We start from the raw sequence: 57671 nt of genomic DNA on the forward strand, positions 1-57671 counted from the left end.
GGCGACAGCGCGCTCATTGGATTAAATGGTAGTGCATTCGGAGTTAGCAAGCTCAGCCTACGCACTTGCCAGCCACTTAGCCCCATCCACAGGCGGGACAGTACGCCGCAGTGATAAGCTGCGTTAGACCCCATTAAGCCGTTGCAGCATTTTTGAGAAACTAACTACTGGCCAAGATTCAGCGCGTAGCTGTGGCCGGCTGCTGGCCTGATTTTCAATCCGTGAGCTCGGCGCAGAGGCCGGCCAGGGCGCGCTCCACGCCGGCTACCAGCTGGGCCAGGGCCTGGCGCAGCACGGCGGGTGCTTCGGGCGTGGCGGCGGGTTCGTCGCTGTGCAGGCGCACCAGTACCTCCAGGGCTGGCGCCACGTCGCAGATGCCCAGCGTGTGCAGGTTGGGCTTGATGTGGTGCGCCAGCCGGCCCACTTCGGGCCAGTTGGCGGCCGCGCCGGCGGCTTTCAATTGGGCGAGGCTGTTGGGCATGTTGGCGAGGAACGAGCGCACGATTTTGCGCACGAATTCCTCGCGGCCCTTGGCCATCTCGCGCAACGGAGCCAGATTGTAGGCCGGCGCGGCGGGCGGCAGGGCCGGCAGCAGCGCTTCCATGGTCTGGTAGAGGGTAGCCTCATCGTAGGGCTTGGTGAGGCAGGCGTTCACGCCAGCGGCCAAGTAGCGCTCCACATCGGCCCGGAAAGCATTGGCGGTAAGTGCGATAACAGGCGTCGCGGCGCGGTGCGGGTCGGGTATTTGGCGCAGGCGCTGCGTCACGTCGATACCACTTAGGCCAGGCATCTGGATGTCGGTGAGGACCAGGTCGTAGTCGACTTGAGTCAGCAAGCCCAGGGCCACGGTGCCGTCCTCGGCCTCGTCCAGGTCCACGCCCCAGGGTTCCAGCATCATGCGAGCCACGGTGCGGTTGATTTCGTTGTCCTCCACCAGCAACACGCGGGTGCCCACCAGCCGGCCGGTGTTGTAGGCGGCGTCGGTGGCGTCGGCCACGGCGGGCGCGGGCGCTTTCGGAAAGCGCAGCTCGAAATCGAAGCTGCTGCCCTGGCCGGGCGTACTGGCCAGGCGCAGCTGCCCGCCCATCTGCTCCACCAGCGCACGCGAGATGCTCAGGCCCAGGCCGGTGCCGCCGTGGTGGCGGGCCGTATCGGCATTGGCTTGCGTGAAGCTTTCGAAGATGAGCGCCTGCTTGCCGGCCTCGATGCCCGGGCCAGTATCGGCCACGCAGAAGCGCACGCCGAGCGTGTCGGCCGTTTCGTCCAGCAGCGCGCTGCTGACGGATACGCTACCAGCGGCGGTGAACTTAATGGCGTTGCTTACCAGGTTCAGCAGCACCTGGTTGAGGCGGTGCGCGTCGCCCACCACCCAGGGCAGCGGGCAGCTTTCGCGCAGCGGCACGTCGGTGAAAGTCAGGCCTTTTTCGCGGGCCTGGGCGGCCAGCGGGGCCAGCGCTTCGGTCACCGATTCGCTCAGGTTAAAGGTGACGGCCTCCAACTCCAGCTTGCCGGCCGAGATTTTGGCCATGTCGAGCACGTCATTCAGCACGGCCAGCAGGTGGCGGCCCGACGAGCTGATGACGCGCACCAATTCCTGCTGGCGCACATCAAGGCGGGTTTTGGCCAGCTGGGCCGTCATGCCCAGCACGCCGTTCATGGGCGTGCGGATTTCGTGGCTCATGTTGGCCAGGAAGTTTTCGCGGGCGCGGGCCGAGGCTTCGGCTTCGTCGCGGGCGCGCTGGCTTTCGCGCTCGGCCAGCACGCGGTCGGTGATGTCGTGCGAGTGCGAAATGATGTAGGGCTGCTGGCCGGGCTCGCGCACCACAAAAGTGTGGTAGAGCAGGTGGCGCAGCTCGAAGCTGCCGCGCGGCAGCGCCCGCAGCACCCGCAGCACGCCCTGGGCCTCGCCCCGATTATCGATGCGGGCCAGGAAATCGCCGAAGCCGGCCTGGTCTTCGGCCAGCAGGTAGGTGGTCATGGGCTGGCCCACGAGGTCGGCGGCGGGGTGGCCCAGCAGGTTGGCCAGGGCCGGGTTCACCGAGAGCAGGTGGCCGGCCAGGTCGTAGGTGCAAATGAGGGCCTGGGCGTAGTGCATCAGGTCGCGGTACTGCTTTTCGCTGCGGGCCAGCGTGTCCTGGGCCTGCTTCAGGTCGCTGATGTCGGTGCTCACGCCCAGCACGTGCACGCTGCCATCGGGCCGCAGCAGCGGGCGTTTCACGGAGTGGAACCAGCGCATTTCGCCGGTGGCCAGCGCGAGACGGTCTTCGGAGGTGATTTCCTGGCCGGTGGCCAGCACGAGGTCGTCGCCGGCGGCGTAGCGGGCCGCGTCGCGGGCGGCCTCGTCGGCAGCTTGCGGGGTGGCGTGGCCGGCTCCGCTGAGCTGGGCCATGGCGCGGTTGCTGAATACGAACTGCCCGTCGGCGTCGCGCACGTAGATGGCGCTGGGGTTGGTATCAAGCACCTGCTGCATGAATTCCTGCTGCTCGCGCTGGGCGGCTTCGCTGCGCTGGCTGCGGGCCTCGGCCTGCACGCGGGCCGTCACGTCGAGGCCGTAGCCGAGCATGAAGGGCTTGCCGGCGCCCACTTGGGCCAGCAGCTTGAAGTGGCGCTGGTGGTAGCGCGGGCCTTCGGGAAAAGGCGTGCAGTCGTCCCACACCACCGGCTCGGCGCTGCGCAGGGCCTGCTCGAACATACGCGAGCGGTGCCGGGCCAAATCGAGCGGGTAGCCGTAGCGCTCGCAGAATTCGATGACCGTGTGGCCGATGAGCCAGGCGCGGTGCTCGGGGTCGGGCACGGCCTGGGGGTTGGCGTAGAGGTAGCGAAACTGTTCGTCGAGCACCACCACTTCCACAGGCAGCTCATCCAGAATGGTTTCGTAGAAAGCCCGTTGCGCGTCACCGGCCGGATTGGCCAGTCGGTTAGCGGTTAGCGCCATCAGGCGCTGCAGGCGGTCGAGCGCGGCCTCCTCGTTGGCGCGGGCCTGAGCCAGCTCCCGTTCCAGCTGCTCCAGCCGGGCCTGTACGGCCGGGTCGAGCTCGGCGGGCACGTGGTTGGAAATAAGGCGGGCGGCTGAGGTAGACACGGATAACAATAGCTGGAACGCAGAGAATAAATACCCTACCGCCGCGCCTCCGTAATGCCGGGCCGCGGCAAGTGTCTGGCAATTTACATCGCCCACGCAATGCATTGCGGGTTTGGCCGCCAGAATTTTGCCAATGGCCTCCGTGGCCCCACCAACGGCGCGCCCGCCGGGCCCAACGGCAAGCGGCGGCACGCCGTAATTTCGGCCGGCCCACCCACTGCTCATGCCCACCAAAGCCGACCTCCGCCGCGCCTGTCTTGCCCGCCGCCTGGCCCTCGCGCCGGATGAGGTAGCGCGCCGTAGCGATAAGCTGCGCGAGCGGCTGTTTCGGCAATTCCCGGTGGCGCAGTGGCAGTGGCTGCATGTGTTTTTGCCGCTGGCCAGGCAGAATGAGCCCGATACCTGGGACTTCATTCGCTGGGTATGGGGCGAAGAGTTGCCACTACGGCTGGCCACGCCCGTGGTGCAGCCCGATGGCATTTCGCTAAAGCATTACGAGCTGACGCCCGACACCCAGCTCACCCAAAACCGCTGGGGCATTGATGAGCCGGTGCCCGACCCCAGCACCGCGCCCGAGGTACTGCCGGCCGTGCTCGATGCCGTGCTGGTGCCGCTGCTGGCCGTGGATGAAACGGGCCAGCGCGTGGGCTACGGCGGCGGCTTCTACGACCGGTTTCTGGCGCAGTGCCGGCCGGGCACGCAGTTCATCGGCCTGAACGTGCTGGATGAGCCGCCCGCCGGGCGCATTGCCGATGTGCTGCCCACCGATGTGCCGCTCACGGCTTACCTCACGCCGGGCGGCTTATGGCGCTTTTAGGGCAAGCAGTAGGAACGTGGGCGCGAGCGGTTTAGTATGCGCCGCCAAAGCGAAATATATTTTCATAAGAAGCTCACAATAAGCGCTTCCAGCAAAGCGTTGGCCGGGTAATTCTCACCTTCTAAAGGACTGAACCCATGGCCGAAATCCAGCAGCAAGCCGCCGGCAGCAGCAAGCCCGGCAAACGACGAGCGAAACAGCTCTCGACGCGCATCGACATGACGCCCATGGTGGACCTGGCGTTTCTGCTTCTCACGTTTTTCATGCTCACCACCACCTTCGCCAAGCCAGCGGTGATGCAGCTCACGATGCCGGTGAAGCCCACGGATGAGGAAGATAGTGGCCTCAAGCATTCGCAGGCCATGACGGTCATTCTGGGCAAGGACCATCAAGTGCACTATTTCTTCGGACTGAATGCGCCGCAGGATAAAACCGTGCTCGTGCCCGAGGTAAAGACTACCTCTTTCGCGCCTGATGGCATTCGGCAAGTGCTGCTCGCCCGGCAGCAGCAACGGCATGGCCTGATGGTGCTCATCAAGCCGTCGCCCGACTCGAAATATCAGGATATGATTGACTTGCTGGACGAGATGAACATCACGAACCAGAAGAAATACGCCCTCGTGAAAATCACGCAGGACGATTTGAACCTCCTCAAAAACAATTAATATCATGATGACCAATGCCCAGCTGGCCACGGCCAGCCTCGACGACATCGTGTTCGATGGTCGCAACCGCCACTACGGAGCCTATCAGCTCCGCGCCATGTATCAGCGCCATATGACGCGTGCGCTGGTCATCGCCACCGCCATTCTGGCGCTGATTCTGGTGTTTCCGCTGGTGGCGCAGTTGCTGGCCAAGGCCGCGCCGGTGGCGAAGCCCGTCATTGTAGATGCTAAACCGGAAAACTTCGGTATTGAAGCCGTAGTCCCGCCCATTGCGCCGCCGCCGCCTGTCGAAGCCGTTAAGCCCCCCACTACGGCACCGCAGCCGCCCACAATTCAGAACCTGGTGCCTGTGGTGGCGAAGGACGACAAGGTGAACCCGGACAATAAAGTCCCCGACCAGAAGGACTTGGAAGGCAAGGAATCGGGCGTACGCACCATTGAGGGCGACCCCGGTGCCGGGCCGACTGTTCCTAATGACCTGCCGCCCGGCAAGGATAACGGCGTCGTACCTGAAGTAGCCAAGCCCTACACATTTGTAGAGCAGATGCCCGAACTGCCCGGCGGCGGCGGCCAGTTGGCCATAGTAGTGGCTATCCAGAAAGCCGTGCGCTACCCATCCATGGCGCTGCGCAACGGAGTAGAGGGAAAAGTTTTCGTGAGCTTCGTGGTTGACCCCAAAGGCGAGGTAACGGACGTGAAAATTGTGAAAGGCCTGGGTTCGGGACTTGATGAGGAAACAATTCGAGCTATCAAAACGCTGCCCCGCTTCATTCCTGGCAAGCAGAACGGCCGCGAGGTAAGCGTAGCATTCACCGTGCCCGTGACTTATAAGATTCAATAGCTGCTATCGCCACCTAAGCAGCTACAGTAAAGGGCCCTGCCGGAAGTATCCGGCAGGGCCCTTTTATTTTTTTGCCGGCTCGGCTTCCACATTCGTGATGCGGGCCTGGCCCCAGGGCGCGATGCTGACGCGCACCCGCAGCGGGTGCAGGCGGCCGGCTTTTTCGAGGCGCAGGCCGCTGCCTTCGGGCACGTAGTAGCGCTCGAGGTTGAAGCGCAGGTTGAAGGAAGCGGGGTACACATCGGTCACCCAGCCGCGCAGCACGGCCTGGCCTACGCTGGGTGTGGGGGCCTGCGGGTACACGCCCACGGCAGTGCTCAGGCTATCCGAGCCGGTGGCCAGCAGCACGAAAACCGACTGGCGGCGCTTGGGGGCTTCGGGGCCGTGCCAGCGGCTCAGCGGGTTTTCGCCGATGGCGTAGCGCAGGCGCACGAAGTCGCCGTAGAGCAAGTCGCGCGGGTCGATGGGCGTGGTGGCCAGCACCACCCGCTTGCCCAGGGCCGTGGTGGCGTAGCCCGCGCCGGCCACGCCCAGCACGTAGAGCACCTGCGCGGCCACCAGCGTCCGCAGCAGCGGCCGGCGGCGGGCCGGGGCCGAGAACCAGGAGAGCAAGTCGGTCATTCGATAATTATGAAATGCGGCATTACGAATTACGAGTTGCTTCCGGGGCTTCGGAATTATCGGCAGCCAGGGCGGGCGCGCCGGCTTGCTGGGCCACGGCCGGGGCCGCGGCGGCCAGCACCTGGGCGTTGCGGCGGCGCAGGTACCAGCTCAGGGCTAACAGCAAAATGCCCCCAATCAGGAAAAACAGCGACTTATCCATGAAGCCCCAGGTGAGCTTGAAGTAGGCCACGGCGGTGGCAGCCACGAACAGTACCGCGCCGATGGTAAGCTGGTCGGAGTCGTGGTCGCGGTTGGCACGGGCCAGCACCGAACCGGCGTGGGCATACAGCACTACCAGGGTAGCCACGGCCAATGACAACCCGCCCGAGAGGTAAAAACCCGGCAGCAGCAGCAACCACTCGGGCAGCGTGGCCAGCGTGCCCCGCGCCCGCTTGCCGGCCACCGAAATTGCCAGCACGGCCACTAGCGCCCCCAGGTAGGGCAGTAGCGGGGGTCGCAGTACGTTGGCGTAGGCATCGGCTTCGCCAAAAACGGCCAGCCCAAACATGAACAGGTAAGCGGCTACCAGCGGCGGGACTTGCAGGGCCCGGCCGCCGAGGCGGTTGGGCTGCCAGTCGCCGGCCGCGTAGATGAGCATGGCCGGCACAAAAAACCAGGTAATCTTGGCGTGGAGCGCGATGATGAGCAGGCCCGCCTGCCAGAGCAGGCCGGCGGCCAGCACGTAGCTGCCCACCACGTCGGGCCGGCGCCACCAGTAGTAGCCCAGCCCGCCCACCACCAGCCAGGCCGTGACGTAGCTGAAGATGCCCAGCGACTCGACGCAGTACGTTTGCACCGCCGCGCCGATGAGCACCGTGAGCAGCACCAGCAGCCGCGAGCCGTACACGTAGCTCAGGCCCACGCCGGCCACCACCCAGGCCAGCAGGCCGCTGGCATCGTAGCCTACCAACTGGTAGAGCTGGCTGGTGAGGATGATGCTGGCTCCGAACAGAATCAGCCCGAGTCCGATGAGGCCGTGGCCCAAATCGGGGTTGCCGCGCCGCAGAAAGTAGCTGCCCGCCGCGTAGCTGCCCACTAAGCTGCCCAGCAGCAGCGCCAGCCGCAGGGCCGCGGGCAGGCCCTGCCAGTTGGCCGCCACCACGCTTAGGCCGCTCAGGCCCACCAGCACGCTGCCCAGTATCGGGAGCAGCCCCAACGCGGGGGCCTGCTGCGGGTAGCGCGCCAGCAGTTGCTGCCGCTGCGCCTCGCTGATGAGGCCATCGGCCACCCAGCCGGGGCTTTCGGTATCAAGAAATCGGCGGGACAAAAGAGTGGTGGGTTGGTGGAATAGGAAGGACAAAAGAACTATCATGCTGAGCGAAGGCGCCGCCGCAGTCGAAGCATCTCTACCGCAATAGTAAACCTTGCGGTTAAAATTACTTGCCCGGCAGAGATGCTTCGCCTGCGGCGGCGCCTTCGCTCAGTATGACAGTGGATTATTTCCACCCTCCTTCCGCGCCCGCGTCATCTCGCGCTTGCCGGGGGGGCCGGGCAGCTTTTCCGTCAGCCAGCCGGCGGCGCGCAGGTTGCGTCGGAACTGGCCCTGCGCGCAGTAGCTCACCAGCACCGCGCCGGGCGCGGCGGCGGCGTAGAGCTGGGCGAATACGGCTTCCGTCCACAGGTCGGGCTGTTTTTCCGGGGCAAAGGCATCGAAATAGATGAGGTCGTAATAACCAGCGGGCAGCACTGCATCTTGCAGCGCCTGGTGCCGCTTGCGCAGCCCGAAGCCGGGCAACAGCTGCGTCGGCGCATCCCAGGGCGCGGCGTGCAGCTCGGCAAACAGCTCGCGCAAGGGCGTGCCGCGTGCGTCCCACTCGGGCTGCAGGGCGGCCACCACGGCGGGCGGCAGCGGAAAAGTTTCGAGGCCGTCGTACTCGATAAATACACCGGCGGCCTGGGCAGCTTCCAGCGTCAGCAAGGCGTTCAGGCCGGTGCCGAGGCCGATTTCAAGAAGGCGCAGCGGCTGGCCGGTTTCGGCGGCGGCGGGCAGCAACGGCAGCAGCCCGTGCCGGATGAACACGTGCGCCGATTCCTGCCGCGCCCCGTGCTGCGAGTGGTAATGCTCGTTCAGGGCCGGCACGAAGAGCGTGGCCGAGCCGTCGGCCGTGCGGCGCACCTCTACCTTTGGCTCGCCGGAGAATTCTTCATTCTTCATTCCTAATTCTTCATTGAAAAGATGCCCCGCGTAAAAGTAGCCCTGCCCGACACCTTCCCCTTCGCCACCGAAATTCCGGTGCGCATCACCGACCTCAACTACGGCGGCCACCTCGGCAACGATGCCCTGCTGGGCCTGCTGCATGAGGTGCGGATAGAATTTCTGCGATTCCTCGGGCTGGATGGCGACTACGACCCCATCAGCAAGCTCGGCCTCATCATGGTGGATGTGGCGGTGGAGTACAAGGGCGAGGCTTTCCACGGCGACGTGCTGCGCGTGCAAATGGCCGGCAACGAGCTCAGCAAATACGGCTTCGATGTGGTGTACCACGTGCACAACCAGGCCGGCAAGGAAATCGCCCGCGCCAAAACCGGCATGCTCTGCTTCGACTACAACCAGCGCAAGCTGCGCCTGCTGCCCGAGGAGTTGGCCGCGCGGCTGGGGTAGCCGTGCGCTAGCTGTCGTTCCGAACGCGGGGAGGAATTCGGGGCCGCTACATTGCTCAGATTCCTCACTGCGTTCGGAATGACACCCGGCCGGGAACCCAACGCCCTACCAGCTTGTATCTTTGCACTATGCTGCTAGAATTGCCCCTCGCCCCCGTTGTTAAAAAGCGCGATATTCGCAAAACCTCGCCCGACGAGCTCAAGGCCTTTATGGTGGAGCACGGCGAGAAACCTTTCCGTGCCAAGCAGGTAACGGAGTGGCTGTGGAAGAACACCGCCGCCACGTTCGAAGAGATGAACAACATCTCGGTGGCCACCCGCGAGCTGCTCGACCAGCATTTCGTCATCAACGGCGTGACGGTGCAGAACAAGCAGCTCAGCAACGACGGCACCATCAAATCGGCTTTCAAGCTCTACGACGGCAACGTGGTGGAGGGCGTGCTCATTCCGCACGACACGCGCATGACGGCCTGTATCTCGAGCCAGGTGGGCTGCTCGCTCACGTGTAAGTTCTGCGCCACGGGCTACATGGACCGCAAGCGCAACCTCGACGCGGCCGAGATTTACGACCAGGTGGTGCGCATTCGGGAGCAGTGCGAGGCCCAGTACGGCACGCCGCTCACCAACATCGTGTACATGGGCATGGGCGAGCCCCTGCTCAACTACGCCAACGTGGTGGAAAGCGTGCGCCGCATTACCGCCCCCGATGGCCTGAACATGGCCCCGCGCCGCATCACCATCAGCACGGCCGGCATTGCCAAGATGATTAAAAAGCTGGCCGATGACGACGTGAAGGCCAACCTGGCCCTCTCGCTGCACGCCCCGACGGACGCCAAGCGCAACGAAATCATGCCCATCAACGAGGCCAACTCGCTGGCCGCGCTGAAGGAAGCCCTGCAGTACTACCACCAGAAAACCGGCCGCAAAGTCACCTACGAATACATCGTGTTCGACGGCTTCAACGACGGGCTCGACGATGCGGCCGAGCTGCTGAAAATCAGCAAGTGGCTGCCCTGCAAAATCAACCTCATCGAGTACAACCCCATCGACAACGCCAGCTACCAGAACGCGGAGGCCGACAAAATCACCGCCTTCCACAAGTTCCTGGCCGACCGCGGCGTGCAAACCAACATCCGCCGCTCGCGCGGCAAGGACATCGACGCCGCCTGCGGGCAGCTGGCGGTGAAGGAGGAGAAAACGGCCCTGGCCTAGCGGCCCGGGCCTGCGGGCCTCAGCGCTTCTTCTTCGCGTCTTCCCCCAACATGATGAGGTAAGTCGGGCACTTGCTCATCATCAGGGTGGCCAGCTTGATGCCAAAGGCCTCCATGCTTTCCTTGTTGCCGAGCTGCTCTGTCGAATACACGGTCATGAGCGCGGGCATGTTTTTGATGACCGTGGTTTGCATGATTTTGCTCATGGTTTCGCTGCGGCCGGCCACAGTCATCGCCTTCAATGGGTGGCGCGCATCCTCGGCCGATAGCTGCACGCACACGCTGTCGGCCATGGGCTGCAGCACCGCTCTTTCCTCCTCCGAGATGTTGTTCATGCTCTGCTGGCCTTTGGGCCCCAGGCCTTTTTGAGCCGAAGAAGTGCGCAGAATCAGCTTCATCGAGCCAGGGCAGTCCACGCTCAGCATTTTCACGGCGGTTTCGCCCATGTCGTGGCCTATTTTGTTGCTGCTCAGGCCGCGGCGCTTGCCCGCGCTTATCAGGTCGGTGAACTCGCTGGCGTGCTCGCTCATGCTCGTCATCATCAGGCGCAGGAACAAGTCATCGGCCTGCTTGGGCGTGAGCTTTTCAAGGTCCTGGCGTTGCCCCTCGGCCTGGATGCGGGTGCAAAGCGAGTTGGCAATCAGCCGCGCAAAACGGTTGTGGCCGGGCAGCGTATCGGTGGCCTGGGCCGCCACCGGCTGGCACGTGGCCCAGCCTAGCAGCAACAGGCCCAGAAGTGGTAGAAAGTGTTTCATGCAGGCAAGATAGCGCCGCGCCCGGTTTTCGCGCCCGGTTTTCGCGCCCGGTTTTTGGGGGCTGCGGGCCCGGCCCGGCAACAAAGCGCGCCGCCCAGGCCCGAGCGGCGCGCTTTGCACGGCCAGTAGCAGGCGCTTACTTCACGCCTTTGCCAAAGCGAAAAGTGAAGTCGATGTACAGCGGAATCACGTAGCTGGAGAAGCCCTGGCCGGGCACGCGCACGGTTTGGTACGTGGTGGTATACTGGCCGTTGTTGGGGTTATAGTAATAGTTGGCCCGCTGCTCGTCGTGGCCAAACTCGTAGTAATAAACCGCTCCCAGGCCCAGGCTGGTGCGGCGCCAGTTTATTTTGAGGCCGTAAAGGCCGCCCATGCCGGCATTGGCATCGGCCACAATGTAGTTTTCGCTGAGCAGTGAAATCCGGCGCGACACCCGGCGCTGGCCGCCTACCTGCAGAATCGGAGTTGAGCCAATATTGCCCTGCACGAAGCCGTAGCCGAGCCCCACGGTAAAATTATTGTCGGCCCCGCCGTAAGTGAGCGCGCCGTAGCCAATGCCCGCGCCGGTCCCGGTGCCCTGCGAGTCGAAGTTGGGCACGCGCACATAGAGCAAGCCAAATCCCACGTTCAGGTTGTCGCGGATGGGGTAGCTGATTTTGGGCGTGAACACCAGAAGCTGCTGGTCGAGCGACAGGCCCGGGATGATTGACATGTAGCCGCCCAGCGAAATATTGTCGGTGATGCCGTAGTTTATTCCCAGCAGGTACACGTCCACGTCCTGCAGGGAGGCTTCGTTCTTGCGCAAGCCCCGGCCCGTAGGCGCAAAAAACAGGCGGTTGCCGTTGCCAATGTCGTAGTAGCCCGCCTTGGTAGTGGGCGGTATGGGCCCTTGCAGGTCGGCCCGGCGAATCTGGGCGCGCTCCAGGGTGAGGTGGCCCAACTCCTTGGCATCGAACTCGAGCGCGGTCAGGCTCATGCTTACCAATACGCCGGTGAACGTGGTGCCCTGCACGGTTTCGACGCGGTAGGTGCGCCCCAGCAGGAACGGGTCGGCGACGGCAGGCGCCGCTGCGGGAGCCCCAACCGCCGCGGCGGGCGCAGCGGCGGGCACCGGCGCTACGGGCGGGTTGTTCAGTACGGGCGGGGCCGTTTGTGCCAGGGCCGCGCCGCTGCCCAGGGCCAGTAGTGAAAATAAGGAAAGTAGATTTTTCTTCATGACTGGTTTAGTTTCCTCAAAGATGCATCACTATCCGGCCATGGTTGCAAACCAAAACTTTGCCCAATAAGACCTTTCCTCAGCTGGCAAGCCCGTACTCCTGCAAAGCTTCCGGGCAGCTATAACACTTGATTAACAGGCAATAGCAAACCGTTAACCACAGCCAGCTTTCCACCACCATCAGACTTTTCATTGGCCGCTGCCAGGGGTTTTTACTTCTCTTAAGCGCACAAAAAAGCCCGGCCTGGCAGCCGGGCTTTCGTTTTTGCAGCCAGTGCGGGCTCGGGCGCTAGTCGGCCAGGCCGTCGTGGTTGCGGTCTTTGGCGTCGCCAGCGGCTTTGTACAAGTCTTTGCCGGTGACTTTGCGGGCGGTGTCGCGGGCGAGGCCGGCCGTGGCCGAGTCGCCGCCGGCCACGCCGTCCTGGCCGGCGGCCATGCCTTTTTTGGTGTAGCCGCGCTCGACGTTGGTGTCGCCTTCTTTGGTGCCGGAGCTACAGGCGCTGGCCGAGGCCAGCACGACGCCGGCCACTGCCAGCGAACGGAGGAATTGTTGGGAAAACATGAGGAACAGAATGGGGAGGTGATGCGGGAGCGAGGCTGCAAGGTAAAGAAATAACCCGCCGCCGCGCAACCCGTACCCCCGCCAGCGGTTGTGTCCGGTACCGGCGTGCGCCGGCCCGGCCCCGCTCCTATTCCATTCAACTTCGCTTATGCCCAACGCCCCGTTGCCCACGCCCGCCTATACCTACCCCGAGTTCCGCGCCCTGGTGGGCCGGCTGGCCGCCGAGCACCGCACCACCGGCCTTGACCAGACGCCCGGCCTCGTGCGCTACACCGACCAGAACCAGGCCCACCTCGACCGCGGCTCGGCCGTGCCGCTGTTGCCCGCCCTGCTCGAACGCCTGCGCCAGCTGCCCCGCCCCGAGCAGTGGCTGGTGCTGGGCGAGGCCTGGTGCGGCGATACGGCCCACACGCTGCCCATTTTGGCCCACCTGGCCGCCCAAAGCCAGGGCCGCGTGAGCCTGCACGTGGTGCTGCGCTCCGACCACCCCGAGCTGATGGCCGCTTACCAGACCGATGGCAAAAACAGCATCCCCAAGCTCATCCGCCGCGATGCCGAAACCGGGGCCGACCTCGGCACCTGGGGTCCCCGCCCGGACGCCGCGCAGGCCCTCAGTCACCAGCTGCACGGCGATGCCTCGCTGCATACCAACCAGATTGTGAAAGGCATGAACGAGTGGTACGCGGCCGATGCCGGCCAGTCGGTGCAGCAGGAGTTGCTGACGACGTTGGGGTAATAGCACAGCAATGAGGTTGAATATTCTGTCCGTCATGCTGAGCGCAGCCGAAGCATCTCTACCGCGCAACGCAATCAGTTGCCTATTGCGGTAGAGATGCTTCGGCTGCGCTCAGCATGACGTGCCATTGATTTCCCGTTCCAGCCCCAAAGCCCAAAACTTGTGATACGGGAAATTTCCCCTATTTTCACCTTCCCAATTATCGGCATTATATGCTTCAACCGTTGCGTCGTCGTTTCCAACAGCACGTGGCCCGGTGGCCCTGGCGGCGGGTGGCGCTGCTGGCCGGAATTAGTTTTGGGCTGGCACTGATGCTGATAATCTACCTGTTTGGGGTGAGTGACCACTTTTTCGGTCGACTTTTTTTCGCGTTTCTCGTATTCGTCTGGCTGCTCTCGGTCACCTTCCTGGCCGTGGTTCCGTTCGTGACCTGGGCTACGGCCAACTGGTTCGGGCGGGGCTGGGCCGAAGCCTCGACGCCGGTGCCGCGCCCACGGCGGGCGGCGGCCTCGGCCGGCACGGCCGCCAGCGCGCGTACCGTTTCCTCACCGGCTTCCTCACGGCGGCCTCAAACACGTTAAAGCCCTTGAAAACGAATCTCCTGCATATCAAAAACATGGTGTGCCCCCGGTGTGTGGAGGCAGTACACGGCCTGCTGGAGCGCGCCGGCTACCGGCCCAAAACGGTGTCGCTCGGCGTGGCAGAACTGGATGAGGCAACCCCCGCCGACCCCGAGGCCCTGGCCCCGCTGCTGCACGAAGCCGGCTTCGAGCTGCTGCGCGGCCGGGCCGAGCAGCTCACCGAGCAAATCAAAGGCACGCTGGCCGAATACCTCGAACACCTGCGCACGGCGCGCTCGCCGCTCACGACTTCGGCTTTCCTGACGGACCGGTTTGCGGCCACCTACTCGCATTTGAGCAAGGTGTTTTCGCGCACTGCGCACCTCACCATCGAGAAATACCTCATCCGTCTCAAAATTGAGCGCGTGAAGGAACTGCTCAGCTACGGCGAGCTGACCCTGAACCAGATAGCCGACCAGATGCGCTACAGCTCGGGCCAGCACCTGAGCAACCAGTTCCGGCAGGTGACGGGTTACTCGGTGAGCGAGTTCCGCCGCCTGATGCTCCCCGAGCGCATGTCGCTCGACGCGCTGGCGTGAGGCAACATGGTAAGTGAGTAAATGAGTAAGGGCTCGATACCGATGGATTCACACGGTATCGGGCCCTTACTCATTTACTCACTTTCATTTACCATACGCGCGGCAGGCTTCGAGGCAGGCCTGGCAGGCTTCGGCGCAGCGCTGGCAGTGGTCGTGCTGGTGCTTGGCGCATTCGTCGTGGCACTTCTGGCAAATTTCGATGCACTCCTTGAGCACGTGCTGAGCGTGGTCGGAACCGCGGGCGATGAAGGCGGCGGTGAGGCGGCAAATGTCGGCGCAGTCGCGGTCGAGGCGGATGCAGGGCACCATCATGGCAACGTCGGCTTCGGCCAGGCAGGCGTCGGCGCACATTTCGCAGGCGGTGGCGCAGCGGGCCAGGGCTTCGAGCACGGCGCTATTGTCGCGGTTGGTTCGGGTGTGGGCGGTGGGCATTTGCATGAGAAAGCGGGTTTAGCGTGAAGGAATGAGCAACTGCTTGTTCTTACGAGGATGGCAGCCCGCCCAGCCGTGTAGAATTTGCGCCCCGACAATACAGAATTAGGTCGGGCGCGTAGCTGCATCGTTACCCGGCGGCCAGCCCCGAGCTTTGCGGAAAATTGAACCCCGGCCCCGGCCGCCGGGTTAGTCTCCACCGTGCACGACCACTCGCCCCGCATCCTGCTCCTCACGCCGCCGCTCACGCAGCTCAATACCCCCTACCCGGCCACGGCCTACATCAAAGGGTTTCTGACGGGGCGCGGGTATGCCGTGACGCAGGCCGACATGGGCCTGCAGCTGGTGCTGCGGCTGTTTTCAGAAGCTGGCCTGCGGCGGGTTTTTCAGGAAATCGAAGCCGGGAATTTTGACCTGAGTGATAATGCCAAGCGCATGCTGCGGCTGCAAAACCGCTACCTGGCCACCATCGGTCCGGTTATCCGGTTTTTGCAGAACAAGGACCTCACGCTGGCCCCGCGCATCTGCCACGGCCGGTTTTTGCCCGAGGCCAGCCGCTTCGATAACGTGGCCGACCTCGAAACCGCCTTCGGCACCATGGGCCTGACGGACCAGGCCCGGCACCTGGCTACGCTCTACCTGGAGGACCTGGCCGACCTCATCAAGGAAACCGTGGGGCCGCACTTCGGCTTCTCGCGCTACGCCGAGAAGCTGGCGCTGTCGGCCACCAGCTTCGAGCCGCTGCACCAGGAGCTGGCAGCCGCCCCCAACCTGCTCGACCGGATGCTGCTGGAGGAACTGGAGCCGCTGCTGGCGCGCGTGCAGCCCGACATGGTGGGTTTCACGGTGCCTTTTCCGGGTAACCTCTACGGAGCCCTGCGACTGGCCAAGTACATCAAGCACATCAGCCCCGCCACGGTGACGGTGATGGGCGGCGGCTACCCGAACACCGAGTTGCGCGACATCAAAGAGCCGCGCTTTTTCGATTACATCGATTTCCTGACGCTCGATGATGGGGAAGGGCCGTGGCTGCGGCTGCTGGAGTATTTATCCTGTCATCCTGAGCGGAGCGAAGGACCTTATTACGTTCAGACGGTTAGCGGTAATTCAAACGTTCTCGAACGTGATAAGGTCCTTCGCTCCGCTCAGAATGACAGACAGTTATTGCAACGCACTTTTCTGCGCGACGAAATCGGCCAGATTCAATACATCAACCACCCGCATCCCGACGTGCCGCACGCCGAGGTGGGCACGCCCGACTACTCCGACCTGCCCCTCACCGAGTACCTCTCGGTGCTGGAAGTGCTGAACCCCATGCACCGCCTCTGGAGCGACGGGCGCTGGAACAAGCTGACCGTGGCCCACGGCTGCTACTGGAAGCGCTGCTCGTTCTGCGACGTGACGCTGGACTACATTGCGCGCTACGAAACGGCCCCCAGCACGCTGTTGGTGGATAGAATTGAGCAGATTATCGCGCAAACGGGCCAGACCGGCTTTCACTTCGTGGATGAGGCCGCGCCGCCGCTGGCTCTGCGCGATTTGGCGGTGGAGCTGCTGAAGCGCCGCGTGCCCATCACCTGGTGGGGCAATATTCGGTTCGAGAAAACCTTCTCGGCCGACCTGTGCCGGCTGCTGGCGGCCTCGGGCTGCATCGCGGTGAGCGGCGGGCTGGAAGTAGCTTCGGACCGGCTGTTGGCCCTGATGGAAAAGGGCGTAACCATTGCGCAGGTGGCCCGCGTGGCCGACGGCTTCACGCAGGCCGGCATCATGGTGCACGCGTACCTGATGTATGGCTTCCCCACCGAAACCGCTCAGGAAACCGTGGACAGCCTCGAAGTAGTGCGCCAGTTGTTTGTGGCCGGCGTGGTGCAGAGCGGCTACTGGCACCGCTTCTCAATGACGGCCTACTCGCCCGTGGGCAAAAACCCCGCGAAGTACCAGGTGGCGGCCATTGGCCCCGAGCCGGCCGGCTTCGCCTGGAACGACCTGTGGCACGACGACCCGCTGGGCACCGACCACGAAGCCTTCGGCCCCGGCCTGGCCAAGAGCCTCTACAACTACCTGCACGGCGTGGCGCTCGATGAGCCGCTGGCCCGTTGGTTTGATTTCAAGACCCCGCGCCCCACAACCCCGCGCCACCTGGTGCAGCAGGCCCTGCAAGCTCCCGAAAAGCCCGATTTTGCCAAACAAAACCAGCGCCTGTTCTGGCTCGGCAACGCCCCCGAAATTCGTATCGAGCCGGGCAAAAAAGTACCCCGGGCCGTGCTCACCTGCTACGAGCAGGCCGAGGATTTCGAAGTAAAAACCACCGAGGCCGCCGGCCGCTGGCTGCACCAGTTGCTCACGCAACTCAGCCGGGATTTCGACACCAAAGTGCTGCTGAAGGATGCGGCGGCCTCCTTTCCGAAATCGGAAGGGGCGTTTGAAGCCTTTTTACAGACGCCGGCCTGGCAGTTGCTACGCGAAAAGGGCCTGTTGCTGCTGTAGAGGCCGCGCCCCTGCGCGCCTTGGCGTTGAACGAGGGCGACTAGCGGCTGCGCACCCACTCCACCACCTCGCCCGGCAGGCCCGGCCCAAACTGCACGTTCAGGCCCGCCCCGCTCAGCAGGTCGGCACTCGTGGCGCGGTAACTGCGCACGAGGTTGCCCTGCCGGCTGCCCACGGCGGCCCGCAGCTGGGCGGCGCGCGGCACGGCATCGGCTCCGCCATACAAGCCCAGCACGGGCAATTTGCGGTTGCGCAGCTCGCGGAAAGCCGGGCGGCTGGCCGCATCTACTAGGGCGTTCTGTACGATGAAGAAAGCCAGCGGCGGGTGGGCAGCCGCCAGTGTCGTAGCCCGGTTGCCGGCTGCCCACACGCCAAGGCTAGCGGTATCGGCGCCGGGCGTGGCCCGCAACTGGCGCAGGGCAGCCAGCAGGCGCGGCACTTCGGCCGTAGCCGAATCGGCCGGCGGCGGCAGCAGCAGCACAATGACGCCCGCCCGGGCCAGGGCATCGGCCCAAAGGGCGGCGGCGGGAGTGGTAGCGGCATCGGGCAGCAGCACGAGGGCCGCGCCGGGCGTGCCGATATCGGTAGGGGCAAACAGCCAGCTGGGAGCGCCAGCCACCGGCAACAGCCCCACGCGGTAGCTGCTGGGGTCGGGCACGCCCCGTTTGAGCAGGATGAGCGGTACCGACGTGGAATCGACGGCTAGGGTGCCGCGCCAGAAATCACCTTCCAGCGTCAAAGTCAGGGTTTGGCCGGGGCGGGCGGGGCGCACGAGGCGCAGCTGGTTGCCGGCCAGCAGCAGTGTATCGGCCACGAAGCTGAGGGCGGGGGCGCCGGGCACGGTCAGCTCGGCATCGTAATGGCCTGCACTGGGGTGGCGAATATCGAGCGAAGCCTTTAGCTGCGGGCTACCGGTGGCCCCGATGCTGCCCTGGTAATGGCCCACGGGTGGGGCGGCGGCGGTGTCGATTGGCGGGTGTTGGGGCTGGCAGGCGGCGAGGCCCAAGGCTAGCAATAGGGCCGGCCAACTGTTTCGGCCAAGGAATGAACGCAACCGGGCGGGTATCGGCATGGCTAAATGTACGGGCTTAGCGGCCGGCCATGCCTTTGCGCAAAATCAGGTCGGTTTGCACATCCTGCCCCAGCCGGAATTCGTGCTGCCCGATTTCGCGGAAGCCGAAACGCTGGTAGAAGGCGCGGGCTTTGTCGTTTTTCTCCCACACGCCCAGCACCACGGCGGAGCAGTGCAACTGCTCGGCCAGGGCCAGAATGCCGCGCATCAGGGCTGCACCCAAGCCGGTGCCCTGCCAGTCGTCGCGCACGTAGAGGCGTTCGATTTCGAGGCGGCCGGCGGGGTTTTGGCCTTCGGGCAGGCCGAGGGCCGAGTTGTCGCGCAGCTTGGCGTAGCCCACCAGCTCGTTCTGCATATGGGCCAGCAGAAACGTGTTCTCGCGGTCCTGCAGTTCGGCCAGCTGAATATCAGGGCCAAAGTTTTCAGCCAGATACGCAGCCATATCGGCCGGCGTGTTGGTGGCGGCAAAGGTATCCTGAAAGGTTTGGCGACCTAGGTCGGCCAGTTGGGCGGCCGTGGGGGCATTGGCCTTGGCCAGCGAGATGCGGAGGGGAGATGACATAAGGCAAAGGTCGGGCGTGGGTGCTCGACTTTATAGTATCTCGTCGGCGTTGGGGTTGCGGTGGGCGTTGTTGCCGCGCCGCATGCGCAGGCCCCAGCGCATCAGCAAGCCCCCCGCCAGCAGGCCCAGTAGGTTGATGGCCAGCAGGCCCACGGGCAGTTCGGCCGCGCCGGTGTTCCAGCGGTAGAGCAACACGCCAATTTTCAGGAGCAGGCCCAGGCCCAGCAGGAAACCGCTGAGCAAAAGCAGCAAGCCTACGAGGCGGTTGGTAGCGGGCGGAAGCGGAGGTGTAGCCATAGTGCCCCCTGATACGCGCTGCTCCGAAAATGGGTTGAACTCCTGTCTCAGGTTGCGAATCCGGTTCTTTGGCGTAATTTCGGGCCACCAAACCACTCCGCGAGAGTAGCTCAGTTGGTAGAGCATCAGCTTCCCAAGCTGAGGGTCGCGAGTTCGAACCTCGTTTCTCGCTCATTGATTCAGAGTCAGTTACCGTCAAGGTGGCTGGCTCTTTTCGCTTCTGGTGCCCACCGTGGTGCCTACAAGGGAAACACTGCGCTGTTGTCGTGAAAATGGGAGTCAGGTTTCCTGTTGACGGCCGGAAATCCTTGGAAACTGCCGTTGGGCACGATGCCCTTTGTCGGGTGAACAGCGGCCCGACGTACTTGGTAGGTACCCGCCGCGCCGCGATTCCCTTGCGAACAGCTACTGCACGGGAATGCAGTGGAAGGCGATGTAGTGCCGGCATTTCTGCTGGTGTCGCTTGCCGTCCTTGCTGCATGTGGACGAACTGTTTTCCCACACTAGTTCCAAAAGCTTGTGCCCCGTCATGTCGGAATGCCAACCCACAATGGGGGTGAGGGAGGCAAATTCGTCAACTTCGTTCTTTGGGGGAGCGAGCTGACCCTTGTACATCGTGTCGGAGTAAATCTCCGAAGCAGTGCCGTCATCCGACCTGCTTGTGCGGGGTTGCGTGTTAAAGAGTGTGACCGTGTACGCCGGTAGTCCCGTCATCTTGCGGAAGTATTCACCACCTGTTGTGTTGTAAATCCGTGCTTGGTACACCCCCGCCTTCTTGGTTGCCTGCACCATCACAAGCAGGTTGACGGTCCACGTTTGTGCATCGGAGGCGGAGTGCTCATTGCTCGAACCAGCATGCGTACTGGAGCGGTCGATTTTGTAGACTTGGTACTTGGCGGGGTACGCCAGTTCCTGTGCATGGGCCGCAGCCGCTGAAAAGCTGAGTGCTGCTAGTAGGAGGAAGATTTTTTGCATGTGTGAGTGGTTGAAAAGTGCTGTTCGGGGTTGGATGAGGTTTCGTGCTCACCTCGTTAGGGAATCACCAGACTTGGTGTTGACCGTCAAAAGTAGAAGTTTTTTGTGTGAAATAGGCGCATCTGCATACATGGTAGGCAAGGTAGCGTCGGAGCTTGCCGGCTGTGAAAAACCCGGGTGGAGTCCAAGTTTTCGGCAAGCATCTTCGCCAACTGCGCAGCGAACGCGGATGGAGCCAGCAGGAGCTTGCGGACCGCGCCAACATCGACAAGATGACGATTCACCGGATTGAAACGGCCCGGATGGCGGCAACCATTGACGTGTTGCTGTCACTGACGAAAGGGCTGGAGATGCCGCTGCACGAACTGGTGAATTGCCCTGGGATAGAGGACGCCGACTGAGAAGCCCGCTCCGGTGTGAATGGTCGGAACGGGCTTCGGAAGGTCAGCGGCGGCTCAACTCAGGTACCAACTGCCGGCAGTGCTACCGTCTAGGGCGTCTTGCACCTGAAAGGTGAAATCGAGCGCGTTGATGGACTTCGGCAGGAAGGTGTCGATGTACGAACTCTTGTTGGCCTCCGTGAAGAGGTTGTAAAACTTCCACAGGTTAATGCTGCCGTCTTCTTCGCGACAGAAGTTCTCGTCCCGGTAGTAGTCTCGAACCACTGTACCAAGTTGCTGGTCGCCATAAAGCAGTGCTGGGATGCGCTGTTTGGCCGCCGTGGACAAGTGCTGGTACATGCGGCAGCGCCCGATAAGCTGCGCAAACTGGTGTTCGGTAAGCGAGTAGCGCGTTAATGCCTCCAACTGGCGCAGGTGCCGGTGCTGGTCATACTCGCGTAGCAGCGTCAGCACCCCCTGTCGGAGTTGTTCGAGGCTGCTAACCCGTAAATCGCCTAGCAGCCCATCGGTTCTAATGGCGAGGTTCGTGCAGACCAGGTTCTTGAACCCGACGAAAACCTTGAAGTGTTCGGGACACTTACGCCCGGTCAGGTTGTCGAGATTGTAGGCTTTGACGCCGCCGATGACCAGTGTCAGCGTGTTGCCACCGACGGTTTCAAACAAGGTTGGGACTTCGATGGCGAACATCATCCTCTCAAAGCGAACTGTTTGCTCCCAATCCAGCAACTGTGACGCGGGTTTGTCCTTAGCCTCTGGGATGCGTCCTTTGATGACATGAGAAACCCGTATTTGCGGTGTGAGAATCTGCTCGCCGCGAAAGACGTCTCGCACAGCTTCCGACGTGACTTGAATGAAGTCGGCCATCGACAGGGTACGCTCGTTGTCCTTGGCAAACACGGGGATGATGTGTTCGTGCCGGAGTTCTGAGAATCCGACGGCAAGCGTGTTCGCTTCGATGAACGCCCGCGACGTAGAGGGAGCGGCTTCTTCGAAAACGAAAGAGGCCGATTCGGGTGAATCGGCCTCTCGTACTACGCGCAAGTGGGTTTGAGCCGGCTCGTGGATGAGCCGCATGAGGGAGGTTTCCATGGTGTGGATTGGGGTTTGGGTTGAAAAATGGGTTGAACAAGTGGTGAGAGGTAGTGCGCGTGCTAAACGCCGAAGAGTTAACTCCGAACGAGTTAAACTGCATCGGCGCAGAGTGTGCTGCTAGCAGTGAAAAAGACTGCTCCATGAGAGGGGGGGTAAGTCCCGTTGCGAAGTACCCCCGGGGCCTCAAGACTGGGTACCCTCAAGTCTCGCACCTTCGCACGCAGAAATTTTTCCCAGATTTTTTGTGGGTGTCCCGGGTTGAGAGTTGGGTCAGCAGGTTTGCGACGCGGTACATCGCTACCGCTGAGCAGCGGTGAACCACAACAGTCTGCGAAGCCCTTGGCGAAGAAGGGCATTGTGTGGAAATCCCGTCAATCTCAGGGTTGAAGCAGTCTGCTGCTCACCCGAAACGGGCTTCGTGGTAGCGATGTATAGAGCTCTTGGGGAGCTAGAAAATCGCGGTAGCAGAAAAAGGACTAGAATGCTCTGGGTGGGTGCATCTGCTTGCGTGCCCCCTCCACTGGTCCAACGTTCCAGGTGATAACTGCTCAAGGACACTCAGATTTGCTGCTTTTTTCACAAGCACCCTACTAGACGTGGGTGAAAAATCCAGCAAATCCGACTTGAGACACCGCATCCATAGTTGCGTGATTACCGAACTGTGCTACTGGTGTGAACCCGTTTTCATCTAGTCAACTCTACAAGTGAGCAATTGGCGCGATGAGGTAGTGAGGGTTTTCAACACCGAACAGGTCTTTTCTCCCAATACGTGACGGTTGCTTGCCGACCAAGCCCAGTGCCTGACGCAGCATTCTCAATCCGACTTGCACATAGTCCTGCTCTGTTTGAGGATTCGCGGTGGAGAATCCTGGGAGGTGGACAGCACCAATATTGAGTAAGAAAGCGGACTGAACAGCTTCTTTGAGCGCATTTGCTAGAACCGCCAGTAGTTGCGTCGCATCCTCTGATAAGTGCTTGTCAAAAGTTGCCCGCAAATACAGCTTCCCTCCGAGCAGAGTGGCGGTGTTGATGGTCTCCGTAGCGAGGTCATTCAACGCACTTTTAATGACCGAGTAGTAATCCTCTTGTTCAACGGGTGATGACCCATCCCAAGGCTTAGAGTCATGCACCAGCTTTGTGAACCAGTCTTTTTTCTTCGGTACAGAGCCGTCGGGAGAGAGCCAACTCAGTGACAAGTCAAGCACGGCATCAGCGGCGTCTTTCGTATTCGCTACTAATTCCTGGATGCGGACCTTCTTCACACCGTACAAGGGCGTCTCATCTGATTCCGCCGCATCTTCATCTAGTAGTTGGACCAGCGTTTCAATGGCCTTGAACGATGATGTAGGCTTGTGTGTGGGAAGACGGCCACTGATACTCTTCTTGAACACCTCCGCCCAAGCTTCTCCTGCGGCTTTTTTGACCGACGAGGAGACGTATTTCTCCACGGTCACCGTTTCAAGCGAGCAGTTGATGAATTGGTCGTGCACTGCCATCCACAGGATGAGGCTTGGCAGTCCTTGGTTCTCTTTGTCAAGAAAAGCGTCTTTGAATGCCGGGTACTCCGAAAGTACAAAGTCGTACCGTCCTTCAAACTTCACCAGCATGTCGTACGAAGCACCAGTTTCAGAGTCAGCGATGGCTTTGAAGGCAGCGAGGAGTTTCTCGCGATGAGTGTAGAGCTTGTCAAAATCGGTTAGTACTTGGTCTTCTTCAATATAGATGCCCGCGTCCTTCGAGGACACACCAACCTTTGTTCCCAGTAGCATGTCACCCCATGCCTGCGTGACGAAATCCTTGCTGCGAATGTGACCATCAAACGGCGGCATGAACACATGCAGGTCGCCACCGTTGCGCAAGCGAGCGAATGCCTGCACGACGGAAGAGCGCATATCCGTGAAAGTACCCAAAGCCAGAGAACCGGCTTGGTCGGTGTTCTGCCCAGGGAGGATGGCGATTAGTACTCCGTCCTTGCTCACTATGTTGACACCCGTCTTAAATGTCGTACCGATGGAATTCTTGGTTTCGTTGAAAGGGGTCTTGTTGTCAGAGGTCAGAAGTAGAGGGCGAGGAACTAGTCCACGCACTGCTTCAGCAGCAACACTGTCCCTGCCCGTCGCAAGCTTCTGAGCAATGGATTTGTAGGCCGTCAGAATGTGGATGGGGCGACTAGGGTAGCGTTTAATCACCTCTTCCAATCCAGCGAGGGGATGCAAATCCTTCTCGCCGTATTCTTGGGTGCAAATGTGCAAGTGCAACCGTGCTTGCTGCGGCCCCTTGATTCGGTCTGCTTGAAACACTGTGATGCGCCGACCTGTGAGAAAGGAAACCGCTTTGGAAACCTCGACAGCATCGGCAGTGAACGTCGCACTTGCAATGAAGGCTTTGTGCACTAGCCCAGTCCATTGCAGCAGCTCAGGCAAATGCTGGGATGAGAAAATAGAAGTTTTCTCGTGAATCTCGTCAACAATCAGCACCACTTTGCGCTCGCTCGTCAGCAGATGGTCTCGAAGCTTGTCCTTGTACCCACTTTTACCGAGGGCTTGCCGAACCGATTTCTTGCCCCCACTACCCAGCAGAAAGTCGGGCGTCATGAGTTGCACTTGGTAGTCGAAGTTCTCCGGATTCGCGAACGTGTCCTCATCTTCGCGACTGTCGATTTGGGTGCAGTCGAAGTACGAAATCCCGCGCTTACTCAGTTCGCGGGTAATCTCATTCAGAAGTCGCAGAAAGGGTGCGCAGTAGAAAATCGTGAAATCAGTTCCTGTGGCAAGGTACTGGCCGATGTAGTCGAAGAGAACGTGGGTTTTTCCGGTGCCAACTTGAAAGTTGAGGATGGAGGTGTCGCTACTGAAAGGAGCAAGACGCACCAAATCAGTGCTGGCATCAAGATGCCTGGCGTGAAGCACAATTTTCTCAAAACTCGTGTAAAAGACACGCTTCTTCTTTCCTCCTTCAAAGATTTCCTCTGCAAACATTGTGTCCGTCAACTCAAAGTACCGAATGGGTAGCGGAGTGATGCGAACCGGATATGAAAGGGCGCTATACCTGCCGCTCATGGTGCTTCGAAATCAGATGGAGGAGCGAGAGGTTTGAATCAGCGGCAACTTGGTTTTACACCGCCTCGGCGTGCTGGTTCATGTGCTCTAGCAGGGAAACTACTCGCCTAGCCTTTGTCGAACACACCAAGTAGACCGTGCGTGAAGGGTGGTTCATCAGGCAAAGGCCTGTCCCCGGACAGCTCGCTGGTAGAAGTGCTGAAACACCTGGGTGTGAGTAGCCGCGAACAGGGGCCGGTCGTAGCTGTCCGGAAGCGTCTTGTTCAACACTTCGACAATGACAGAATCGACTTTTGCCCTGGATGCGGTGTCGCGATGCCACTCTTGAACCAGCACCAGGGGCTTTTCTTCGCGTAGCCGGGCCAGTAGGCTGCGGGCGGCAGTTTTCACTTGGAGCAATTGGTCTTTGGACAGCTTCTGCTCATCAATGTGTTTCTTGAGCAAGTCGAAGAGTTCGAGTTCCTCTTCGGTGAGTCCCTCTCGCGTGTGGCGCTCTGCTTCGGCTTTTAGGGTAGAAGCATAAGCAAGCAGTTCCTCAAAAATCTCTTCGGTGCGGCGACCGCCGGCGTTGTAGGCTTCGATGATGCGCGCCAGGCGTTCCGCAAAGGGAGCACGCTCAACATTCCGTCTCAAGAGCTGCTGCAACTTTTCTTCTAGAAAGGTCCGCAGTTGGGCTACTTCGATGTTGAGGTGGGCCGATGTGCGGAAGCTTTCGCGCTGCTCTTCGAGGTTCAAGTTGCTCAGGTCCAACTCACGGCCGGGGGTGAGTACGAGCGGAGTCGTTGCTTCCTGTCCTACGCGCAGCACACTACGGTCAAGCAACTGGCCAATTCGCTGTTGAGCGGCATCTGTTTCACCGGCACCAGTGATTTGCGCCAGTAGGTCGTGCAGGTAAGCTACTACCGTCACCAGTCGGTACTTGGCTCGGTGGCGCAGCACATCGGGCCGGGCGGCTTGGTAGAGGCCTTCGATGAGCCGGGCGCGGAGGGCGTAGGCTTGACGTTGGGTGTCTGAGGCAAGGAGTGTGTTGGCAAAATCCTGGAGTCGAGCGAGGTTGGCAAACAGGCCGCCGGATGCCTCATCGCTAGGTTCGTTCTCTACCAGCGCTTCGGTGAGGGCGATGTTCTGTGTCTGACACCACGTCACTATCTCAGCTAGGGCCTCGTCGAGCAGAGTGTAAAGGTGGTCGAACTCCTGTAGCGGCTGGTGGCCTGTGTGTTCATTATCACCCTGTGGGGGCGTCCCGGGACGCGGGGTTGTGTACTCGACCAGGGACGCTCTGAGGCTGGCCAACACATCGCAGTACCCCACGATGAGGCCCGCCGACTTTCCTTCGTAGACTCGATTGGCGCGCGCGATGGCCTGCATCAAGGAATGAGCACGCATCGGCTTGTCAAGGTAGAGGGTTGACACGCTGGGCGCGTCGAACCCTACCAGCCACATCGAGCACACGAACACAAGTTGCAGCGGGTGCGCCGCGTCCTTGAAATTGTGCTCGATGTCGTGACCTTGCGCATCAAGCTGGGCGAGTCGCTTGATGTGAGGTTTGATGTTGAGGTCCTGCTTTTCGAACTTCTCTTCGTCGCCGTTCTCAATGCTCACCACCACAGCCATTTCCAAGCGCTCCATCCAAGCCAGTCGGGCCTTCAAGTCGTGATGTTGGGAAGAGCCTTTCGGAACTGTAGTCAGTTCTTTCCGCGTGTTGCGGATGGCTTGCTCCCAGTGATACTTCACCTTGTCGTAGAGCCGTACTGTGGTGGGTTTGTCGATGCTGACGGCGACCGCCTTGCCGAGGAAACCGCGCCGGGGAAGGTGCCACACCAAGTCTTGGGCAACAGCCTCCAATCGGTCATCACGACGCAGTACTTCCAACTGACTGGCATGCTGGTCTTCAAGCCGGCGCTGCTGCTGCTCGGTCAGATTTTCATCTTCCAGAATTTCGGCAAGTTCATCGTCGAGCTCGGGATTTTCGAGTCCCACTTCGGGGGTGCGGTTCTGGTAGAGCAGGCGCACAGTGGCTCCATCGGCTACGGCCTGGTCGAAGGGGTACTCGCTCACGTATTCACCGAACCACCTGTGAGTGAGTCGTTCGGCACCAAGCAGCGGCGTGCCCGTGAAGGCTAGGAACTGAGCGTTGGGCAGCGCGTCGCGCATGTTCTCGGCCAGCGTCTTATACTGCGAGCGGTGTGCTTCGTCCACGAACACAATGATGTTGTCGCGCGTCGAGAGCACGGGGTAGGCTCTGCCGGCTTCGTAGCGAAACTTTTGAATGAGCGTGAAGACGTAGCGCGGGCCTGCGGGGCGGGCCAACACGTCACGCAGTTCCCGTGAGTCTTGGGGGCGAACTGCCTGGGCCGGGGTCATGTCGCCCCAATGCAGAAAGTTGCGGTAGAGCTGGTCGTCGAGGTCGTCTCGGTCGGTGATGAGGAGAAAGGTGAAAGCGCCCTCGAATTGGCGGGCCAGCTTGCGGGCCAGCATCACCATGGAGAACGACTTGCCGGAGCCCTGCGTGTGCCAGAACACCCCGAGCTTGCCGTCGCGGTTGGCCCGGTCGCGGAATGCCTCCACGGTGCGGTTCACCCCTAAATACTGGTGGTTGTGGGCGATGACCTTACCAGCATTCTGGTAGTGGAACAGCACGAAGTTCCGCACGTAGTCGAGCAGCCGCTCCGGGGCGAGTAGGCCCCGTAGGGCGTAGTCCAGACTCAGGTGAGAGTCCCGACGAGCGGGGTCCGTGGGCAGACCGGGCTTGTCCGATTCGGAGGCAGGACGCAGCCACTCGCCAAAGTACTCGTAGCCAGCCGAGAATGACCCGGCCCGGGTTTCGAGCCCGTTGGAAAGGAGTGCTACCACGTTGGCGTGGAAAAGCTGCGGCAGCTCCACACGGTAGTTGGTCAGGTTGTTGTCGTAGGCCTGCTTCACCTTCTCGGTGGCGTTCTTCAACTCGATGAACACCAGGGGCAGCCCGTTCACGAAAATCAGCAGGTCGGGCCGGCGGTAGCCCACGGTGCCTTGAATCCAGAGCTGGGACACGACTCTAAAGTCGTTCTTCGTTGGGTGCTTGAAGTCTAGCACCTGTATCTGCTGCTGACGCGGCCGGCCGGTGACCTCGTCAGTCCATTGAGCGGGGTAGCCGTCGCGCAGCATCTCGTACACCTCCCGGTTAGCGGCCAGTGGGCTTTCGGCGATGCGCCGGGCCGTAAGGGCTTCGAACGCCTTGTCGAGCACCTTCGCCGGGACCTTGGAGTTGAGCTTCTCCAGCATTTTCCGCAGCACCACTGGCAGCACCACCTGACTTTTGTCGGTGCGGCCGCTTCCATCAGGCAGCGTCGCCTCGTGGGGTGTGAAGGCGTTGATGTGCTGGTAGATGGGGAATTCCTGCTTGAGCAGGTCTACGCACGCTTGTTCGAGTTGGGCTTCGGTGTAGAGCTTTGCCATATAGGGTAGATGATGGACTGGGTTCTATTCGGCTACATGAATTGTGAGCTGCCCGCTCAGAAGACGGAGCAAAATAGCATCACGCGTCTGACTGAGTCGAGCATTGCGAAGAGTGTTGGTCGTAATCAGGTCATCGTATGCTCCCAACAAGTCACCAATGCGCCGTTGCTCAAGTGGAGTTGGGAGTGGGAGTTCGAAGAGTTCAAGGTCTTCTTTTGTCAAGGCTTCGCGAGTCCCACCTGTGGAGGCAATGTTCAATAACCGGGTCTTGTGATAGGCCGATGAAAGCATGAGTGCAATGAATCGTGCATCTGCCTTCTCAGGGTCAATCCGAATGATGGCGACGTGTTGATTGACGCGAGCAGGCAAAACGTCTTCCGGCACAATACAGCACCGTGCTACCGATGCTCCAGTGATGTTCAGCAACACATCATTCTTGGCTAGCGAGACACCCGAGAGCTTCTTGGCGTGTGCATCATTGATGCGAGCCAGCCCTCCGTAGTCAAACACACCATCTTGCACATTCATGCTTCGAATCAAAGCCACACCAGTTTCTTGGTAGACTTCCTTGCCACCCTTGGGCGTTGAACCGCTGCCAATTTTCAGGGTGATTGCTTTGAGCGGAGTAGGTGTCCATTCATTCCGCATTTTCCAGGAGTGCTATCAGGTTCATCTCAATCGTCTGTTCTAGTCCGTGGGCCTTGTCCGTGAGCTCTCGAAGCTCTTGGTGCCAAGCGTGCAGTTGTTGCTGGAATTCCTCTTCTGTCAGGTCATCTTCATCAGGGTCTACGCCTACGTAGCGGCCCGAATTTAGGGAAAAATCCTGCTTTTCAATCTCTTGAAGTGATGCGCTGTAGCACAAGCCAACTACGTTCTGGTAGGTGGCTTCCGGAAAACGCTCGTGCAACCAGCGCACTTGGGCCAGATAGTAGAGCGACGACTTCGGAAGAAATTCAGGGTCTTTGGTTTGCTGGGTGTTGCTGTGTTCAACCAGCTTGGTGAGCGCCGGGCGTAGAACACTGGGACGAGGCAAGGTGGGGGCAGCTTTCACTGGACTGCGAAGGTGCTCGATGGCATGGCCCAGAAGAGTCTCAGCAGCCCGGAAAGTGCGCTCCAAGTGCCGACGGTGTTCAAGGATGGTCGTCGCGAGTACGTCCAAGGCCTCACGAGCGATGTGCTGCGCTCGGTTGGCGGCTGTGATTTCGTCAGGCATCAATGAACGGGTTTCGAACCCGGCCGGCCAAGTTGACCTGCGCCAAGCGAAGTAGGCATTCATAGCCTTTTCAGCTTCCGATTCGGCGGTGGCCAAGGAAGTCGGCAGGGTGCCGTGCACTCCGTCGGCTAGTACCGCATGGTGTGGCACCAGAGCCGGGGCGTGGAGAGCATCCTTCTCTTCCGTGGTGAGCATCAGGTTGGCTAGTGCATCCATGGTCTGCTGCGCCAGCGTTTTCACAGCGGCATCGGCTTCGCGCAGTGCTTGGGTTATGCCCGGTAGATGGGCGAAGGTGTTCTCCAAGTACTCGTCCACCAGCGCCACCATCCGCACCCGTTCGCCTTTGTGAAGACGTGTGATGGTCGCTACATTCAAAACCTGCTCTTGTGTGAATTCGCGCTGGGAACGGCTTACTCGCCGGTACACGTTGCGGGCATCCACGAAGAGCACCGGCAAGTCTGCGTCCAGAAGTGCCTTGTCGTCGTACTGGTCGTCGGCAATGTCGCGCTCACGACTGCGGTCGAAAAACCACAGCGAGGCCGGCAAGGTGACAGTCAGGAACATGTTGCTCGAAAGGGTTGTCATTTGGCTCACCAATCCACGCAACACGAGCTTCCGGCGAATCTCGTACTCAGAGTTTCCCACATCGGATGCCGAGTTGGCCATGACCAACGCTGCACGCCCTTCGCGTTTGAGGGCCGCGATGAACATCGTAATCCAGAGGTAGTTGCCGTTCGGAATACGCTCGCCTTCACTGTCGGCGGCTTCGGCGCTGCCCTTCTTCGTCGTCTTAGTGGCCTTCGTCTTGTTGCGCGGCAGCCCGAAGCGGTTGAAGCGTGGGTTGTCCTCAATCGCGGCTAGGCTCACGTCCTTCACGTTGAAGGGGGGGTTGGCCATCACGAAGTCGAATTCGCCGAATTTGTCCTCAAATGGGTCATCGAAGTAGGCGTTGGCGTGGAGCACCTCGCCGCGTAGTCCATGCACAGCTAGGTTCATGCGGGCCAGCTTCACGGTCTCCTCGTTTTTCTCCGAGCCATAGACGTAGAGGTCCAAGTCTTCGTCTTCGTCAGTGTGCCGCTCGTGCCGCCGCCGCTCCACGAACGAAGCCGACTGCACGAACATGCCCCCCGAGCCGCACGCCGGGTCGTAGAGTGTGCCACGGTAAGGCTCCAACACTTCCACCATGTACTTGACAACCGACGTAGGGGTGAAATACTCACCGTCTTGGGCCAGAGCGAATTCCGAGAGGAAGTACTCGTACACCATGCCGAAGACATCGCCGGTTGCGTCCTTCGGAATGTCGGCAAACATTCGAAGCAGGTCTTTCAACAGCGTTTTGCGCTTGCCAGTACTTGCCAGTTGGGCGTAGTCGTCTTTCGGCAGCATGCCATCTAGTTCCGGCTTGTGGGTCTCAATGGCCTTCATGGCATCGTGGATGGCCTCTGCGAAGTTGGCGTCATCTTCCAAGGTCACAAGCCGGTCGTAGCGGGCTTCGGGCGGCAGGTAGAGGCCGCACAAGGCCAACGCAATCTGGGCTTCGGTGCGCTGAACGCGGGTGGTCTCCTGGGCCTTCAGCTCAGCGCGGAGCTTGTCTTCGATGGCGGCGAAGCGGTTGTCGGCGAAGCGCAGGAACAGCAGCCCGAGGACGGGCCGGTCGAATTTGTTGAGGGGAATGTCAGCGTCAGAGCGTAGGCGCGTCGCGGCCTGCCAGAGGCGTTTGCGGAGCTCGTCGAGTTGTTCGTTGGTCATAGGACCACGAAGGTAACCAGCTACCTCTTGCTCAAGCAATCCGTGAGAGCATGTCTACAGAGGAGTTGCTGTCAAACATACAATCGAGCGGGTGAATACAACACTGGTTGCCGTGAGCAGTAGCGCAACTCAACTGGTGAGCAGATACACGCTACATTTGTGGCACAACCACTTGGTTGCCTCTTCACTACAACGAGGTGTTGCAGTTGTCAAAAATCAGTAGCACCTTGTGCTAATAATTTTAGTCGGTCGCGAACGCCAGAGAGAGCACTGACGTTGGTTTGATACAGCACTAGACAACTCTCACACCCACAACTCTGTACTACTAGCGGCGAAGTGCTGTTACTGCATGCGTAGTGCAGCACTTTCTTGCACCAACTACCCTGAAGATGGCGCAGACTGATTTCATCAAAGACATTGCGAAGTACGGCCTGGAGAACGACCAGGACCGGCTACTCGCGTCCTTGAATGAACTCATTGACCACGCGAAAAAGAGCAAGAAAATCAACTTCGCGTTGCAGTTGCAGTCAATTCTCAAGGACTCCATTCGCCAGCACCAGACGAACGGGTTGTTGAAAGTCGGCTCGTCACAGCACCAGCAGCGGGAGGATGACCGAGAGGTGAACGAGTTCATTCTTGAGAAGCTCACATCGGACTACCAGTTTGATTCGTTGGTCTGCACGGATAGTGTCAAGGAGGAGTTGAGCTACTTCATCAAGGAGCACCAAGCGCTTGATGTGCTGCACAAATTCGACCTGCCAGTCTCCAACCGGGTCTTGTTCTACGGTCCCCCTGGCTGTGGTAAAACGCTGGCGTCCTACGTTCTTGCAGGAGAGTTGGAGAAGCTCATGCTGGTAGTGAATCTAGGAGCGATTGTGTCCTCCAAACTTGGAGATACTAGCAAGAATCTCGCAAAGGTGTTCCGTCGGGCTGCTGCTGAAGAGTGCATTGTCTTCATTGACGAGTTCGACACGCTAGGCAAGGTGCGGGACTACAGTCAGGACCACGGAGAAATGAAGCGTGTGGTGAACACACTCTTGCAACTGTTCGACTACCTGCCCAGCTCGAGTGTAGTCATTGCAGCGACCAACCAGATTGACATGATTGACGAAGCACTACTGCGGCGCTTTGATGTGAAAATCAACTTGGAACTGCCTGATGAGAGTCACATCACTGAGTTGATAAACAAGACGCTCAAGTCTGGGCTGGTTGAACTCGACACAGAAAATGACCTGCCGTCGATTGTGAAGTCTTGCAAGGGACTGTCCTATTACGGCATTCAGCGGACGCTAATCACGGCCGTGAAGCGTAGTGTCATCGCGCATCCTCGTACCAACATGACAAAGCCGCGCATCAACACGGACCTGTGGTTGGAACTGGTGCGGAAGGAGAAGCAGCAGTTTAGTTCTCAATAACCAGTTCCAAATCCCCTTCTGCGTCTAGGTCGAGCGTGCCGAGAACCTCTAGGTCGTTGCAGAGTTGCAGTTCATCGTAGAGAGACTGAGTCTGCTTTGCAACAGGCACGTTTTCCTTGAACCGCAATACGAGAGAGTACTCGTACTCAGTTGGGAGCGAAGTTTCTGTGACCGATTTGGGTAGTAGCTTGTGGAAGTGGCACTCGACGGCAACTTTGAACTGGCCGTTCTCCTCGCGTAGATGCTCCCGGCTGATGTAGAAGGAAGTTTTCTGTGTGTTCGTCAGGGGCTTAGGCTTGTAGTAGGCATCCTGTGACCACCCGTCTTTGAACACGTAGCTCTCTGTCTCTCCACCGTTGATACCGACCCGTTGCACTCTGGATGAACCGTCGTCCTGGGCTGCTGTTTCCTCGTCTTCCAGTACAATGGCGCGAAAAACTCCAAATGCCATGTGCACAGGGCAGTATGCAACCGGGGAATTGCTCACCGGTCTAATCGCAAAGCAGAGAGTAGCAGTCACCTCCAAAAGCGCAACATTCTTGTGTGCTTGAGTCAGGTAGGCGGGCACCGCTACCTGAATTGCTTCCATCGTGCCGACGGAGATAGTGCGTTGAATGACAACAGTCACCTCGGCGTCAGCAGATGACAAGCAGGTTTCAGGGGATGGCACTCCATTCCCAGCAATGCCGCGTTGTTGATGTGGAGTGAGAATTCGGCCGTAGGAATCCAGCTTGACCTCTTCAGCACCGTTCACAATGAGCGCTTTTATCGTCTGCAAGCGAAGTGAAGGGTACTTGCGGGATAGTCGTGCAGCAAGGTTCGCAACCAAAGGAGCCGAGAAACTCGTGCCTATCGCTCGGTCGAAGAACTTGCCCGGTTCAATTGAAAGGCACTGTAGACCCGTTGCCGCAGCATCGTCAAGTGCCTCTCCCAAAAACTGGTGTTGTATGCGAGAGTAGTTGCCACCTGCGTAGACCACGTCCGGCTTGAAAAACCGCTTGTTCGGCATCTTCCACTTGGTGCTGTCCAAGTGGAACTTGCGAGTGTATGCAGTTGGCAACGTGCTGTCAGTGAATGGGAACGAAGAAGGCGTGATTGGTGCATCATCCTCCAAGTTCGAGCCGATAGACCCAACGGTGAGGTTGTTCATGCTCTCTGCTGGGCTACAGAGATTAGTTTCTTCTCCCAGGTAGTGATGTGGGTAGGTAGAAGTGTCGAGCGCAAACTCCTTGTAGTTACCAGTTGCGATGACAATCAGCACGTCCAGTTGCTGTGCCAGTTGGTCCAGGTAGAAGGCGTAGTCAGAATGTGATTCGTCGGTGCGCATGTAGCTGGCGTAGCCAACAGCGAGCACGAAAATGCGCACTCCAAGCGACTCATGAGCACGGATAATCAGGTTGCCCACATCCTGGTGAGTGATGTACCCCTGATTGCCGCTCAGCACTTTGATGGGAAGGATGCGAGCGTCAGCCTCCAAAATGCCGGTGACTGTTCCCGCAAGGCGATGCCCCAACGCAGCAAATGCAGCAACCGATGTACCGTGTCCGTTGGTGTCATGTGCAGCATCTGTTCCCGCAACAGAGTAGTCATCTGCAACAATGAGAGGAGCTAGAGGGGAATGCCGGCTGACCCCTGTGTCAATGATGCCAATGATTGGTAGGTCAGAAGCAGGTGTGGCGACCGAAAAAGGGTAGCCGCGTGTTGGCAGTCCAAATGCAGACTCACGAATGACACCGTAGGAAGACGAGTTGATGGTGTGCACCACGTCGAAGTTTCGAGCGATGGTACTGACGAGCTCATGAGATGCACCCTTGAGCTCGTAGGCATTTGTGAAAGGGTTGAATGTAGCCGAGACTCCGTTCTCTTCTAGAAACCGCAACAAGCGGTTGCTGATTGCATCAAACTTGGACTTCGCTTCTCCGCTGAGTTCATCTGATATGCTGACAAGCGACAGGTAGACCGCATCTCGCTCATCTGGTCTGAAGCATGCGTTGATTCGTTCTGCCGAGTGAAATTCGAACGACTTGACGTACCTGACCAGTTTGTTGTACGACGGGTCAGCGTGGTTGCTGCACTCAACAAATGAGAGAAACTGCTGAAGGAACGTGTTGAATTTCACGTCGTCCTCAACGGTGAATAGACCGCGAGTATTGAACGCGGTGTACTTGTTCAGCCGAAGTCCAAAGGTGCCGTAGTAGATTGACTCATACTTGGATGAGTCGAACCAGTCTAAGAAGTCGATTTCAATGGAGGTGAGTGTTGCAGGAATTTCCAGTTCTGGACTGCGTTCTTCTTCCCGTCGCACAAGTTCTCTGCCGAAAGACGCTAGGCTTGCTCGAAAAAGCACTGCTTGTTCTTGCAACTGAGCTTCATTCACTCCATCAGTCAAACTCGCTTCATCACGCTTTTTTCCGCGAGCACGCTTTTTAATGGTGTTTGCGCGCTCATGTGGGTTGAGAAGCAAAAGGTGCGGGAGTTCTCCAGGCATACAATTCAGGGTGGTAGACAAGCATTCAGTGAAACGCACAGCGCTGTATGTGACTGACAGGCCGGTGAAAGGCGTTCCAGTCTGCAAAGTACATCCTTGAATCGTGATAGTCAGCGGTGGAAAACGGTTTCCTGCGGAATGCTGAAAAGTGAGTGAGCGAAAAAGGAGTCCACCAGTTGTAGCTGGTGAACTCCTCCGGTATCACAACAGATGGTCGAAAACGGAGTCGAGGGTGTCTGAATCGAAGGAATCCAGGTACACCATCGTCACCGCCTCCGACTTGTGTCCCATTGCCTCACTAATCAACCCGGTTGCGACGCCTCCCTTCCGCAAGCTGGTGGCGAACGAGTGCCGGGCAACGTAGGTCGTCAGGTGGGTGTCGATGCCCGCGAGCGGGGCCAGATGTTTGAGGTCGTGGTTCACCTGCCCCAAAATCTTGTGTAGCCGGTTCTTGACCTGCGTGGGCGTCTGGTGAAACGCTGCATCCAGGATGGGAAACAGGTAGGAGTCGCGGGAAATGAAGGTGCGCGGGTGGTATCGGGCAAGGATGGCTGCGGCTGGTGGCAGCAACTTGAGGGAAAACTTGCCGCCGGTTTTCTGCCGCTCGTAGTGCAGGCGCTGGGTACCCTCGTCGTTCGTCTTCACGTCCCGCCAGCGGAGTTGCGCCAAGTCCACGAAGTTGATGCCCCCGCAGTAGAAGGAGAACAGGAAGACGTCCATCGCCAGTCGTTGCCGGTCGGTTTCCGGTGTCAGCGCTTCAAACCGTCGAACGGCTTCCCGGCTGATGGCCCGCTTGGTGGTGCTCACATCAAACTTGCCGATGCTGAACTTGTGAATCTCTGCCCCGTTGCGGGCAAAGGGGTAGCTGTCGGTCTTCATGCTGCCGCCAGCGATGGCCTTGTTGAGCACAGCTCGTAGAGTGCGGAATCTGAAGGAAAGCGTTGTCTCCATCAGTCCGTTTGCCCGTAGTGCGGTTTCCCACTTGGTGCAAAACGGTACTGTCACGCGCTCGAACGGCACGTCGGTGGTACCGAACTCGGCTTTGATAAACTTGGAGAGCTGGTTGCGGAGGTCACGGTAGGTTCCTGCGTTACCGAGTTGGCCGGCTTGCTCGAAACCAGTGACCAACTCATCGGTGAATTCCAGTAGCTGCACTCGCCGTAGGGCTGTGCGGTCCTTGATGGCGTGGGCAAGTACTGCGTCGGCGTCGTGGCGTTCGTCGGCGTCAGCTAGGGAGTCAGCAGCGTCACGGTACTTGCGTTCCCATTTGTCGAGGTCGGCCAGTAGTTTCTTGCGCAGGTCGTCGGGGTAACTGCGTCGGATTTCCTGCTTGTCGGGGTTCCAGTACTTCGGGTGAAGTGAGAGCCCGGTTGAGCGGAAGATTTGCTTGCGGTGTTTGGTAATGCGAATCAAAAAGGGGTGTGAGCCGTCGGCTAGTGTCTTGCCGACCTTGTAAATCACACTGACTGTCGCCTTCCCTTCTTTGTGTTCAGTCGTCTTGCTCATGGTCTGAAACCACTGTGGCGGTGCCTACAGCGGTGCCTACAAGTGAAGACAACGGCGCGGTTTCCCGAAAAGGGGGTAGGTGGGAAAGTGCCAACAGAGCGCAGAAACGCGGTTTTCAACACCCGCAAGTGCTCCCGTTCTCTCTTCCCAAGCTGAGGGTCGCGAGTTCGAACCTCGTTTCTCGCTCATTGATGAACAGCCCCCCGGCCCTAGCGTCGGGGGGCTGTTTTGGTTTTGCCGATACCCATGAATAAATCGCTCCGTGTTATTCCAATCTATACCAGAGGAGCCTTCTTACTTGATTGGAGCGAATTTTTCCTCAGCAGTAGCTTGCCGTGAATCCCACATTAAAAGGCAAAAAAATGAGGTAAAGTGGCATTAAGGGCGCTACATTGCGCCGGTCTGCCTGGCCACGGCGGCGGCCGGGCACCAGTGCGAAATCTCTACACCGGGTCGGCTGCCATTCGTTCGGGTAGCTTTTTTTACGCTCTCAAGCGGCCATTTTCCGATTTTCTATATTCTGGTTTCGCAATTCCCACCCAGGCGGCACCGTTCCTCATCTAACCAGAACTCTGCGATGCAAGTGTTGAAATTCGGAGGCACGTCGGTGGCCTCCGCCGAAAATATCCGCAAGTCGCTGGCCATCGTGGCCATGGCCTCCGCCCACGGCCCGGTCATCATGGTGGTGTCGGCCCTGGGCGGCACGACCGATTTGCTGATTGGCGCCGGCCGGGCCGCCGCCGCCGGCAACGCCGGCTACCGCGACACCCTGGCCCTGCTGGCCGAGCGCCACGCCGCCGCCGCCCGCGAGCTGCTGGCCGATGCCGCCCAACACGAAAAGCTGGCCGCTATTGCGGCGCAGTTCGGCGAAATCCAGACGCTGTGCGACGGCGTTTTCGCCCTCGGCGAGCTCTCCCACCGCACCCTCGACCGATTGATGAGCTATGGCGAGCTGCTGTCGTCGCGCCTGATAACGGCGGCCGCCAAGGCCCAAGGCCTGGCCGCTGGCTGGGTCGATGCGCGGCAACTCATTCGCACCAACTCCCGCTTCGGCACCGCTGAGGTGGATATGGCCACCACGACCCGGCAGGTGGCCGAATTGCGCGACAGCGCCGCCCACCACATCTGGGTGGTGCCTGGCTTTATCGGCGCCGATGCGCAGGGGTGCACCACCACGCTGGGCCGCGGCGGCTCCGACTACACGGCCGCGCTGCTGGCTGCGGCGCTGGATGCCGAGGTGCTCGAAATCTGGACTGACGTGAGCGGCATGATGACCGCCGACCCGCGCCTGGTGCGCAGCGCCCGGCCCATTCCGCGCATCAGCTACCAGGAGGCCATGGAGTTGTCGCACTTCGGCGCGAAGGTGCTGTATCCGCCTACCATTCAGCCAGTGATGAAGCGGGGGATTCCGCTCTGGATTAAAAACACTTTCGCACCCTACGACTACGGCACGCTGGTGGAAGTGGAGCCGCCGCGCACGGCTGCCGTGGTGCAGGGCATTTCCAGCATCGGCAACCTGGCCCTGCTGAACCTGGAGGGCAGCGGCATGGTGGGCGTACCGGGCTTCTCGCAGCGGCTGTTTGCGGCGCTGGCCCGCGAGCGCATCAACGTGGTGCTCATCACCCAAAGCTCGTCGGAACACTCGATTTGCGTGGGCGTGAACGAGCAGGACACCACCCCGGCCCAGGCGGTGGTCGACGAAGAGTTTGCCACTGAAATCGCGGCCGGGCGCATCGAGCCGCTGCGGCCCGAGCGCGGGCTGGCCATTGTGGCGCTGGTGGGCGAAAACATGAAGGACCACCCCGGCATCAGCGGCAAGCTGTTTGGCGCGCTGGGGCAGAACGGGGTGAACATCCGGGCCATCGCGCAGGGCGCGTCGGAGAAGAATATTTCGACGGTTATCCGCGCTGCCGACGTGCAGAAGGCCATTAACGTGCTGCACGAGGCCTTTTTCGAGGCCACCGTGAAGCAGGTCAACCTGTTCATTCTCGGGCCCGGCAACGTGGGCAGCAAGCTGCTGGAGCAGCTGGCGCGGCAGCAGCAGCATTTGCTGGATAAGCTGGGCCTGCAGGTGCGCGTGGTGGCCATTGCCAACAGCCGCCACTGCCTGGTGAACGAAAACGGCCTCGACCTCACGGCCTGGCCCGATGAGCTGGCCCAGGCCCCGGCCCTTTCGCTGGCCGAATTTGCCCAGCTCATCATCGCGCGCAACCTGCGCAACTCCATTTTTGTGGATGTGACGGCTAACCCCGCCGCGGCCGATATCTACGCCGGGCTGCTGGAGAAAAGCGTGGCTGTGGTGGCCTGCAACAAGGTGGCCGCGTCGTCGGACTACGCGCACTACGCACGGCTCAAAAGCCTGTCGAAAGAGTTCAACGCCAGCTATTTGTTTGAAACCAACGTGGGCGCGGCTCTGCCCGTCATCGGCACGCTCAACGACCTTACGCGCAGCGGCGACGTGGTGCGGCGCATGGAGGCCGTGCTCTCGGGCACGCTCAATTTCGTGTTCAACAACTACGACGGCTCCCGGCCCTTCGCCGAGGTGGTGCGCCAGGCCCAGGCCGAAGGCTACACCGAGCCCGACCCACGCCTCGACCTGAGCGGCTCCGACGTGGCCCGGAAAATCCTCATCCTGGCCCGCGAGGCCGGCCAGGTGATGGAAATGAGCGACATCAAGGTCAACGGCTTCCTGCCGCCAGCCTGCCTGGAAGGCGACGTGGAAGCCTTTTACACCCAGATGGCGGCGCACGAAAGCCAGTTCCGCGCCCTCTACGACGCAGCCACCAAAGCTGGCAAGCGCCTGAAATTCGTGGCCCGCTACGCCGACGGCCACGCCACCGTAGGCCTGCAGCAGGTAGCGCCCGGCCACGACCTTTACGACCTGCGCGGCAAGGACAACGTGGTGCTTTTCTACACCGACCGCTACCTCGACCAACCGCTGGTGGTGAAGGGCGCCGGGGCCGGAGCCGAAGTCACCGCCTCCGGCGTGTTTGCCGATATCATCCGCGCCGCACGGCTGTAAAATTTTAGTTAAAAGTTAAAAGTGAAGAGTTAAAAAGGGCGGGGTTGCAGGCTGTACGAAATGCCTTCTAACTCTTCACTTTTAACTTTTAACTCGTCCATATGCCTGATTCCGTTCTCGTTCACTCGCCTGCCACGCTCTCCAACCTGGGCTGCGGCTTCGATGTATTTGGCCTGGCTCTGGCCGCGCCCTACGACACCATCCGCCTCACCCGCCGCGCCGCGCCGGGCATCAGCATCCGCCACCTCGACCCCTACAACCTGCCCACCGACCCGGCCCGCAACGTAGCCGGCGTGGCCCTGCTGGCGCTGCTGCAAGCCGTGCCGGAAGAGTTGGGCTTCGACCTCGAAATCACCAAGGGCATCAAGCCCGGCAGCGGCGTAGGCAGCAGCGCGGCCAGCGCCGTGGGCGCGGTAGTGGCGGCCAACGCGCTACTGGGCAACCGCTTCAGCAAAATGGAGTTGGTGGATTTTGCGATGGAAGGCGAAGCCGTGGCCTCGGGCGCGCGTCACGCCGACAACATTGCGCCGGCCATATTCGGCGGCTTCACGGTGGTGCGGGCCCTTGAGCCAACGCTGGATATTCTGGCCCTCCCCGCTCCTGCCCTATGGGTGGCCGTGGTGCATCCGCAGATTGAGGTGAAAACCAGCGACTCTCGCAAGGTGCTGCCCGCCACTGTGCCGCTGGGCCTGGCCGTGCGCCAGTGGGCCAACGTGGCCGGCCTCACCGCCGGCTTTCTCACCGCCGATTATGACCTCATCGGCCGCTCGCTGGCCGACTACATTGTGGAGCCGGCGCGGCTGCCGCTTATTCCCGGCTTGGCCGATGCGCGCCGGCGGGCACTGGCGGCCGGGGCCATTGGCGGCGGCATCTCGGGCTCGGGACCTTCCATCTTCATGCTGAATAAAACCGAAGAAACGGCGCAGGCCGTGGGCGCGGCGCTGGGCAGCGTATTCGCGGAGTTGGGCATTGAATTCAACGTGTACGTGGGGCCGGTGGGCACCGAGGGCGCGCGGGTGGTGGCAGAAGAATAAATAAAATTGGCTGTCATCCTGAGCGCAGCGAAGGACCTTATCACGTCAGGATTAATTTTTCTGACGTGATAAGGTCCTTCGCTGCGCTCAGGATGACAGCCGATTATTGGCACTAGCAACAACTGAATATGAAATACTACAGCCTCCGCCACCAGTCACCGCCGGTTGATTTCCGCCAGGCCACCATCACCGGGCAGGCGCCCGACGGCGGCCTGTACTTCCCCGAAACCATCCCCAAATTCCAGCCCGGCTTTCTGCGCGAGCTGCACGGCCTGAGCAAAGCTACTGTGGCCCTGAACGTGATGCGGCCCTACGTGGGCGCTACCATTCCGGAGGCCGACCTGCAGCGCATCTGCGCCGAGGCGGTGGGTTTTGAGTTTCCGCTGGTGCCGGTGCACGAGGGCGTTTTTTCGCTGGAGCTTTTCCACGGGCCCACGCTGGCGTTCAAGGATGTAGGGGCGCGGTTCATGAGCCGCTGCCTGGGCCACTTCGCCAAGGCCGGCGACACACCGCCCGTGACGGTGCTGGTAGCGACTTCGGGCGATACCGGCGGGGCCGTGGCCAGCGGCTTTCTGGGCGTGCCGGGCGTGGAGGTCGTCATTCTCTACCCTTCCGGCAAGGTGAGCCCGGTGCAGGAGCAGCAGCTCACCACCCTGGGCCAGAACATCACGGCCCTGGAAGTGGCCGGCACCTTCGACGACTGCCAGTCGCTGGTGAAACAGGCGTTTCTGGACTCCGAGTTGGCCCAGCGGCGGTTTCTGACCTCGGCCAACTCCATCAACGTGGCGCGCTGGTTGCCGCAGCAGCTCTACTACTGCTTCGCCATGCAGCAGTGGCCGGCTGAGGCGCCCGCGCCGGTGGTGGCGGTGCCGAGCGGCAATTTCGGCAACATCTGCGCGGGGCTGCTGGCGCAGGCATCGGGGCTGGGGCTGGGCCACTTCATCGCGGCCTGCAACGCCAACGAGCCGGTGCCGCAGTACCTGCGCACGGGCACCTACACGCCGCGCCCGGCCGTGCCCACCTTCTCCAACGCCATGGACGTGGGCAACCCCAGCAACTTCGTGCGCATTCTGGAACTGTTCGGCCACGACCTGGGCCGCCTGCGCACCGCCCTCAGCGCCGATACGGTGAGCGACGCCGACACGGTGGCCGCCATCCGGCAGGTGTGGGAGCAACACGGCTACCTACTCGACCCGCACGGTGCCGTCGCCTACGCGGCCCTGCGCCGCTACCAGGCGCAGCACGCGGGCGCGGCCGGTTTCCTGCTGGCCACGGCCCACCCCGTAAAATTTCCCGACGTGGTGGAACCCATCCTCGGCCGGGCCATCGAGCTGCCGGCCGTGGTGCAGGCCTTGCAGGGCCGCGCCAAACGAAGCGTGCCGCTGGCGGTTGATTACGAGGAACTGAAGGCGTATTTGATGTAGCAATAGAACCAAGAAAGAACGTCATGCAGAGCACAGCGAAGCATCTTGCCCGCAGCCACTAATCTTTTTTATTTGACAATCGGTTTACTGGTGGCGGGCAAGATGCTGTGCTCTGCATGACGTTTTGCTATATCGTTTAAAAAAGCATTATTCGTGAAAACCCTGCTGCACCGACTTGCCCTGCCCCTGCTGACTCTGGCCTTCGCCGCCTGCCGCCCCGACCAAGTGGAGCACCTGAAAGACAGCAAGCGCATCGGCATCGAGGCTGAGAATTGGGAGGTGAAGCGCATCATGCCCAAGGACCTGCTGCGCGCCACCCGCTGGGCCGGCGACTCGCTCACGGCCACTGCCGATTCGCTGCTGCGCCGCACGCTGGCCCGCGAGCTGGCGGCCGGCGGCGTGGCCCGCGCCCTGCCTTTCTGCCGGCCCGAAACCTACCGCGCCGTCGATTCGCTGGCCGGGGTGCTGAAGGCTACGGCCCGGCGCGTGAGCGCGCGCCCGCGCAATGCGGCCAGCCAAGCGGCGCTGGCGGCGGCGGAAATGACTCCGGACACTTTGCGAACCATCGGGCGGCCGTCGCAGGAAGTGTTTTTTTACCAGCGGCCCATTGTGCTGAATAACCAGCTGTGCCTACGCTGCCACGGCGAAATTGGCAAGGACATGTCGCCGGCCGACTACGCTCTCATCAAGCAGAGATTCCCGCAGGACCAGGCCACCGGCTACCGCCTGGGCCAGCCCATGGGCGCGTGGCAGGTGCGCCTGCAGCGCCCCGGCGTGGCCGAATTCTGGACGATGAAGACGCGCAAGAAATGGAAGGAGCACAAGATGCCCAAGCTGTTTTAGCTGCGTTTTGCCTGTTTCCGTATGGGGGCTCCAATGTAGGGATGTCGCGCCGCCCGCCTCGGCCCGCGCCCCTTTACCGTTCTCATCGCCCTCATGAAAAATAGTGTCCTCGCCGTCCTTGTGAGCCTTTTTGCGCTAGCCGGCTGCTCCTCGCTGAAGCCTGAAAGTTTCAGCAGCACCACCCCGGTTATCGACCCCATCAAGTTTTTCGGCGGCCACACGCATTCCGCCGGCGTGATAGAATCCCGCAGCGGCCAGCCTTCCGAACGCATTACCACCCAAACGACCGGGGTATTCGCCAACGGCATCCTGAGCATGGAGCAGGACCTCCATTCCGAAGACAGCCAGCCCACCCACCGCACCTTCAAACTGAAAATCATCGACGCGCACCACGTCGATGCGACCGGGAGCGACGTGGTGGGCACCGCTCACGGCGAATTGTACGGCAACTATTTCACCTGGCGCTTTCGGATGAAAGTAGCCAACAAAGGCTTGGTCCACCACGTGAACATGACCCAGCACATGTACCTCATGCCCGATGGCAAAACGCTCATCATCCGCAGTGTTATCCGAAAATTCGGCATCATCGTCAAGGAAATAACCGAACAGTTTCACAAAGACGATTGATAGCGGTGCCCGGCCTTTTTATTGCACCACAACCCGAGCTACGCACCGATTCAGGCGTATAAGCGGGAGTTGGGCGTTAACCTATCCGGTTGATGGACGTTTTATCCGTGGCATTTCCTGTTTCATGAATCCTGATTCGCACCCCATTATCATCATCGGCGCGGGCATGGCCGGGCTGGCCTGTGCCACCTGGCTGCACCGCGCCGGCCGGCCCGTGCTCGTGCTCGAAGCCGCCGACGCCGTGGGCGGCCGCGTGCGCACCGACCTCACGCCCGACGGCTTCCGGCTCGACCGCGGCTTCCAGGTACTGCAAACCAACTATCCCGAGGCCCGGCGCATCTTCGACTACGGCGCGCTAAACCTGAAGGCCTTCCGCTCCGGGGCCGTTATCCGGCTGGCCGACGGCACCCAAACCACTCTCGAAAACCCGCTGAAAAACCCGCTGGCCGCCTTCTCCGCGCTGACGTCGCCCATCGGCTCGCTGCCCGATAAGCTGCGCATCGCGAGCCTGGTGCGCCACGTGCTGCAGTTCACGCCCGAGCAGCTGCTGGCCCGCCCGAATACCGAAGACACCGTAAGTTTCCTACGGCGCTACGGCTTCACCGAACTGATAATTGACACGTTTTTCCGGCCCTTTTTCGGCGGCGTGTTTCTTGACCGCGAGCTGACCACGGCCAGCAACTTCTTCGAATTCATCTTTCAGCAATTCGTGACGGGCGACGCCTCCATTCCGGCCCTCGGCATCCAGGCGTTGCCCGAGCAGTTGGCCGCCCGCCTGCCCGTCGGCACCATACGCCTGAACACGCCCGTGGCCGGTATTGTCGATGGCAGCCAGGTGCGCCTCACCACCGGCCAAGTACTCCAGGCGTCGGCCATCGTGCTGGCTACCGACGGCCTGGCTACCCTGCGCCTGCTGGCCGGCCGCAGCGGTAACCCCGACGATGCGCCCGCCACCGAGGCCGGCAGCTTCCCCACGGCGGCCCGCATCACTACCTGCACTTATTTCGCTACGCCTGGCGGCCACTCGCCCGGCCGCAACGACAAGCTGCTGCGCCTAAACGCCACGCCCGGTGCGCTGGCCCACAACGTCGCCTTCCCGGCCGATGTGAGCGGCACCTATGCGCCAGCCGGCCGCTCGCTCATTTCGGTGAGCACCCACGGCGAGCGCAGCCTCGACGAGGCGGAGCTGGTGCCGCGCCTGCGCCAGGAGTTGGCCGCCTGGTTCGGCCCGGCCGCCCGCGACTGGGAGCACTTGCGCAGCTACCGCATCGCGGCGGCGCTGCCGGTGTACCCCGCCGGCCAGCCGCCCCGGCAGCCGCTGAAGCTGGCCGACAACCTCTACCGCTGCGGCGACTGGGCCTCCTACCCCTCGCTGAACGGCGCGCTGGCCACCGGCCGCGAGGTAGCCGAGTTGATTATCAAGAGTTGATTTTAGTGAAGTTCTGTAAAAGCAGAAGTCCCGTTTCTACAGTAGAAACGGGACTTCTGCTTTTTAAATTGGTCGCTACACCTGTGGGTTGGCCGGGGCCAGCGCATCGTAGCCAAGCGTTTCGGCGGGCTCCGCGTCGGCGGGCAGGCGAATGTCGTCGGCATCGTGCACGCGCAGGGTGAGCAGGCCCGAGATTATCATCGAAACGCCGCCGAGTACGAGCGTGTAAATGGGCTGGTCGTGGAAAACGTGCTTGGTGAGCGGGCCCAGAATGAGGCCGGCCGCACCCTGCGGAATCACGATAAAGAAGTTGAACACGCCCATATAATAGCCCATTTTATTAGATGGCAGCGCGCCCGCCAGCATGGCGTAGGGCACGCTCAGAATGCTGGCCCAGGCAATGCCCACGCCCACCATCGAGAGCAGAATGTAGTGGTAATCCTGAATGAAGTAAATTGAAATCAGGCCCACGCCGCCCATCACCAGGGCCAGCATGTGGGTGAAGCGGCGGCTGGTAGCGCGCGCCACGATGGGCAGCAGCAGCGCCACCACCGCCGACAGGCCGTTGTACACCGAGAAGCACACGCCCACCCAGTCGCCGCCCTTGTTGTAGAGCGCCGAGCCAGTGTCGGTGGTATGGAACACGTGGCTGGTAACGGCCTGTGTGGTGTAAATCCACATTGAGAACAGCGCGAACCACGAGAAAAACTGCACCACCGCCAGCTGGCGCATGGTTTTGGGCATGTGGAAAATGCCCTCGAACGACTCCTTCAGGCCATTAGCAAAGCCGGCGGTGCGGGCCTTCTCGGCCTCAAATTCGGCCAGGTTTTCGGGTGGGTACTCCTTGGTGCGAATGATGGTCCAGAGCACGGCCAGGAAGAACACCAGGCCGCCTACGTAGAACGCGTACTTGAGCGAAAGCGAAATATGGCCCGGCTCGGGCGTGTTCGACACGCCGAACCAGTTGGCGAACATCCAGGGCAGCGACGAGCCCACGATGGCCCCCACGCCGATGAAGAACGTTTGGGCTCCGAAGCCGGTGGTGCGCTGCTGCGAGGGCAGCAAATCACCGACCAGCGCCCGGAAGGGCTCCATCGAAATATTGATGCTTGAATCGAGAATCCAGAGCATGCCGGCGGCCATCCAGAGGGCCGTCACGTTGGGCATCACCACCAGCGCCAGCGAGGCCAGTAACGCGCCCACAAAGAAGAACGGACGGCGGCGGCCCCAGCGCGGGCTCCAGGTGCGGTCGGACAGGTAACCGATGACCGGCTGCACCAGCAGGCCGGTGATGGGCGCGGCCAGCCACAGGAAGGCAATTTCGTCTGTTTTGGCCCCCATGGTTTCAAAAATCCGGCTCATGTTGCTGTTTTGCAGCGCGAAGCCGAACTGAATGCCCAGGAAGCCGAAGCTCATGTTCCAGATTTGCCAAAAGCTCAGGCGCGGCTTTTCGCGGGTGTCGGCGGAGGACGCTACGGTGGGAGCAGCCATCGGGGAAGGGGAAGAAAGTAGTGAAGGGCTAGTGCCGCCAAATCGATTGCGGCACCGTTTTCAAATTTAATAGCTCAGCCGGGCAGTACAGTCCGGCTACTTGGATTTTATCTCAAAAACGTAGGCCGAGAGCGGGGCCAGCGTGAGGTTAAGCGTGTTGCGCGGCTCGTCGTCGGTGAGCAAGTTGGTGTAGGTGTAGAATTTCTTGTTGCTCAGGCCCATTTTCGTCATCACATCGGCGGGAATGGTGATGGTAGGCTTGTAGGTTTTCTCCGAGCTGAAGTTCACCACTACCAGCACCTGCTGCTTGTCGGTGTAGCGCAGGTAGGTGTAGAGGTGCTTCTGGTTGTACTCCTTGCCTAGGTTGTTGGCGTCCTGCAACTCGTAGAAACGGCCCTTGCGGATGGCCTCGCTCTTGCTCGTGGCATTCAGCAGGCGGCTGTAGAACTCGCGCAACTGCTTCTGCTCGTACACCAGCTTGCCGCCGTCGAACTTGCCCTGGTTCAGCCATTTCTGGTGCTCGGGCACGCCCCAGTAGTCGAAAATGCTGGTGCGGCCGTCTTCGCTGCTGAAGCCTTCGGTGCCGTGGCCGGGCTCGCCCACTTCCTGCCCGAAATACAGCATCACCGGGCCGCTGGCCAGGGTGGCAGTCACGGTCATGGCCGGAATGGCGCGTTTGGGGTCGGTGGCAAAGTCCTTGCTGGCAATGCGCTGCTCGTCGTGGTTTTCCAGAAAACGCAGCATGTGCGACGCGAAGCCGTTGCTCTCCTCCTTCCACACTTTGGTAATGTCCTCGGTGGTGCCTTCCTGGCGCATCAGCTTGCGCAGGTCGTCGTAGAGGCCCACTTTGTCATACAGGAAATCGAAGTGGCCCTTGTCCAGGTAGGTTTTATACTCCTTCGGATTGTAGGCTTCGCCGATGAACACCAGGTCGGGCTTCACCTTTTTCAGCTCCGGAATCACCCAGGCCCAAAACTCGACGGGCACCATTTCCACCATGTCGCAGCGGAAGCCATCGACGTTTTTGCCGGCCCAGAACACGAGGATGTCGCGCATCTTCTTCCAGGTGTCGGGCACGGGTTCGAAGTGAGTGGCGCGCCCGTTCTGGTAGTCCACGCCGTAGTTCAGCTTCACGGTTTCGAACCAGTCGTTCACACTCGGCGCTTCCGAGAAAACGTCGTTGCCGGTGGCTTTGGCGGGGTTTTCGGCGTACTTGCCGTCTTCGCGCGGACCTTTCAGCGGGCCGAGCGGGTTGTAGCTGGCGGGCACCACGAAGGCCTTGCCGGGCAGGTAGTAGAAGTTGTTGTTGGGCGCGAAGGCTTTGGTTTTGTCGTCGGTCGCGCCCAAATCCACTACGCCGGCCGGCTTGGCGTCCGACTTGTACGAGCGGGCCACGTGGTTCGGAATGAAGTCCATCAGCACTTTCAGGCCGTGGTCGTGGGTGCGCTTGATGAGGGCTTCGTACTCGGCCATGCGGTTTTTCACCGTCACGGCCAGGTCGGGGGCCACGTCGTAGTAGTCCTTGATGGCGTAGGGCGAGCCGGCGCGGCCCTTCACCACGTCGGCATCATCGGCCGGAATACCCTGGCTGGTGTAATCCGTCATGGTAGCGTGCTCAATCACGCCGGTGTACCACACGTGGCTCACGCCCAGGGCTTTGATTTCGTCCAGCGCTTTGTCGTTGATGTCGTTGAACTTGCCGCAGCCGTTTTCGGCAATGGTACCGTAGGGCTTGTTCAGGGCCACTTTGTTGCCGAACAGACGCGTCATCAGCTGGTAGATGACGAGCTTATTGTCCTTCGGAACCTCGGCGGTAGTGTTGGGGTCGGTGGCTTGGGGGTGTTTTTTATCCACGGGCGGGTTGGGCAACGAGAAGGCCGCCAAAGAGAGGAGGCCGCCGGCCAGCAACAGTTTTTTCATGATGCGGCAAGATAGTTAGTTGTCAGTTGTTTGTTGTCAGTTGTTAGATGGTTATCAAGTGTTGCTATTTGCTCGGTTACTGACAACTGACAACAAACAACTGACAACGAATCGGCTACCATTCCTGCGTGAGCGGGTGCAGCATCAGCTCGTCCACCACCACGTGGGCGGGGGCTTCGAGCACGTAGCGCACGGCCTGGGCCACGTCGGCGGGGCGCAGGTGGGTTTTCTCAGCCTCGGGACTGCCCGGCGTGGTGTCGTTGAAGTAGGTATCGACCAACCCGGGATAAATGGTGCTCACCTTGATGCCGTGCGGGCGCACCTCCTTGCGCAGGCTGGCCAGCACGGCATCCTGGGCAAATTTGCTGGCGCCGTAGGCGGTGCCGTGCGAAAAGGTGCGCTTGGCCACGTCGGAAGTGATGCCCACGATGTGGCCGCGCTTCTGGGCCTTGAAATGCGGCACGGCGGCTTTGCAGAGCAGGAAAGTGCCCTTCACGTTGGTGTCGAAAATGCGGTCCCACTCCTCGCCGGTAAACTGTTCCAGCTCGGCAAACGAGCCCACGCCGGCGTTGCAGATGAGGATGTCGAGCCGGCCGTAGTGGCGCAGGGTTTCGGCTACTACGTGCCGGGCATCTTCTTCGTCGGCAATGTCGGCCACGATGCTCAGGCCGCGAGTTTTGTGGGTGAGGTCGCTCAGCTCCTGCTCGCTGCGCGATACGGCCACTACGGTCGCGCCCTGCAGCGCCAGCAGCAGCGCAATGGCTTTGCCGATGCCGCGACTAGCGCCGGAGATGATGACAACTTGGTTGGTGAGGTCGGTCATGTAGTGTTGATAGTTGATTTCACCGCAGAGGGCGCAGAAGCTTTCGCAGAAGAGTCGCAGAAAGTTCTATTCCGTCAGGCCGTTGACTTTGCGAAACATGCCGTCTTTGATGCGGGCTACATTGAAGTTAATCAGTAAGCCCAACTTGTGCCCGGACAGTTTGAGATAAGTGAGCAACTGCATATGATGAACATCGAGCAGCGAATCAACGGTTTTTAGTTCTACAATTACCCGGTTTTCTACCAGCAAATCTAGCCGGTAACCTACGTCAAGCTGGATGTTTTTGTACACCATTGGCAATGCGACTTGGTTTTGAACCAACAGGCCAGCCAGTCGCAACTCATGGGTCAGCGCCGCCTCGTAGGCAGATTCCAGCAACCCCGGCCCTAAAGCCACGTGCACATCATAAGCAGCCTTGCGAATCAGATAAGAAATGTCGTTTTCATGCATTACCTTCTGCGGTTCTTCTGCGAAAGCTTCTGCGCCCTCTGCGGTGAAATCAAATCTACTTCCGCAGTTCCACCACCCAGGCCGTGTGGGCGGGTATCGTCAGATTTTTCAGGTCGCTGATGGTTGCGCCGCTCACCACTTCTACCCCGGAAGTAAACCCGTCCGTCCGCTCGGCAAACCGATTGCCGTCCACCTTCTTCTCGTCTTTGGTGTTGTTGGCGATAATCATCACGCTCTCGCTGTCCGAGTAGCGGAAGTAGGTGTACACGCCATCCTGCGGAATGAACTGCATGAGCTTGCCGCTGCTCAGCACCGGGTGGGCCTTGCGGTAGTTGGCCAGTTTGCTCACGTAGTCGAATGCCTCGCCGGCTTGGCCGCTGGGGCGCGTGGTGAAGTAGTTGGTTTTGTCGCCCGGAAAACCGCCCGGGAAGTCCTCGCGCACCTTGCCGTCGGGATTCGAGAAGTTCTTCATTAGCACCTCGGTGCCGTAGTATAGCTGCGGCGTGCCACGCAGCGTCAGCAGCCAGGCAATGCCGGTTTTGAACTTGCCGAAGTCCTCGCCAATCACCGAGTAGAAGCGGCTCATGTCGTGGTTGTCGAGGAAGGGCACGTTGCGCGTGGCATCGGTATACAGCCAGTCGCCCTGCAGGGCGTGGTAGAGCTTGCTCAGGTCGCCGTTTTCGGTCTTCAAAGCGTCCGAAATCGCGAAGCAAATCTGGAAATCGAGCAGGCCCGGCATGTTCGACTTGAAGCCGTTCACGGGCGGCAAAATGTTCTGGGCGAAGAAGGCCTGCTCGGCCTCGGTGCCCTCCCAGGCTTCGGCAAACTGCGCCAGCTTGGGGTATTCCTCCATCGTGGCCTGGCCAAACTGCATCAGGAACTGCGGGTTGGAATAGGGGTAGGTATCAATGCGGTAGCCATCGAGCCCGGTGCTTTCTACCCACCACAGAAAGTTCTGAATGATGTAGGTGGCCACCAGCGGGTTGCCCTGGTTCACGTCGGGCATCGTGGTATCAAACCAGCCGTCGTTGAACAGCGTGTAGTCGCGCTTCGAGCCGTAAGGGTCGTTCAGGGCGAAGGCGTTATAGTTGCTCCGCGTGAACTTGGGGAAGGCGTGGAACCAGTCGGCCGCCGGCTTGTCCAGGAACAGGTGGTGGTAGCTGCCCCAGTGGTTGAGCACGATGTCCTGCACCACTTTCAGGCCGTCGGCGTGGGCGGCTTTCACAAACTGCTGGTACTCGGCGTTGGAGCCGTAGCGGGGGTCAATCTTGTAGCAGTCCGTTACGGCGTAGCCGTGGTAGCTGGCCTTGGGCATGTCGTTTTCCACCACTGGCGTGGGCCAGATGGTCGTCACGCCCAGCTTCTTGAAGTAGTCGAAGTGGTTCTGAATGCCCTTGAGGTCGCCGCCGTGGCGGGCGTACATCGAGTCGCGGGCCACGCGGGGGGCGCGGGTGCCTTTCACCACGTCGTTCTTCACGTCGCCGTTCGCAAACCGGTCGGGCATCAGCATGTAGATGAAGTCGGCCTGCGTGAGGCCCTGCGTGCGCTGGGGGTCGGTGTTGCGGGCGCGCAGCTCGTAGCTGTACGTGAGGCTTTTGCCGCCCTTGAAGCTCAGTTTCAGCTGGCCGGGCTTAGCATCGGGGCTGATGGTGAGGTTGACGACGAGGTAGTTGGGGCTCTCCAGTTTCTGCTGGCTCTCCAGCGTCACGCCGGGGTAGGCGGCCAGCATGGCGGTGCTGCCCGCGATGCCAGGCGCATTCACCAGCAGCTGCAGCTTGGGGTTTTTCATGCCCACCCACCAGTAGGTAGGGTCGATGCGCACGGCGGGCGCGGCTTTGGCAACGGCCGTAGCGGTAGCGGCCGGGCCGGAAAAAGGGGCCGTGGCCGATGATGCGAAGGGCAGCAGCAGCCCCGCGGCGGCCAGCAAAGTTTGTGGGAATTTCATAGAAAAAGGGCGTAAAAACAACCGTACGGCCAAAAGTACGGCATTTGCGCAAGGGCTCTGATGCGCAACCGTTTCCACTTTTCGAATATATTTTTCCGGCGCTTCTGCCCACGAAAAAGCCCGCCCCCAACCGGGAGCGGGCTTCTGCATATTTGCTGGCGGGCAGGGCGGCGCAAATACTGCTATTGCAGCTTGGCCAGCCAGAGCGAGGCATTCAGGTGCAGCTTGGCGTGGCTGGCAATTTCAGTCCAGCCGGGGTACACGGTGTTGCCGGGGCTGCCGGTGCCGTCGTCGGCCGGCGACGAATCGGTGACGCACACCACGCGGCCCGTGCCGTAGGTGCTGCTCAGGCACATGATGTTGCTGTTGCCCTGGGCGGCAGTGCTCTGCCAAATCAGCGGCGTGGCGGCCGAGCCCGAGGTTTTGGTCATCGTGGCGCCGTTCGAGAACTTCAGTTGCGTCACGGCGCCCTGCGAGCCGTTCAGAATAACGTTGGTGCTGCTGGCCAGCACGTTGCTGCTGGTTTCCGAAATATTGGTGAGGTTGATGCTGTAGCCGAAGGGGTTGGCCTGCACCGAGTTGTTGGTCATCAAATCATTCCAGATGGCAGGCGAGTCGTACCCGTCGTTGTTGCGGTCCGACACGTCGTGGTCGGAAATCATGAACAGGCCGCCGCCGTTTTTCACGAAGTTGATGATGGCCGTTTTCTCCGAAGCCGAGAACAGCGTGTTCGGCTCATCCACCACAAACACGCTGTAGTTGGCCAAATCCTGGGGGTTCGAGGTGTTGCCGTAGGTAATGGCCGTGCCCACGGGCAGGTTTTCCACGGTGTTGCCCAGTTTCACCAAGGCCACGCCCCACGCCGATACCGCGCCGGCCCAATAGGTTTCGGAAGTGCTGGCCGTGATGCCCGAAGCCGCGGGCGTGGGATAGCGCGGTACTACACCGCCGTCCACGTCCAATACCCAGTCGGCATTGCCAGCCGTTTCGGCGTGCGTGGCATCAAACAGGAATTTCTTGCCCCCGGTGCCCGTGCCGCCGCCGCCACCGCTGCTGTAGCTCTCCACCGTGATGTTGTCGATGTTGATGCGGTTGGTGCTGCCGTCGGTTTTGCGCACCTGCAGGCGCACGTTGCCGGCGATGTTTACCGTGAACGAGGCCGTGCTCAGGCTCGTGCTGCTGCTAGTGATGGTGCTGCCCACTTTGGCGTAGCTGCTGCCGCTGTTGGCGCTGGCCCACAGCTCCCAGGTGCTGGCGGCGTCGGTGCCGTACTTGGCGTGCGCCACGGTTACTACGCCGGCCCCGCCGGTCAGGTCGAAGTTCATGCTCAGCGAGCCGCTGTTGCGCACGCGGGCCGACCAGCTGCCGGTTTTGGCATCGGCCGTGGTGTTGCCGATGAGGGCGTCGTTCAGCGTCCAGGAGCCCGAGCCGAGCGTGACGCTGCCGGTGGTGTAGGCCGTTTTGGTGCCCGTTTCAAACCCTTCGGGAAAGCCCGGGGCTGATACGTTCTGGGAAACCACAGCAGCCGTGGGAGCGGCAGCGGGCGTCAGCTCCGACTTCGAGCAGCTGGCAAACAGCGCGGCCGCCCCCAGCAAAGGAGCCACCAGATAGCGAGCAGTGAAATTCATGCGCATAGGGTTGAAAAAGAAACGTTAAGGTGAACAACAGAGCGCCAAATGTAGCCCACCCAAACAATGAAATTGTTAATTTATAGGTTAAATAATTATGTCATTTTCAAAATCTGTGCTAAAAAACGTGAAGATTTAATGAATTTGATTATATTATTGGATTAACAGATAATTGAAAATAATTATCACCAGATATAATCAGGCAGGTAAAGTCATTCTATTGTCCGCTTGCGGTTTACCAGCCGGCCAATCACCCTGCGTTTCCGCCATCCGCAAGCCCTAAAGCCTGCTGACGTGCCTCGAAACTTCCCGCCCGAAGAAATTTTACCACTAACCGGCTGGCTGATATTGCCTTGACACTGTTGGCGTTGGGCAAAATGCTAACGTTTGCTTAACTCAGTGCTCAATATCAGCGGGTTGCGATTTTTCCGCAAAGCTTCGGACCTTGCGGCCCTAAGGCCCGGCGGCCGTGCGCGGCTCCGCCTCATTCTTCACCCCGTAACGTTCACTCCGGCGCGCCCCTGCGGCCCGCATTCGCTAGCTTATGGCTTTCACTTTCAAACCCTACACGCCCGCCGCCAAATACAAGACGGCCGCCGCGTATTTCTCGATGGAATTTGCCGTCGACCAAGCCCTCAAAACCTACTCGGGTGGCCTTGGCTTTCTGGCCGGCTCGCACATGCGCTCGGGCTTCGAGCTGAAGCAGAACCTGGTGGGCATCAGCATTCTGTGGAGCTTCGGCTACTACGACCAGGACCGCGACCCCGAGCAGGCCATGCGCGCCGAGTTCCGCCACAAGCACTACTCTTTCCTACAGGATACGGGCATTGTGTTCCCCATCACCATTCATGGGGCCGATGTGCACGTGAAGGCGCTGTACCTAGCCCCCGAGGTGTTCGGCACCGTGCCCATGTTCTTCCTGACCACGGATATTGAGCAGAACGACCACCTCTCGCGCACCATCTCGCACCACTTGTACGACCCGGACTCGGCGGCCCGCGTGGCCCAGAGCATCCTGCTGGGCGTGGGCGGCGGCAAACTGCTCGACGAGCTCGGCCGCAAAACCGACGTGTACCACCTCAACGAGGGCCACGGCCTGCCGCTGGCGTTCTACCTCTACGAGAAGCACGGCCGCGACCTGGCCGAGGTGCAGAAGCGCTTGGTTTTCACCACGCATACCCCCGAGCTGGCCGGCAACGAGGAGCGCCCCATGAAGCTGCTGACCGACATGACGTTCTTCGGCACCATGCCCGAGGAGGAAGTGCGCCGCCTGGCCCGCATCGACCACGGCGACCAGCTGAACTACACGCTGACCGCGCTGCGCTTCTCGCGCAAAGCCAACGCCGTGAGCAAGGTACACGGCACGGTGGCCAATGAAATGTGGAGCCACTACGAAGGTGTTTGCCCGATTATCCCCATCACCAACAGCCAGAACGGCACCTACTGGCGCGACCCGCAGCTGGCCGTTGCCCTCAAAAGCAAGGACGATGCCGCCCTGCTGGCCCGCAAGCAGGAGCTGAAAAAGGACCTATTCAAGATTGTGGCCGACCAGACCGGCAACGTGTTCGACCCCAACGTCATCACCATCGTATGGGCCCGCCGCTTTGCCGCCTACAAGCGCGCCGACCTCATCCTGCGCCATTTTGAGCGCTTCGTGGAGCTGGCCGCCAACGCCAAGCATCCCATCCAGATGATTTGGGCCGGCAAGCCGTATCCGAAGGATTTCGGCGCGGTGGCCTTGTTCAACGACATCATCAAGCGCACGGCGAATCTGAAAAACTGCGCCGTGCTGACGGGCTACGAGCTGGGCCTGTCGGCCGCCCTGAAGAAGGGTTCCGACATCTGGCTGAACACGCCGCGCTTCCCGCGCGAGGCCAGCGGCACCAGCGGCATGACCGCCGCCATGAATGCCAGCGTGAACCTGAGCATTGCCGACGGCTGGATTCCGGAGTTCTGCCGCGACGGCGAAAACGGCTTCCTCATTCCGATTGTGGACGTGACGCTGCCCGACAACGTGAAGGATGATGCCGAAGCCACTGCCCTGCTCGACGTACTCGAAAACACCGTGCTGCCGCTGTACTACGACCAGCCCAAAAATTTCCTGAAAGTGGTGAAAACCGCCATGAAGGACGTGGAGCCCGAGTTCGAAAGCGCCCGCATGGCCCGCGAGTACTACGAGCTGCTGTACAAAGCTTAGCTGTTTACGGCACAGGTATAGCCGTCTGTCATCCTGAACGCAGTGAAGGACCTTATCAAGTTTGAACGGTTGTCGTATGAACGACACGTTCGAGCGTGGTAAGGTCCTTCACTGCGTTCAGGATGACAGACGATTTTGCTATTCTACTAACCCAAGCCGTTATGTGTGGCCGTTATTCTTTCATTGCCCCTGCCCCAACCATCGAGCAACGCTTCGACGCCAAGTTTGCCGAGCCTGCCTCGCCGAGCTACAACGCCGCACCCTCGCAGCGGCTGCCCGTCATCACCAATGCCGCGCCCGACCAGATTCAGCTGCTGCAATGGGGCCTAGTGCCAGCCTGGAGCCGCGACCCGGCAGGTGGTCCCAAACCCATCAACGCCCGGGCCGAAACGCTGGCCGAGAAACCCAGCTTCCGGATGCTGCTGGCGCGGCGGCGCTGCCTGGTGCTGGCCGACGGCTTCTACGAGTGGCAGGCCACGCCGGCGGGCAAGGTGCCGCACCGTATTCTGCTGCGCGACGAGCAGCCCTTCGCCTTCGCCGGCCTTTGGGATGAGTGGGTGGACCGCGCCACCGGCGAGCTGCACCCCACGTTCACCATCATCACCACCGAGCCCAACGAGCTGATGGCCGGCATCCACAACCGCATGCCCGTTATCCTGCCCGACCGCGCCGCCGAGCAGGCCTGGCTTGATGATGGCCACCGCCTGACCACCTACCAGCACCTGCTGCAACCCTACGACGCGGCGGCTATGCGCGAGTACGTAGTGAGCAAGCGCGTGAACTCCCCAGCAAACAACGATGCCGACGTGCTGGCCCCCGCCGCTGCTTGATAAATCCGATACTGTAGAAAACAGCCTGCTATCTTGCCGGCATGAATCCTACCGCTCCCGCCCCGACCACTTGGCTTTCGACGCGCAACCCCTGGATACTGGCCTTGCTGCTGGCAGTACTAGGGGCAGTGCTGCAACTGGGACTGCCGTGGTGGAGCGCCGTGGTATTGGCTTTTGGATTATGTTTCGGGCAGGCGCAATCGGGCAAAGCGGGCTTTCTGGCAGGTTTCGTGGGCCTGGGACTGAGCTGGCTGGTGCCGGCCGCGTGGTTGGCTTTTCAGAATAACGGCCTGCTGGCGCACCGCGTGGCGCAGCTGCTGCCGCTAGGTGGTTCGGTGCCCGTGCTGGTGCTGGTCACGACGCTGATTATTGGCCTGGCCGGCGGGCTGGCCGGGCTAGCCGGCCGCTGGGTGCGCGAGGCCATTGCGCCGGCTCGCGCCGCACGTTAAGCAGCCAAGAAAATTGCTTAGGCTACTTCAGGCGCTTGGCAACCCATTCGCCTACCGCTTCCAGCGTTTCTTCCGAAGTAGTCGTTGCCGACGTGGTGCCGGCTAATAAGGCGCGCTCGCCCAAAACTGGCTGGAAATCGTGCGTTACCCCATCCAACTGCTGACTGGTAGCCTGCTTGTTGCTTTTGAAGCCTTTTTCGAGGGCCGCTAAATTGGTGGCGGCCGGCACCTGCGCATCGGCCGCGCCGTGGAGCAGCAGCGTGGGGCAGCTTACTTTGGCCAGCTCGGCCTGCGGGTTGAAAGCCAGCAGCGAGCGGTACCACGGGCTGGTGAGCTGGCCCGCCCGCGCCTGGGCCGTAGCCGGGGCCAAACCGGGGTAAATCTGCCGGAACATATTGGCGACAATGGCCTGCGCCTGCGCATTATCCGCCGTGTGCCGAATGATTTCAAGCAGCGCAAACTGCTGCTTGTAGAGGATGTCGTTGCGCTTGCGGGCTTCGGTGGTTAGGCGCAGCTGCTCCTGAGCCACGCGCACCTGCACCTGCTCGGGCGTGGCCCCAGCGGCCAACTGCTGCTTGGCGTCGCGGCGGGCCTGGGCCATGCGCTGGGCGCAACGGGTTTGCCAGGCCAGCTGGGCGGTGTCGGGTTCGCCGGGGCGATTCACCAGCGCCGTTTGGCGGGCCAGCAGCTCCTGGCCGCTCACGCCGGCTGCCGCCATTGCCACCACAAAGGCGGGCGCGGGCGACTGCGTAGCGGCCAGCAGGGCCACGTTGCCACCTTCGCCGTGGCCCAGCACGCCCACCCGCATGGGGTCGATGCCCGGCCGCGAGCGCAGGAAATTCAGGGCCGACTGTGCATCGGCGGCCAGTTCGGCGCTGGCCGTGGCGGCAGGCAGCGCGGCCGAACGGCCCAGGCCGCGGTCATCGAGGCGCAACACGGCCAGGCCCTGGCCCAGCAGGTAGTCGGCCAGATTATCGAGCAGACGGGAGCTGGCCGATTCGGTGCTGCCAGCACTGGCAGGCATCGCGTCGGGCAATAGCAGCACGGCGGCAAAAGGCCCGCCGC

47 protein-coding genes and 1 tRNA gene (2 of these 48 running past the window's edge) are annotated in these 57671 nt (G+C 60.8%); 22 read left to right on the forward strand and 26 right to left on the reverse strand.

Annotated elements, in window-relative coordinates; translation table 11 throughout:
* A protein-coding gene (locus MON38_RS11270) for an SMI1/KNR4 family protein (RefSeq protein ID WP_241936269.1) crosses the window boundary here: on the forward strand, window positions 1-25 show its 3' portion. 506 nt of this gene lie to the left of the window's left edge; the window shows 25 of its 531 coding nt (coding positions 507-531); its start codon lies off the left edge, out of view; the stop codon is at window positions 23-25.
* Window positions 26-214: 189 nt separating this feature from the next.
* Here the strand turns inward: MON38_RS11270 and MON38_RS11275 are convergent, their stop codons facing one another.
* The gene (locus tag MON38_RS11275; RefSeq protein WP_241936270.1) at window positions 215-3082 is read right to left on the reverse strand and encodes a PAS domain S-box protein; all 2868 of its coding nucleotides are present in this window, start codon (window positions 3080-3082) and stop codon (window positions 215-217) included.
* A 223-nt stretch (window positions 3083-3305) separates the two neighbouring features.
* On the opposite strand from MON38_RS11275, the gene MON38_RS11280 reads away from it, so the two are divergent.
* The 3 genes from MON38_RS11280 (at window position 3306) to MON38_RS11290 (ending at window position 5405) form a co-directional block, all read left to right on the forward strand.
* Complete coding sequence (locus MON38_RS11280) at window positions 3306-3899, forward strand: 5-formyltetrahydrofolate cyclo-ligase (RefSeq protein ID WP_241936271.1); 594 nt, start codon at window positions 3306-3308, stop codon at window positions 3897-3899.
* A 137-nt stretch (window positions 3900-4036) separates the two neighbouring features.
* Window positions 4037-4564, forward strand: a complete 528-nt coding sequence (locus MON38_RS11285; protein WP_241936272.1) for an ExbD/TolR family protein — start codon at window positions 4037-4039, stop codon at window positions 4562-4564.
* 4 nt (window positions 4565-4568) lie between these two features.
* On the forward strand, window positions 4569-5405 hold the full coding sequence (locus MON38_RS11290) for an energy transducer TonB (RefSeq protein WP_241936273.1): 837 nt from the start codon (window positions 4569-4571) through the stop codon (window positions 5403-5405).
* A 63-nt stretch (window positions 5406-5468) separates the two neighbouring features.
* Here MON38_RS11290 and MON38_RS11295 read toward each other — a convergent pair whose 3' ends face one another.
* The 3 genes from MON38_RS11295 to mnmC2 all read right to left on the reverse strand — a co-directional run bounded on the left by MON38_RS11295 (window position 5469) and on the right by mnmC2 (window position 8223).
* The gene (locus MON38_RS11295) at window positions 5469-6026 is read right to left on the reverse strand and encodes a GDYXXLXY domain-containing protein (protein WP_241936274.1); all 558 of its coding nucleotides are present in this window, start codon (window positions 6024-6026) and stop codon (window positions 5469-5471) included.
* A gap of 22 nt (window positions 6027-6048) precedes the next feature.
* The gene (locus MON38_RS11300; RefSeq protein WP_241936275.1) at window positions 6049-7335 is read right to left on the reverse strand and encodes a DUF2157 domain-containing protein; all 1287 of its coding nucleotides are present in this window, start codon (window positions 7333-7335) and stop codon (window positions 6049-6051) included.
* Between the two features lie 153 nt (window positions 7336-7488).
* Window positions 7489-8223 carry a tRNA (5-methylaminomethyl-2-thiouridine)(34)-methyltransferase MnmC2 gene (mnmC2, locus tag MON38_RS11305; RefSeq protein WP_241936276.1) on the reverse strand — a complete coding sequence of 245 codons (735 nt, stop codon included), beginning with the start codon at window positions 8221-8223 and terminating at the stop codon, window positions 7489-7491.
* Between the two features lie 21 nt (window positions 8224-8244).
* On the opposite strand from mnmC2, the gene MON38_RS11310 reads away from it, so the two are divergent.
* Window positions 8245-8670, forward strand: coding sequence for a thioesterase family protein (locus tag MON38_RS11310; RefSeq protein WP_241936277.1), 426 nt, complete (start codon window positions 8245-8247; stop codon window positions 8668-8670).
* A gap of 128 nt (window positions 8671-8798) precedes the next feature.
* Window positions 8799-9881 carry a dual-specificity RNA methyltransferase RlmN gene (rlmN, locus tag MON38_RS11315; protein WP_241936278.1) on the forward strand — a complete coding sequence of 361 codons (1083 nt, stop codon included), beginning with the start codon at window positions 8799-8801 and terminating at the stop codon, window positions 9879-9881.
* A gap of 19 nt (window positions 9882-9900) precedes the next feature.
* Here rlmN and MON38_RS11320 read toward each other — a convergent pair whose 3' ends face one another.
* From MON38_RS11320 to MON38_RS11330, 3 genes are all read right to left on the reverse strand, one after another.
* Complete coding sequence (locus MON38_RS11320; protein WP_241936279.1) at window positions 9901-10635, reverse strand: hypothetical protein; 735 nt, start codon at window positions 10633-10635, stop codon at window positions 9901-9903.
* Between the two features lie 136 nt (window positions 10636-10771).
* Window positions 10772-11851 carry a hypothetical protein gene (locus tag MON38_RS11325; RefSeq protein WP_241936280.1) on the reverse strand — a complete coding sequence of 360 codons (1080 nt, stop codon included), beginning with the start codon at window positions 11849-11851 and terminating at the stop codon, window positions 10772-10774.
* 289 nt (window positions 11852-12140) lie between these two features.
* A complete protein-coding gene (locus MON38_RS11330; RefSeq protein ID WP_241936281.1) occupies window positions 12141-12413 on the reverse strand; it encodes a hypothetical protein in 273 nt (90 codons plus the stop codon).
* Between the two features lie 148 nt (window positions 12414-12561).
* Between MON38_RS11330 and MON38_RS11335 the strand changes: the two genes are divergently transcribed.
* The 3 genes from MON38_RS11335 (at window position 12562) to MON38_RS11345 (ending at window position 14308) form a co-directional block, all read left to right on the forward strand.
* On the forward strand, window positions 12562-13149 hold the full coding sequence (locus MON38_RS11335; RefSeq protein WP_241936282.1) for a thioredoxin family protein: 588 nt from the start codon (window positions 12562-12564) through the stop codon (window positions 13147-13149).
* A gap of 212 nt (window positions 13150-13361) precedes the next feature.
* Window positions 13362-13730 carry a hypothetical protein gene (locus tag MON38_RS11340; RefSeq protein ID WP_241936283.1) on the forward strand — a complete coding sequence of 123 codons (369 nt, stop codon included), beginning with the start codon at window positions 13362-13364 and terminating at the stop codon, window positions 13728-13730.
* A 5-nt stretch (window positions 13731-13735) separates the two neighbouring features.
* Window positions 13736-14308 carry a helix-turn-helix domain-containing protein gene (locus tag MON38_RS11345; RefSeq protein WP_241936284.1) on the forward strand — a complete coding sequence of 191 codons (573 nt, stop codon included), beginning with the start codon at window positions 13736-13738 and terminating at the stop codon, window positions 14306-14308.
* Between the two features lie 84 nt (window positions 14309-14392).
* Here the strand turns inward: MON38_RS11345 and MON38_RS11350 are convergent, their stop codons facing one another.
* Window positions 14393-14746 (reverse strand): four-helix bundle copper-binding protein, encoded by a 354-nt coding sequence (locus MON38_RS11350; protein ID WP_241936285.1) that lies wholly within the window; start codon window positions 14744-14746, stop codon window positions 14393-14395.
* A 195-nt stretch (window positions 14747-14941) separates the two neighbouring features.
* On the opposite strand from MON38_RS11350, the gene MON38_RS11355 reads away from it, so the two are divergent.
* A complete protein-coding gene (locus tag MON38_RS11355) occupies window positions 14942-17227 on the forward strand; it encodes a B12-binding domain-containing radical SAM protein (protein WP_241936286.1) in 2286 nt (761 codons plus the stop codon).
* 40 nt (window positions 17228-17267) lie between these two features.
* Here MON38_RS11355 and MON38_RS11360 read toward each other — a convergent pair whose 3' ends face one another.
* The 3 genes from MON38_RS11360 to MON38_RS11370 all read right to left on the reverse strand — a co-directional run bounded on the left by MON38_RS11360 (window position 17268) and on the right by MON38_RS11370 (window position 19158).
* Entirely contained in the window at window positions 17268-18233 is a 966-nt protein-coding gene (locus tag MON38_RS11360; protein ID WP_241936287.1) for a hypothetical protein, read from the reverse strand.
* A gap of 82 nt (window positions 18234-18315) precedes the next feature.
* Entirely contained in the window at window positions 18316-18861 is a 546-nt protein-coding gene (locus MON38_RS11365) for a GNAT family N-acetyltransferase (protein WP_241936288.1), read from the reverse strand.
* Between the two features lie 30 nt (window positions 18862-18891).
* On the reverse strand, window positions 18892-19158 hold the full coding sequence (locus tag MON38_RS11370; RefSeq protein ID WP_241936289.1) for a hypothetical protein: 267 nt from the start codon (window positions 19156-19158) through the stop codon (window positions 18892-18894).
* Between the two features lie 99 nt (window positions 19159-19257).
* On the opposite strand from MON38_RS11370, the gene MON38_RS11375 reads away from it, so the two are divergent.
* Window positions 19258-19330 (forward strand) — tRNA-Gly (locus tag MON38_RS11375).
* 233 nt (window positions 19331-19563) lie between these two features.
* Here MON38_RS11375 and MON38_RS11380 read toward each other — a convergent pair.
* Window positions 19564-20133, reverse strand: coding sequence for a hypothetical protein (locus MON38_RS11380; RefSeq protein ID WP_241936290.1), 570 nt, complete (start codon window positions 20131-20133; stop codon window positions 19564-19566).
* A 164-nt stretch (window positions 20134-20297) separates the two neighbouring features.
* Between MON38_RS11380 and MON38_RS11385 the strand changes: the two genes are divergently transcribed.
* Window positions 20298-20534, forward strand: coding sequence for a helix-turn-helix domain-containing protein (locus MON38_RS11385; protein WP_241936291.1), 237 nt, complete (start codon window positions 20298-20300; stop codon window positions 20532-20534).
* A gap of 54 nt (window positions 20535-20588) precedes the next feature.
* Here the strand turns inward: MON38_RS11385 and MON38_RS11390 are convergent, their stop codons facing one another.
* The 5 genes from MON38_RS11390 to MON38_RS11410 form a co-directional block, all read right to left on the reverse strand.
* Window positions 20589-21623 (reverse strand): DUF3871 family protein, encoded by a 1035-nt coding sequence (locus MON38_RS11390; RefSeq protein ID WP_241936292.1) that lies wholly within the window; start codon window positions 21621-21623, stop codon window positions 20589-20591.
* A gap of 701 nt (window positions 21624-22324) precedes the next feature.
* Window positions 22325-24604: a DEAD/DEAH box helicase family protein gene (locus tag MON38_RS11395; RefSeq protein WP_241936293.1), complete on the reverse strand. Its 2280-nt coding sequence runs from the start codon at window positions 24602-24604 to the stop codon at window positions 22325-22327.
* Window positions 24605-24841: 237 nt separating this feature from the next.
* Window positions 24842-28123: a type I restriction endonuclease subunit R gene (locus MON38_RS11400; RefSeq protein ID WP_241936294.1), complete on the reverse strand. Its 3282-nt coding sequence runs from the start codon at window positions 28121-28123 to the stop codon at window positions 24842-24844.
* A gap of 24 nt (window positions 28124-28147) precedes the next feature.
* Window positions 28148-28771 (reverse strand): restriction endonuclease subunit S, encoded by a 624-nt coding sequence (locus tag MON38_RS11405; protein WP_241936295.1) that lies wholly within the window; start codon window positions 28769-28771, stop codon window positions 28148-28150.
* Window positions 28761-31085: a type I restriction-modification system subunit M gene (locus MON38_RS11410; protein ID WP_241936296.1), complete on the reverse strand. Its 2325-nt coding sequence runs from the start codon at window positions 31083-31085 to the stop codon at window positions 28761-28763. The genes MON38_RS11405 and MON38_RS11410 overlap by 11 nt, the downstream gene beginning before the upstream one ends.
* 389 nt (window positions 31086-31474) lie before the next feature.
* Here MON38_RS11410 and MON38_RS11415 point away from each other — a divergent pair, with 389 nt between their 5' ends.
* Entirely contained in the window at window positions 31475-32500 is a 1026-nt protein-coding gene (locus MON38_RS11415; RefSeq protein WP_241936297.1) for an AAA family ATPase, read from the forward strand.
* On the opposite strand, the gene MON38_RS11420 is transcribed toward MON38_RS11415, so the two are convergent.
* Both MON38_RS11420 and MON38_RS11425 read right to left on the reverse strand, forming a co-directional pair.
* Window positions 32487-34988, reverse strand: a complete 2502-nt coding sequence (locus MON38_RS11420; RefSeq protein WP_241936298.1) for a S8 family peptidase — start codon at window positions 34986-34988, stop codon at window positions 32487-32489. The genes MON38_RS11415 and MON38_RS11420 overlap by 14 nt on opposite strands.
* A 201-nt stretch (window positions 34989-35189) precedes the next feature.
* Window positions 35190-36494: a site-specific integrase gene (locus MON38_RS11425; RefSeq protein WP_241936299.1), complete on the reverse strand. Its 1305-nt coding sequence runs from the start codon at window positions 36492-36494 to the stop codon at window positions 35190-35192.
* Window positions 36495-37071: 577 nt separating this feature from the next.
* Between MON38_RS11425 and thrA the strand changes: the two genes are divergently transcribed.
* From thrA to MON38_RS11455, 6 genes are all read left to right on the forward strand, one after another.
* Window positions 37072-39516 carry a bifunctional aspartate kinase/homoserine dehydrogenase I gene (gene thrA / locus MON38_RS11430; protein WP_241936300.1) on the forward strand — a complete coding sequence of 815 codons (2445 nt, stop codon included), beginning with the start codon at window positions 37072-37074 and terminating at the stop codon, window positions 39514-39516.
* Between the two features lie 101 nt (window positions 39517-39617).
* Window positions 39618-40550: a homoserine kinase gene (locus tag MON38_RS11435; protein ID WP_241936301.1), complete on the forward strand. Its 933-nt coding sequence runs from the start codon at window positions 39618-39620 to the stop codon at window positions 40548-40550.
* A 128-nt stretch (window positions 40551-40678) separates the two neighbouring features.
* The gene (gene thrC, locus MON38_RS11440; protein WP_241936302.1) at window positions 40679-41974 is read left to right on the forward strand and encodes a threonine synthase; all 1296 of its coding nucleotides are present in this window, start codon (window positions 40679-40681) and stop codon (window positions 41972-41974) included.
* Window positions 41975-42127: 153 nt separating this feature from the next.
* Entirely contained in the window at window positions 42128-42817 is a 690-nt protein-coding gene (locus MON38_RS11445; protein ID WP_241936303.1) for a c-type heme family protein, read from the forward strand.
* A gap of 93 nt (window positions 42818-42910) precedes the next feature.
* Window positions 42911-43444, forward strand: coding sequence for a DUF3833 family protein (locus MON38_RS11450; protein ID WP_241936304.1), 534 nt, complete (start codon window positions 42911-42913; stop codon window positions 43442-43444).
* 124 nt (window positions 43445-43568) lie between these two features.
* Complete coding sequence (locus tag MON38_RS11455) at window positions 43569-44873, forward strand: protoporphyrinogen/coproporphyrinogen oxidase (protein ID WP_241936305.1); 1305 nt, start codon at window positions 43569-43571, stop codon at window positions 44871-44873.
* A 75-nt stretch (window positions 44874-44948) separates the two neighbouring features.
* Here MON38_RS11455 and MON38_RS11460 read toward each other — a convergent pair whose 3' ends face one another.
* The 6 genes from MON38_RS11460 to MON38_RS11485 form a co-directional block, all read right to left on the reverse strand.
* Entirely contained in the window at window positions 44949-46364 is a 1416-nt protein-coding gene (locus MON38_RS11460; protein ID WP_241936306.1) for an MFS transporter, read from the reverse strand.
* Between the two features lie 96 nt (window positions 46365-46460).
* Complete coding sequence (locus MON38_RS11465) at window positions 46461-48284, reverse strand: alpha-amylase family glycosyl hydrolase (protein WP_241936307.1); 1824 nt, start codon at window positions 48282-48284, stop codon at window positions 46461-46463.
* Between the two features lie 115 nt (window positions 48285-48399).
* Window positions 48400-49107 carry an SDR family oxidoreductase gene (locus tag MON38_RS11470; protein WP_241936308.1) on the reverse strand — a complete coding sequence of 236 codons (708 nt, stop codon included), beginning with the start codon at window positions 49105-49107 and terminating at the stop codon, window positions 48400-48402.
* Between the two features lie 66 nt (window positions 49108-49173).
* Entirely contained in the window at window positions 49174-49557 is a 384-nt protein-coding gene (locus MON38_RS11475) for a GxxExxY protein (RefSeq protein WP_241936309.1), read from the reverse strand.
* A gap of 55 nt (window positions 49558-49612) precedes the next feature.
* Window positions 49613-51502 carry an alpha-amylase family glycosyl hydrolase gene (locus tag MON38_RS11480; protein WP_241936310.1) on the reverse strand — a complete coding sequence of 630 codons (1890 nt, stop codon included), beginning with the start codon at window positions 51500-51502 and terminating at the stop codon, window positions 49613-49615.
* A 182-nt stretch (window positions 51503-51684) separates the two neighbouring features.
* Window positions 51685-53130, reverse strand: coding sequence for a hydrolase (locus MON38_RS11485; protein ID WP_241936311.1), 1446 nt, complete (start codon window positions 53128-53130; stop codon window positions 51685-51687).
* A 544-nt stretch (window positions 53131-53674) separates the two neighbouring features.
* On the opposite strand from MON38_RS11485, the gene glgP reads away from it, so the two are divergent.
* The 3 genes from glgP (at window position 53675) to MON38_RS11500 (ending at window position 56606) form a co-directional block, all read left to right on the forward strand.
* On the forward strand, window positions 53675-55327 hold the full coding sequence (gene glgP, locus MON38_RS11490) for an alpha-glucan family phosphorylase (protein WP_241936312.1): 1653 nt from the start codon (window positions 53675-53677) through the stop codon (window positions 55325-55327).
* A 161-nt stretch (window positions 55328-55488) separates the two neighbouring features.
* Window positions 55489-56157: an SOS response-associated peptidase gene (locus MON38_RS11495; RefSeq protein WP_241936313.1), complete on the forward strand. Its 669-nt coding sequence runs from the start codon at window positions 55489-55491 to the stop codon at window positions 56155-56157.
* A 41-nt stretch (window positions 56158-56198) separates the two neighbouring features.
* The gene (locus MON38_RS11500; RefSeq protein ID WP_241936314.1) at window positions 56199-56606 is read left to right on the forward strand and encodes a hypothetical protein; all 408 of its coding nucleotides are present in this window, start codon (window positions 56199-56201) and stop codon (window positions 56604-56606) included.
* 22 nt (window positions 56607-56628) lie between these two features.
* On the opposite strand, the gene MON38_RS11505 is transcribed toward MON38_RS11500, so the two are convergent.
* Window positions 56629-57671, reverse strand: partial view of an alpha/beta hydrolase family protein gene (locus MON38_RS11505; protein ID WP_241936315.1) — the 3' portion only. 487 nt of this gene lie beyond the right edge of the window; the window shows 1043 of its 1530 coding nt (coding positions 488-1530); the start codon falls outside the window, past its right edge; the stop codon is at window positions 56629-56631.

Origin of the sequence: Hymenobacter cyanobacteriorum, assembly GCF_022631375.1 — a bacterium.
Lineage (GTDB): Bacteria > Bacteroidota > Bacteroidia > Cytophagales > Hymenobacteraceae > Hymenobacter > Hymenobacter cyanobacteriorum.

Coding starts and splice junctions, on each gene's coding strand:
- MON38_RS11330 (WP_241936281.1), bottom strand. CDS start 12,413: ATGTTTTCCCAACAATTCCTCCGTTCGCTGGCAGTGGCCGGCGTCGTG.
- MON38_RS11340 (WP_241936283.1), top strand. CDS start 13,362: ATGCTTCAACCGTTGCGTCGTCGTTTCCAACAGCACGTGGCCCGGTGG.
- thrC (WP_241936302.1), top strand. CDS start 40,679: ATGAAATACTACAGCCTCCGCCACCAGTCACCGCCGGTTGATTTCCGC.
- glgP (WP_241936312.1), top strand. CDS start 53,675: ATGGCTTTCACTTTCAAACCCTACACGCCCGCCGCCAAATACAAGACG.
- MON38_RS11400 (WP_241936294.1), bottom strand. CDS start 28,123: ATGGCAAAGCTCTACACCGAAGCCCAACTCGAACAAGCGTGCGTAGAC.
- MON38_RS11455 (WP_241936305.1), top strand. CDS start 43,569: ATGAATCCTGATTCGCACCCCATTATCATCATCGGCGCGGGCATGGCC.
- MON38_RS11380 (WP_241936290.1), bottom strand. CDS start 20,133: ATGCAAAAAATCTTCCTCCTACTAGCAGCACTCAGCTTTTCAGCGGCT.
- MON38_RS11405 (WP_241936295.1), bottom strand. CDS start 28,771: ATGCGGAATGAATGGACACCTACTCCGCTCAAAGCAATCACCCTGAAA.
- MON38_RS11435 (WP_241936301.1), top strand. CDS start 39,618: ATGCCTGATTCCGTTCTCGTTCACTCGCCTGCCACGCTCTCCAACCTG.
- MON38_RS11480 (WP_241936310.1), bottom strand. CDS start 51,502: ATGAAATTCCCACAAACTTTGCTGGCCGCCGCGGGGCTGCTGCTGCCC.
- MON38_RS11285 (WP_241936272.1), top strand. CDS start 4,037: ATGGCCGAAATCCAGCAGCAAGCCGCCGGCAGCAGCAAGCCCGGCAAA.
- MON38_RS11450 (WP_241936304.1), top strand. CDS start 42,911: ATGAAAAATAGTGTCCTCGCCGTCCTTGTGAGCCTTTTTGCGCTAGCC.
- MON38_RS11280 (WP_241936271.1), top strand. CDS start 3,306: ATGCCCACCAAAGCCGACCTCCGCCGCGCCTGTCTTGCCCGCCGCCTG.
- MON38_RS11425 (WP_241936299.1), bottom strand. CDS start 36,494: ATGAGCAAGACGACTGAACACAAAGAAGGGAAGGCGACAGTCAGTGTG.
- MON38_RS11460 (WP_241936306.1), bottom strand. CDS start 46,364: ATGGCTGCTCCCACCGTAGCGTCCTCCGCCGACACCCGCGAAAAGCCG.
- MON38_RS11350 (WP_241936285.1), bottom strand. CDS start 14,746: ATGCAAATGCCCACCGCCCACACCCGAACCAACCGCGACAATAGCGCC.
- MON38_RS11470 (WP_241936308.1), bottom strand. CDS start 49,107: ATGACCGACCTCACCAACCAAGTTGTCATCATCTCCGGCGCTAGTCGC.
- rlmN (WP_241936278.1), top strand. CDS start 8,799: ATGCTGCTAGAATTGCCCCTCGCCCCCGTTGTTAAAAAGCGCGATATT.
- MON38_RS11475 (WP_241936309.1), bottom strand. CDS start 49,557: ATGCATGAAAACGACATTTCTTATCTGATTCGCAAGGCTGCTTATGAT.
- MON38_RS11495 (WP_241936313.1), top strand. CDS start 55,489: ATGTGTGGCCGTTATTCTTTCATTGCCCCTGCCCCAACCATCGAGCAA.
- MON38_RS11465 (WP_241936307.1), bottom strand. CDS start 48,284: ATGAAAAAACTGTTGCTGGCCGGCGGCCTCCTCTCTTTGGCGGCCTTC.
- MON38_RS11320 (WP_241936279.1), bottom strand. CDS start 10,635: ATGAAACACTTTCTACCACTTCTGGGCCTGTTGCTGCTAGGCTGGGCC.
- MON38_RS11415 (WP_241936297.1), top strand. CDS start 31,475: ATGGCGCAGACTGATTTCATCAAAGACATTGCGAAGTACGGCCTGGAG.
- MON38_RS11395 (WP_241936293.1), bottom strand. CDS start 24,604: ATGTTTGCAGAGGAAATCTTTGAAGGAGGAAAGAAGAAGCGTGTCTTT.
- MON38_RS11365 (WP_241936288.1), bottom strand. CDS start 18,861: ATGTCATCTCCCCTCCGCATCTCGCTGGCCAAGGCCAATGCCCCCACG.
- MON38_RS11295 (WP_241936274.1), bottom strand. CDS start 6,026: ATGACCGACTTGCTCTCCTGGTTCTCGGCCCCGGCCCGCCGCCGGCCG.
- MON38_RS11290 (WP_241936273.1), top strand. CDS start 4,569: ATGATGACCAATGCCCAGCTGGCCACGGCCAGCCTCGACGACATCGTG.
- MON38_RS11420 (WP_241936298.1), bottom strand. CDS start 34,988: ATGCCTGGAGAACTCCCGCACCTTTTGCTTCTCAACCCACATGAGCGC.
- MON38_RS11500 (WP_241936314.1), top strand. CDS start 56,199: ATGAATCCTACCGCTCCCGCCCCGACCACTTGGCTTTCGACGCGCAAC.
- thrA (WP_241936300.1), top strand. CDS start 37,072: ATGCAAGTGTTGAAATTCGGAGGCACGTCGGTGGCCTCCGCCGAAAAT.
- mnmC2 (WP_241936276.1), bottom strand. CDS start 8,223: ATGAAGAATGAAGAATTCTCCGGCGAGCCAAAGGTAGAGGTGCGCCGC.
- MON38_RS11410 (WP_241936296.1), bottom strand. CDS start 31,085: ATGACCAACGAACAACTCGACGAGCTCCGCAAACGCCTCTGGCAGGCC.
- MON38_RS11310 (WP_241936277.1), top strand. CDS start 8,245: ATGCCCCGCGTAAAAGTAGCCCTGCCCGACACCTTCCCCTTCGCCACC.
- MON38_RS11485 (WP_241936311.1), bottom strand. CDS start 53,130: ATGAATTTCACTGCTCGCTATCTGGTGGCTCCTTTGCTGGGGGCGGCC.
- MON38_RS11325 (WP_241936280.1), bottom strand. CDS start 11,851: ATGAAGAAAAATCTACTTTCCTTATTTTCACTACTGGCCCTGGGCAGC.
- MON38_RS11335 (WP_241936282.1), top strand. CDS start 12,562: ATGCCCAACGCCCCGTTGCCCACGCCCGCCTATACCTACCCCGAGTTC.
- MON38_RS11390 (WP_241936292.1), bottom strand. CDS start 21,623: ATGGAAACCTCCCTCATGCGGCTCATCCACGAGCCGGCTCAAACCCAC.
- MON38_RS11370 (WP_241936289.1), bottom strand. CDS start 19,158: ATGGCTACACCTCCGCTTCCGCCCGCTACCAACCGCCTCGTAGGCTTG.